This window comes from Mitsuokella apri (genome assembly GCF_051886055.1).
GTDB lineage: Bacteria > Bacillota > Negativicutes > Selenomonadales > Selenomonadaceae > Mitsuokella.
Genome location: NZ_JBJEXT010000009.1, coordinates 1 through 55926, shown reverse-complemented (window position 1 = coordinate 55926; position 55926 = coordinate 1). Strand labels below are relative to the sequence as shown.

At 50.4% G+C, this 55926-nt stretch carries 49 protein-coding genes and 1 riboswitch; of the genes, 2 read left to right on the top strand and 47 right to left on the bottom strand.

What is annotated here, in order from left to right; all coding sequences use genetic code 11:
• Positions 1-191: 191 nt before the first annotated feature.
• Positions 192-446: an acyltransferase family protein gene (locus ACI4OH_RS01410; protein WP_439784000.1), complete on the bottom strand. Its 255-nt coding sequence runs from the start codon at positions 444-446 to the stop codon at positions 192-194.
• Positions 447-523: 77 nt separating this feature from the next.
• Entirely contained in the window at positions 524-4249 is a 3726-nt protein-coding gene (locus ACI4OH_RS01405) for a YobI family P-loop NTPase (RefSeq protein ID WP_439783999.1), read from the bottom strand.
• A 201-nt stretch (positions 4250-4450) separates the two neighbouring features.
• Between ACI4OH_RS01405 and ACI4OH_RS01400 the strand changes: the two genes are divergently transcribed.
• Entirely contained in the window at positions 4451-5887 is a 1437-nt protein-coding gene (locus ACI4OH_RS01400; protein ID WP_439783998.1) for a flippase, read from the top strand.
• On the opposite strand, the gene ACI4OH_RS01395 is transcribed toward ACI4OH_RS01400, so the two are convergent.
• The 32 genes from ACI4OH_RS01395 to ACI4OH_RS01240 form a co-directional block, all read right to left on the bottom strand.
• Positions 5884-7806, bottom strand: coding sequence for an O-antigen ligase family protein (locus ACI4OH_RS01395; RefSeq protein WP_439783997.1), 1923 nt, complete (start codon positions 7804-7806; stop codon positions 5884-5886). The genes ACI4OH_RS01400 and ACI4OH_RS01395 overlap by 4 nt on opposite strands.
• 19 nt (positions 7807-7825) lie before the next feature.
• A complete protein-coding gene (locus ACI4OH_RS01390) occupies positions 7826-8746 on the bottom strand; it encodes a glycosyltransferase (RefSeq protein WP_439783996.1) in 921 nt (306 codons plus the stop codon).
• Positions 8747-8751: 5 nt separating this feature from the next.
• Positions 8752-9801 (bottom strand): NAD-dependent epimerase/dehydratase family protein, encoded by a 1050-nt coding sequence (locus ACI4OH_RS01385; protein ID WP_439783995.1) that lies wholly within the window; start codon positions 9799-9801, stop codon positions 8752-8754.
• A 9-nt stretch (positions 9802-9810) separates the two neighbouring features.
• Positions 9811-10533, bottom strand: coding sequence for a 2-C-methyl-D-erythritol 4-phosphate cytidylyltransferase (gene ispD / locus ACI4OH_RS01380; protein WP_439784003.1), 723 nt, complete (start codon positions 10531-10533; stop codon positions 9811-9813).
• A gap of 6 nt (positions 10534-10539) precedes the next feature.
• A complete protein-coding gene (locus ACI4OH_RS01375; protein WP_439783994.1) occupies positions 10540-11343 on the bottom strand; it encodes a LicD family protein in 804 nt (267 codons plus the stop codon).
• Positions 11344-11394: 51 nt separating this feature from the next.
• Entirely contained in the window at positions 11395-12492 is a 1098-nt protein-coding gene (locus tag ACI4OH_RS01370) for a glycosyltransferase family 1 protein (RefSeq protein WP_439783993.1), read from the bottom strand.
• Between the two features lie 36 nt (positions 12493-12528).
• Complete coding sequence (gene wbaP / locus ACI4OH_RS01365; protein ID WP_439783992.1) at positions 12529-13932, bottom strand: undecaprenyl-phosphate galactose phosphotransferase WbaP; 1404 nt, start codon at positions 13930-13932, stop codon at positions 12529-12531.
• The gene (locus ACI4OH_RS01360; protein ID WP_439783991.1) at positions 13929-14729 is read right to left on the bottom strand and encodes a DUF4422 domain-containing protein; all 801 of its coding nucleotides are present in this window, start codon (positions 14727-14729) and stop codon (positions 13929-13931) included. The genes wbaP and ACI4OH_RS01360 overlap by 4 nt, the downstream gene beginning before the upstream one ends.
• A gap of 107 nt (positions 14730-14836) precedes the next feature.
• Positions 14837-18772, bottom strand: a complete 3936-nt coding sequence (locus tag ACI4OH_RS01355) for a PolC-type DNA polymerase III (protein ID WP_439783990.1) — start codon at positions 18770-18772, stop codon at positions 14837-14839.
• Positions 18773-19110: 338 nt separating this feature from the next.
• Positions 19111-20214 (bottom strand): ABC transporter substrate-binding protein, encoded by a 1104-nt coding sequence (locus ACI4OH_RS01350; protein ID WP_435721134.1) that lies wholly within the window; start codon positions 20212-20214, stop codon positions 19111-19113.
• Complete coding sequence (locus ACI4OH_RS01345; protein ID WP_439783989.1) at positions 20207-21001, bottom strand: ABC transporter permease; 795 nt, start codon at positions 20999-21001, stop codon at positions 20207-20209. Before ACI4OH_RS01345 ends, ACI4OH_RS01350 begins: the two co-directional genes overlap by 8 nt.
• Complete coding sequence (locus tag ACI4OH_RS01340; RefSeq protein ID WP_439783988.1) at positions 20998-21837, bottom strand: ABC transporter permease; 840 nt, start codon at positions 21835-21837, stop codon at positions 20998-21000. The genes ACI4OH_RS01345 and ACI4OH_RS01340 overlap by 4 nt, the downstream gene beginning before the upstream one ends.
• The gene (locus tag ACI4OH_RS01335; RefSeq protein ID WP_439783987.1) at positions 21824-22897 is read right to left on the bottom strand and encodes an ABC transporter ATP-binding protein; all 1074 of its coding nucleotides are present in this window, start codon (positions 22895-22897) and stop codon (positions 21824-21826) included. The genes ACI4OH_RS01340 and ACI4OH_RS01335 overlap by 14 nt, the downstream gene beginning before the upstream one ends.
• A 150-nt stretch (positions 22898-23047) precedes the next feature.
• Entirely contained in the window at positions 23048-23905 is an 858-nt protein-coding gene (locus tag ACI4OH_RS01330; protein WP_295715268.1) for a DUF4236 domain-containing protein, read from the bottom strand.
• Positions 23906-23969: 64 nt separating this feature from the next.
• Positions 23970-24710 (bottom strand): PP2C family protein-serine/threonine phosphatase, encoded by a 741-nt coding sequence (locus ACI4OH_RS01325; protein WP_295715266.1) that lies wholly within the window; start codon positions 24708-24710, stop codon positions 23970-23972.
• Positions 24710-26623, bottom strand: a complete 1914-nt coding sequence (locus ACI4OH_RS01320; protein ID WP_295715264.1) for an AAA family ATPase — start codon at positions 26621-26623, stop codon at positions 24710-24712. Before ACI4OH_RS01320 ends, ACI4OH_RS01325 begins: the two co-directional genes overlap by 1 nt.
• Complete coding sequence (locus ACI4OH_RS01315) at positions 26616-27233, bottom strand: 4Fe-4S single cluster domain-containing protein (protein ID WP_439783986.1); 618 nt, start codon at positions 27231-27233, stop codon at positions 26616-26618. The genes ACI4OH_RS01320 and ACI4OH_RS01315 overlap by 8 nt, the downstream gene beginning before the upstream one ends.
• Positions 27230-27895, bottom strand: coding sequence for an FHA domain-containing protein (locus ACI4OH_RS01310; RefSeq protein WP_295715260.1), 666 nt, complete (start codon positions 27893-27895; stop codon positions 27230-27232). Before ACI4OH_RS01310 ends, ACI4OH_RS01315 begins: the two co-directional genes overlap by 4 nt.
• Before the next feature lie 38 nt (positions 27896-27933).
• On the bottom strand, positions 27934-29271 hold the full coding sequence (locus tag ACI4OH_RS01305) for a hypothetical protein (protein ID WP_302610386.1): 1338 nt from the start codon (positions 29269-29271) through the stop codon (positions 27934-27936).
• Between the two features lie 34 nt (positions 29272-29305).
• A complete protein-coding gene (locus ACI4OH_RS01300; protein ID WP_302610388.1) occupies positions 29306-31201 on the bottom strand; it encodes a serine/threonine-protein kinase in 1896 nt (631 codons plus the stop codon).
• Positions 31201-32274 (bottom strand): DUF5050 domain-containing protein, encoded by a 1074-nt coding sequence (locus ACI4OH_RS01295; protein ID WP_439783985.1) that lies wholly within the window; start codon positions 32272-32274, stop codon positions 31201-31203. The genes ACI4OH_RS01300 and ACI4OH_RS01295 overlap by 1 nt, the downstream gene beginning before the upstream one ends.
• Positions 32275-32279: 5 nt before the next feature.
• Entirely contained in the window at positions 32280-33047 is a 768-nt protein-coding gene (locus ACI4OH_RS01290; protein WP_295715252.1) for a hypothetical protein, read from the bottom strand.
• Between the two features lie 33 nt (positions 33048-33080).
• Entirely contained in the window at positions 33081-33527 is a 447-nt protein-coding gene (hxsA3, locus tag ACI4OH_RS01285) for a His-Xaa-Ser repeat protein HxsA3 (RefSeq protein WP_439783984.1), read from the bottom strand.
• Between the two features lie 43 nt (positions 33528-33570).
• Entirely contained in the window at positions 33571-34278 is a 708-nt protein-coding gene (locus tag ACI4OH_RS01280) for an MORN repeat-containing protein (RefSeq protein WP_295715248.1), read from the bottom strand.
• Between the two features lie 160 nt (positions 34279-34438).
• Positions 34439-35854: a His-Xaa-Ser system radical SAM maturase HxsB gene (gene hxsB, locus ACI4OH_RS01275; protein WP_439783983.1), complete on the bottom strand. Its 1416-nt coding sequence runs from the start codon at positions 35852-35854 to the stop codon at positions 34439-34441.
• Positions 35851-36918: a His-Xaa-Ser system radical SAM maturase HxsC gene (gene hxsC / locus ACI4OH_RS01270; RefSeq protein ID WP_317430087.1), complete on the bottom strand. Its 1068-nt coding sequence runs from the start codon at positions 36916-36918 to the stop codon at positions 35851-35853. The genes hxsB and hxsC overlap by 4 nt, the downstream gene beginning before the upstream one ends.
• A 4-nt stretch (positions 36919-36922) precedes the next feature.
• Positions 36923-37972, bottom strand: coding sequence for a hypothetical protein (locus ACI4OH_RS01265; RefSeq protein WP_295715242.1), 1050 nt, complete (start codon positions 37970-37972; stop codon positions 36923-36925).
• A complete protein-coding gene (locus tag ACI4OH_RS01260; RefSeq protein WP_365284414.1) occupies positions 37960-38175 on the bottom strand; it encodes an HxsD-like protein in 216 nt (71 codons plus the stop codon). The genes ACI4OH_RS01265 and ACI4OH_RS01260 overlap by 13 nt, the downstream gene beginning before the upstream one ends.
• 25 nt (positions 38176-38200) lie before the next feature.
• Positions 38201-38575, bottom strand: a complete 375-nt coding sequence (hxsD, locus tag ACI4OH_RS01255; protein ID WP_439784002.1) for a His-Xaa-Ser system protein HxsD — start codon at positions 38573-38575, stop codon at positions 38201-38203.
• Between the two features lie 148 nt (positions 38576-38723).
• Complete coding sequence (locus ACI4OH_RS01250; RefSeq protein ID WP_439783982.1) at positions 38724-40178, bottom strand: alanine/glycine:cation symporter family protein; 1455 nt, start codon at positions 40176-40178, stop codon at positions 38724-38726.
• 211 nt (positions 40179-40389) lie between these two features.
• On the bottom strand, positions 40390-40800 hold the full coding sequence (locus ACI4OH_RS01245; protein WP_435721139.1) for a methylglyoxal synthase: 411 nt from the start codon (positions 40798-40800) through the stop codon (positions 40390-40392).
• Between the two features lie 188 nt (positions 40801-40988).
• Complete coding sequence (locus tag ACI4OH_RS01240; RefSeq protein ID WP_435721140.1) at positions 40989-42194, bottom strand: L-lactate MFS transporter; 1206 nt, start codon at positions 42192-42194, stop codon at positions 40989-40991.
• Positions 42195-42268: 74 nt separating this feature from the next.
• Positions 42269-42351: riboswitch (ZMP/ZTP riboswitch) on the bottom strand.
• Positions 42352-42587: 236 nt separating this feature from the next.
• On the opposite strand from ACI4OH_RS01240, the gene ACI4OH_RS01235 reads away from it, so the two are divergent.
• Entirely contained in the window at positions 42588-43040 is a 453-nt protein-coding gene (locus tag ACI4OH_RS01235) for a sporulation-specific protein 15 (protein ID WP_435721141.1), read from the top strand.
• Positions 43041-43688: 648 nt separating this feature from the next.
• On the opposite strand, the gene hisIE is transcribed toward ACI4OH_RS01235, so the two are convergent.
• From hisIE to alaS, 13 genes are all read right to left on the bottom strand, one after another.
• Positions 43689-44402 carry a bifunctional phosphoribosyl-AMP cyclohydrolase/phosphoribosyl-ATP diphosphatase HisIE gene (hisIE, locus tag ACI4OH_RS01230; RefSeq protein WP_435721142.1) on the bottom strand — a complete coding sequence of 238 codons (714 nt, stop codon included), beginning with the start codon at positions 44400-44402 and terminating at the stop codon, positions 43689-43691.
• Entirely contained in the window at positions 44402-45160 is a 759-nt protein-coding gene (gene hisF, locus ACI4OH_RS01225; protein ID WP_435721143.1) for an imidazole glycerol phosphate synthase subunit HisF, read from the bottom strand. Before hisF ends, hisIE begins: the two co-directional genes overlap by 1 nt.
• 5 nt (positions 45161-45165) lie before the next feature.
• A complete protein-coding gene (hisA, locus tag ACI4OH_RS01220) occupies positions 45166-45897 on the bottom strand; it encodes a 1-(5-phosphoribosyl)-5-[(5-phosphoribosylamino)methylideneamino]imidazole-4-carboxamide isomerase (protein WP_435721144.1) in 732 nt (243 codons plus the stop codon).
• 40 nt (positions 45898-45937) lie between these two features.
• Positions 45938-46549 carry an imidazole glycerol phosphate synthase subunit HisH gene (hisH, locus tag ACI4OH_RS01215; protein WP_435721145.1) on the bottom strand — a complete coding sequence of 204 codons (612 nt, stop codon included), beginning with the start codon at positions 46547-46549 and terminating at the stop codon, positions 45938-45940.
• A 12-nt stretch (positions 46550-46561) separates the two neighbouring features.
• Positions 46562-47152: an imidazoleglycerol-phosphate dehydratase HisB gene (hisB, locus tag ACI4OH_RS01210; RefSeq protein WP_439783981.1), complete on the bottom strand. Its 591-nt coding sequence runs from the start codon at positions 47150-47152 to the stop codon at positions 46562-46564.
• Complete coding sequence (hisC, locus tag ACI4OH_RS01205; RefSeq protein WP_439783980.1) at positions 47149-48222, bottom strand: histidinol-phosphate transaminase; 1074 nt, start codon at positions 48220-48222, stop codon at positions 47149-47151. The genes hisB and hisC overlap by 4 nt, the downstream gene beginning before the upstream one ends.
• Positions 48223-48271: 49 nt before the next feature.
• Positions 48272-49606, bottom strand: coding sequence for a histidinol dehydrogenase (hisD, locus tag ACI4OH_RS01200; protein WP_435721147.1), 1335 nt, complete (start codon positions 49604-49606; stop codon positions 48272-48274).
• Between the two features lie 78 nt (positions 49607-49684).
• A complete protein-coding gene (gene hisG, locus ACI4OH_RS01195; protein ID WP_439783979.1) occupies positions 49685-50359 on the bottom strand; it encodes an ATP phosphoribosyltransferase in 675 nt (224 codons plus the stop codon).
• Positions 50360-50533: 174 nt separating this feature from the next.
• On the bottom strand, positions 50534-51055 hold the full coding sequence (locus tag ACI4OH_RS01190; RefSeq protein ID WP_432647853.1) for an HD domain-containing protein: 522 nt from the start codon (positions 51053-51055) through the stop codon (positions 50534-50536).
• A complete protein-coding gene (hisZ, locus tag ACI4OH_RS01185) occupies positions 51052-52236 on the bottom strand; it encodes an ATP phosphoribosyltransferase regulatory subunit (RefSeq protein ID WP_439783978.1) in 1185 nt (394 codons plus the stop codon). Before hisZ ends, ACI4OH_RS01190 begins: the two co-directional genes overlap by 4 nt.
• A gap of 49 nt (positions 52237-52285) precedes the next feature.
• Positions 52286-52600 carry a YerC/YecD family TrpR-related protein gene (locus tag ACI4OH_RS01180; RefSeq protein WP_432647851.1) on the bottom strand — a complete coding sequence of 105 codons (315 nt, stop codon included), beginning with the start codon at positions 52598-52600 and terminating at the stop codon, positions 52286-52288.
• A 210-nt stretch (positions 52601-52810) separates the two neighbouring features.
• Positions 52811-54100, bottom strand: coding sequence for an HlyD family secretion protein (locus tag ACI4OH_RS01175; protein WP_432647850.1), 1290 nt, complete (start codon positions 54098-54100; stop codon positions 52811-52813).
• 105 nt (positions 54101-54205) lie between these two features.
• Positions 54206-55926 (bottom strand): alanine--tRNA ligase (alaS, locus tag ACI4OH_RS01170; protein WP_439783977.1); only part of this gene is annotated, 1721 nt, incomplete at its 5' end.

Below are 55926 nucleotides of genomic sequence, written 5' to 3'. Positions count from 1 at the left end.
GGTCGCAGAGCGGGAACAGCCTTGTGACAAGCGGACGTTCCAAGAGCACGATCCGTAAATAATCGATGGCCGCCCCGCAAAAGAAAACGATCAACACTGTCGAGACGGCATGCACGGGCAGCCATGCCGATGTGTAGAGGTCAGCATTATGGAACACGTGATGCCAGAGATATATGCGAAGCAGGTCGCTGTCATGCAGCAGATAGATGCCAAAGGTCGTGCTGGCAAGCAGATTGACTGACCAGCTTCCACAATTTCTTCAGCTTGAATGACGACGAAATCATGAAATAGCCCGTGATCATGACAAATATGTCAACGCCAATCTTGCCGCCGCAGGAAAAAAGCTGCAAGAACAGCTTGTTCCCGCTCATCTCCGGCGTAAAGGCCCAGCCGCCGTGCACAGCATAATGATGCATGACGATCATCAGCATCGCAACGATGCGCAAAAGCTCAATATTGCTCTTTCTTTTCTTTACTGTCTGTCTGTCTGTCTGAACAAGTATATTGTTTTTCTATCATTCCGTCAACGCCTTTTCTTTATAATCATCCGAATGCTTTTCTTCTTATCTTCCAGTTTCGAGCTTGAAATATAACCTACTTCTTCTAATCGCTTTGCTAATTTCCAATTCTTTTCTGTATAGCTGAGTCTGACATGACCGAAAGCTCCCTTTTCTACAAATCCACTATACTTACCACCAATTCGTTCAAATAAGTTATCAAAATCATCTATCGAGAGTTTATCCAGATTTTGAAGCATTAATTTCTCTATAGATTTTTCATCAAGATAGCTACAAATTTTCATAAAAATATTTTGCGGTATTTTAGACACATTCGAAGCAATATGTTTGGCAATATTTTCTGTAATATCATTGTCTGACATGCATTCAGTTATTGAATATTTATATTGATCTGTGAAAATATCTGAATCAAGTAAATGAAGTATAAATGACTCATGTGATTTAACATCAAAGTTGTTTTGTATATTTAAGAACATTTCACTATTCTTCTCAACGAAGATAAGTGCAGCATCAAAACCATTATCTGATTTTAGTAAAATTTTATCAAGATTATCAAAATTAAATACTATGGATTTATGTTTTACTAAAATCTTTAATTTGTCCATATCAACTGCATCAATAAAACCACCATCATCGTTGATATTTATTTTATCCAAAATAACATCCAGTTTTTCAGAAGATACGTACTCAGAATAAACTAGGTCTTTTATAAATTTCCATTGATCTCCGTCTTCTTGCGTAAACGATATCAATGGCAAATTAGAAACATATTTATATAAGAAGCTGATTAATGCTGGTGTAATTTTGAATTTCTCATAATACTGTTTGACATTATCCCAAAGAGGCTCTATTTTCCCACCTTCGAGTAGAGTATCCCATATTATCCGTAGAGTATCCAGATGTTCTTCCCAGGCATCTTCGTAGCAATCATAAAAATGTTCAAAATGTACTTCTATCTGCTGCTCTAAGAATATTTTGCACGTCTCTTTGCTGTCAATATTATAGTCAAGTAAAGCTACGACAGCTTGATTGGTCTCATATTTATTATCCCCAAGAAGTTCGACATTCTCCATGTAGTTACTTATATCACTGCGAATATATTTTAATAACGGTTCATATGGCATTTCTAAAATTGTTGTATAATATTTTTTACCTATATCATCGGGTATATTCCCTTTAACATGTTTAGCAATCAATTGTATCATCTCGGGTCTTAGCTCATACATATTATGAGAAAAAATATGATTTAATAACTGATTATTGACCCCGACATCATCCAGAGATTCAAATTTGATATTTAGAGCGTCTAACTTAGCAACAGTCGAATCAAAAGGTAGTTCTGAAAGTTTTTTTAAGATGTCACCTTGTGATGAAATATACTTAGAAACTTCTCCTTTATCATCCATTTTTTCTAAATCTGAGAGTGATGCATATTCAAATACGTCTATTAGATATTCCCTTTTACGGATATCTGGTATACTTTCTAAAAGAATAACGTGTACTAAATTTGGACACCGTTCGGATAATAACGAAAAAAGCCTTGGCTTATATTGTGAAACATCTATATATGAATCCAGAAAATTCCATTGGTCACTCTGGAGAAGAGACAGCTTATCAATAAACGCATTTATTTTATCAATAGTCTTATTACTTTGATCAGATAATGATAGCAAAGAATCTATTAACTTGAAATTATATACCGAGGTACTTTTGAAATCAGCTACATTAAGCCGCTCAATAATCTTTATTGGATTATCTAGGGCTTCTTCTTTTCTTACTTTTTCTCTATCCTTCACGGATAATATGAAATTCTTATCCCGAACAGAAATACTGTTAGCCTGAAAATAGTTAATATAATCTGCATATCTTTCATTCAAATAGCCATTTCTCAATAAAAATACCAAAAATTTATTTTCCCTTACTTGCAGTGGCAAACCTTCAATTCCATATTTCTCGATTATATCTTGCAATGAACTGTTTAGTAATTTTATTTTGTCTTTTTTCTTGCATTCTATTGATTTTTCCATTTCTTCGATATCTTTATTATTCTTTTTATGTAAAATTTCAATTCTTTTTATGTATTTATCTATACTCTTGTAGTCGAAAAATGTATGTTTCCAGTCTGGGGATCCATTATTGTGGATGTAATGGATCTGTATATTATTATTGGTTGAATGAAAGTTATCAAAATTAAAATCATCTTTCAGTATTTCACCCATGTTATGGCCATTTACTGAATATGCTATTCCTTCTCCATTTGATAAATGGTTTAACATGGCCAACTTAATTTCCTTTATGCTGATCAGTTCCTCATCATCAATATTTTGAAGTATATTATTACATTTTTCTATTTCATTATCTATTTGATTCATAGCTTCTTTTATACAATCTGATTTTGATAAAAAAGCCTGCTTTATGATACCAGTTTCTTTCTCTATATCCGAAAAATCCTTAGGATATAAATTTTTAAAAATTACGATAGACATCATTTTCTCAGGATCAAGATTTAAGCCATCTTTTTCCAGAGTTTTACGATAAAGATAAAATTCATTAAATATATTTTGCAACACACGCATATCATCAATATAAGGAGATATGTCATTAATATATTCTTCTGATAAATCGTTTTCCAAATTATTATCTTTTGTCCACTGAAGAAATATTTCATTTGAATTTGTTGAATTTATTACCGGAATCACAGGAATAATATAATCAAAAAACTTCGTACGGTCTTGGCTTGTAAATATGTCATCCCGAACGGCATATACAAAACAAATTTTCCGATTTATTCCATCATAATTATTCAAGAGTTCGTTTAATTGTCGCAGCTCTACAAATATTTTATTCTTATGTAATCGATCTAAGTCTTCAAAGAAAATAATATCATATTTTGTTTGCTCGAAAAAATATAATATTTCATCCAAATTATTATCAAATATAGAATTATCTTCAGAATTATTATTCTCTATCTCTATCGGATCAAACTTTAATTTTTTCATTTTAGCATGAGACATATAATATCTAGAAATATAAGACATTACCCATTCAAAATAAACTGTTATTAGTATCATTAATGCTAATGATACTTGCCAATTAAAATTAAATTTGTTGCCAGCTAATAAAATAGAATTCCAAGCATTATCAAATATTTTAGGAAAAAATACAAATACGAATAATACAACAAACAGGGATAACAACAAAAATATCATTAATCTAGATGATATTGATATATCTCGTATTTTCTGAAATCGACTTTGAGGAATTTTCTTCCAGCTTACCTTATAGAATAGTTGCTTTAATATCCATTCTTCGATTTTATTTTCTTGAAAATCGATACGTTGATTATTTCCTATCTGTATCTTTTCTTCATTTTTATCGTTTACTTGTTCTTCCTTTATTCCCAATTCATGTTCGATATTTTCTATAAAAGTAGCCATTGATATCTTCAATGTATGTAAATGTAGATTATGGCATATAAAGGTTTCAATAATACTGCTTTTACCAGAGCCATACGGTCCTGCTAAAGCAATATTCTTTATATTATCCTGTCTAATAGCCCAATATAACGATTTAAAATACTCACTATTATCATAATCCAAATCGTCCCTTGGTGCCAAATCCTGATATACTGAAGTACAATTTTCTCTATGATAATAATTTTCCCATTGATGATAAAAACATTGAATGATTGCATTGATTTTATCTTTTATGATCTGATAAGAAATGTACATATACGTATATCTCCATTTTATAATTTTCCTGCTAACATATAATTCGACTGTAACAATTTTATTATATGCAAAATATCATCATCACGCAACCATTAAATAATCCGTCTATATATGTCTGATGATAAGCTTTCTCTTCTTGCCCATTCTTCATAAATATGATATATATAGTATATATTTACAACCAGATTAGGAGAAAATCAGATGTCAAAAAGTGTCTCGAAGAACTATATCTACAACGTCAGCTATCAGCTCTTGCTACTCATCACGCCTTTTGTTACAACACCGTATCTGTCGCGCGTACTGGAGCCGGCTGGTATTGGTACATACAGCTATACCTACTCCATTGTATCGTATTTCATTCTGCTGGCCTCTCTCGGCGTTGCAGACTACGCGCAGCGCGAGATTGCCTATCATCAGGACAATCCGCATATGCAGAGTCGGACGTTTTATGAAGTCAATCTGATCCGCTGTTTGCTGGTCGGATTAAGCCTCTTTCTTTACTATATGGTTGTATCCAGCTTCTCTGGTGATCACATCATCTACTGGTATCAGGCACTGAATATCATTGCCGTACTCTTTGACATCTCCTGGTTCTTCCAGGGTCTTGAAGAGTTCGGCAAGATTGTGTTGCGCAATTTTGTCATCAAGATCATCAGCATCATCATGATCTTCGTCCTGATTCACACACCGGAAGACCTCAATAAATATGTCTGCTTAATCGGCATGATGAACATCCTCTCCGGACTCTCCATATGGCTCTATCTGCTGAAATACCTGCATCCGGTCAAATTGCAGGAAATCAAGCCTTTCCGCAACTTCTTCATCATCGTCCAGATGTTCCTGCCGCAGGTCGCCATTCAGGTTTATACCGTTCTCGACAAGACAATGATTGGCGTCATGACTGGCTCCCCTCTGGAAAACGGCTATTACGAGCAGGCTGAAAAGGTCGTAAAGCTCTCCCTGACCATCGTAACATCCCTTGGCACGGTCATGCTGCCCCGCATTGCTTATGCCTATGCTCATAACGAGATCGAGACGATCAAGACATATATGATGCGCTCCTACCGATTTGTCTGGTTCCTGACCATTCCCATGTTCTGCGGCTTTATCGCCATCAGCTACAACTTCGTGCCATGGTTCTTCGGACCGGGCTACGACAAAGTCATACCACTTATGCAGATTCTCAGCGGCCTTGTCATCGCCATCGGTCTCAGCAACGTCACCGGCATCCAATACATGGTGCCGACAAACCAGCAGAACAAACTGACGATCACCGTTGTCTGCGGCGCTGTCGTCAACTTCCTGCTCAATCTCTTCTTGATTCCTATGTACCAGTCTATTGGTGCTTCCATTGCCTCTCTAATCGCTGAAATCACCGTCACAGCCGTTCAATTCTATCTTGTCCGCAGCGTCTTCTCCATCGCAGAAATCAGCCGTCTTGCCCTCAAATACTTGCCCAGCGGCCTTATCATGCTTGCCATCACATGGCTACTAAGTATGTACCTGGCTCCCAGTATCCTGCATACGCTCATAATAATAGCAGCAGGCTGCCTTATTTATGGCGGCAACCTGCTGCTCCAAAAAGATCCTATGATTGATATGGCTATCACAAAAGTACGCGAGAAATTACATCGTTAATTTCTATCCTTACACCCTAGCGTTCCGTAATAGCCAAGTAAGACACCAAGTAACAGCCAATAAATATAAAGCTGTGTGGAATTACCACCAACGAAGGAAACCATCAGGCCAAAATAACTGATCCCAAAAATTGCAATATACATATATTCTTGAGATTTGGCCTTTAACCAATAGACTCTTTTTTTGAATAAAAGAAACAAGCCATAAAAAGACGGCAGTAAAAACAAGACGAAACCAACAATTCCATAGCTAGCAAACTGGTGTGTATAATCGCTGATGATTGGAAAACCGGATTTTAAGAATCCTTTCGTTTGCTGATATGTAATCCACAACTGAATCTCTCTGTTTTTTAACAGCCATTCCGGAAGATATGAAACAAAATATGCTTGCTTTAAATCCTGTCCACCTACCCCAAGGATGGGATGATCACGACCGATTAACGTTTCCACATACATAAGCCCGTATCGCTGCTGATTACTGCCCTCTGTCTTGGATGTCAAAGCAGTCATCTTATTGTCTTTTACAGTAGATTCACCTTTATCAAGCCAATGGTCCTGATCCCAGCGTAAAGAAAATTTCGATGCGCCTTGGCCTGCAAGCCTTACGTCACTTTGAAAATCATTATTTGCCGCCAGTTCCATTACGACATTCGGATAATCATCCCTGCTAATTGGTTCAGGGAGTTTGACCGTAACAATGCAGCTCTGTCGTGGAAAAAGTGTCGTATCTAATGGGATATCGATTCTGCCACATTCATCCTGCCAATCATCCGTGAACCAAGCACTTGTAAGATTAATACCCGTCCTTTTTTCCCAAACAGTATCACTCTTATTCGTTATCTTTAAGGTCACAGTATTATCTGACTCGATAGAGAGTAAATCGTAGTCAACGGCATAACGATGTTGGAAAATCCAATTCAAACCTATGCCGACACTACATAAAATCATGAGCCCCACTAATGGCCAACAGAGTTGCTTGAGTGACAAATGAGTTCTACGTAAGTAAATAAATACGATAGCTGCCAATCCTTCAGCCAGCAGAATTCCCATGGCAGTTTTACTGTTCGTGCCCCACATCATAAAAAGCTGGATGGCAAACAAAATTTTCCAAAACCATTTTTTTGTTTTAGCTTTGTATATCTGTGCATAAAGGACAGGAATTGAGACAGTCAAATAAAGTGCCATATAAGCTGGCTCAGCAAACATCGAGCGTACTCTATTGCCACCTAACAACGGCGGCCACCATCCATGAGCGATACCAACATCATAAATCAGAGGATTAATATGTGCTAAAACCACCATCGCATCATAACTACCCAGAAGGTACATGAATTCAACAATAGAATATAGAACGCAAATAATTGCGCTACCTAATATACCGTAACGAAATGCCCTAAGAGGTTTTTCTCTATTTTGATAGAATAATGCGATGATCCAAATCACTACACCATAAGTTGCGCAATATCCTAAGACATGCGTCAGAATAAGTTTTACTAACCACCAAACATGCCCAACAGACAGCATATCTATGGCAATGCCCTTATCGGCTAAACGAGAGACTACAAATCCCAGTTTGTTAAATCGATTTGCAGATATTTCCTGCCATGCTGGAAAAATATACAATCCATGTACCAAAGAAATAATTTGCCATAAAAGACAAATAAGAAGAAAGAGAACACATATCTTTGGAATAAAAACTTTTCTTTGCTTTACACATTGATATATGAAAAAAAGCATTCCAATTAAGACAGGATAAATTGATAATTTTCCCCCCATACTCCCCATAAGAGATAGTGAAAAAGTCTGGTGTATTTTATGAAATGGTAAGAAAAATACGGCTAATCCTAAAGTGATACATTGCCAATCATAAACTGAAATATGTCTAAAATATTGTGCAAATTTATACATTGTTTTATCCATCACCTGCTTTTAAGAAATTTTATGGTTTCCACCCAGGTTTATATAGGTTATGTTTTCCTACATATCCTAATAAACTATCTTTTATGGCAGAAAATCGGACTTTCATCTCTTTTAATGATTTCCCTTTTAATGGTATTAATAGGGTCTTGCAAGCCAAAGTAAAGATTATAAATGGATAATGAGTCGGGAAATGTCTTTTAAAAAAATTTAAGCTATTGCGATATCCGTAATACGATTTCCAGCTTAAGCCATTGTGCGTATCATCTACATCATGAACGATCTCATACTTAGGAATACAGATTACTTTTCCAGTTTTACTAAGTCTAAAAATATGCTCTATATCATCATGCCATATAAAATTATCCTTATTTACTAACCCTGCTTGTTTTAATTTTTCCTTATTAAGAAGAATGCCTACATACGATACAAAATCAGGATAAAATTCATCCTTTTGATAAGACTCAGGAGGTACAGCAGTATAAAAATCAACTGCCCATTTGGATTTCCATATTCCTCTATGAAAGTTTATGTAAGAATTACGCTGCTTTACTTTTCCACATATGACGGCAATTTTTTGATTATCATGAGTATCAATATATTGCTGCATTCCCTCTAAGTAATCATTTTGCGGATAAGCATCATCATCAGCTATCATAATCCAAGAAGCATCCATTTTAAGTGCTTCCTGTTCTCCTAAATAAAACCCTCCACTTCCACCAATATTAGTTGGCGAAGTCACTACTACCTTTTTAAAGCCCTCGTCAATATGTTTCCATTCTTCAAGATATTCATCAGTTCCATCTGTAGAAGCATTATTAACTACAATTATATAAAGGGGTAATACTTTTTGCGTAGCATAACTACTCAAAGTTTTTCTTAACTTTTCGAGTCTGTTAAAGGTAACTATAACACAGCCTATATTAGATTTTTTATTAATCATAAAATTTACATCCCCATTGCTGACATCATGCGCAGGTACATCTCTTTCAAATTTTTTGTCGGTTCCCATTCCAATTTTTTTAGCTTATTTACATCCAAATGTAAGTGATGAGGGGGGGGGAATTTAAAGTTATTATCCGTTACGTTTTGTGGCAGCTGAACCTTGATCCTATTTTCGGCGATTTCCGTTGCTACGAGCTTCGCCATTTCTGTTATGCTGCAGTATGTCGCAGGATTGCCGGCATTATAGGCTTCTCCCGACTCACCCGTGAGAAGGACCGTCAGGATTGCTGTGACTGCATCGGCAGTATACAGATACTCTCTCTTGCTGGTACCAGTCGTCTGCAAGACAATATCATGCCCTTCCATAGCATCTCGGGCGAATTCAGCGAAGACGCGTCGATCATCTCTTAAAACGCCGGGACCAAAGGTTTGAGCCAGACGAACAACTTTTGCCGGAACGTCATATTCCTGATGATGACTGGCACAGAGATTTTCGCAAAGGCGTTTTGCTATTGGATAACAGCTCCGAACGACCATAGAATCCAGCGTGCATCCCTGAGATTCCGGAATCAACGTATCTTCATGTGGTGCACCATAAACTTCCATGCTGGAAAGGTAGACAATGCTTTCGACCTTTTTCTCTCTGGCAAGCTCCAGCATGTTCTCTGTACCATGTACAGCAATCTGAATGGTCTCAACTGGATGCTCCACAAAGAACAGGCTGGCCGTAGGGCTGGCTCCATGAACGATATAGTCCACCGATTCCGTAATCTGCGGCAAAGACTCTACACTGCCAAGAATAAACTTAAGATGCTGTTTTTCCTGTCCCAGCATCTTTTCTGCTTTATCGTGATTGCGTACCAATGCCAGAATGCAGAGATTCAGATCTTTTTTCTGGTCAGCATACAGCAATGCTTTAATCAATGTAGAACCAATCAATCCCGTACCACCGGTCACGAGGATGGTCTTATTGCGAAGCTTTTCCCACTGAATGCTCTCTGTCCGGCAGATAGCATTCAAATCTTCTTCCAGCACTTTATGTTTCATATCCATATTCGTTCCTCACAAGCCCAAAATCTGCAAATTCTCTTTTGCATCCATAATCGCCCGGAAAATATAAAAATCCGACGGCGTGGTGATCTTGATATTTTCTGCAGGACCTTCCACTGTATATAAGGAATATCCATAATGCTGCATCAGGCTGGCTGAATCAATGAAATCGAATAATTCTTCCTGACGAGCTTTTTCATGAGCCTCATAGATATCCTGAAGTTTAAAGCACTGCGGAGCCTTAGCCATTTCGCATTTCGAACGTTCGAATATCTGCCCCACGCAATTTGTATCTTTATTCTTCAAGAAAATCGTTTCAATAGCAGGAGATACCGTTATGGCATTGCCATGTTCCTGTGCCGTTTTGATACAGTCCGTAATGATTTCATCGTTAATCAAAGGCCGGACACCATCATGAATCAATACGACATTATCCCCACCATATAGCTGCTCAGCTGCTCGAACACCATGATAAATTGACTCCTGGCCGTTTTTTCCACCTGGAACAATCTTGCTGACTTTCTTGATGCCGAATTTCTTTAACAAATCTTCCGCATATTCAATCCAGCCCGCTAAACAGACTAAGACGATATGATCAATCATCGGATGGTTTTCGAAGTTCTCTAATGTATAAATCAAAACCGGTTTTCCATGCATTTCTAGGAACTGCTTCGGCTTTGACTTTGTGTTCATCCTTTTGCCGGTTCCGCCGGCAAAGATAACTGCTATATTCATCAATCTTCAATCCTTCACATATACTTCCATATCGTGTGTCTGCCGCTTCTCTACAGGTGGCAGCTGCATATAGTCATGATATAGACCACGCAAGTATGAATCCCAACAGGAGAATGTAGGAAATTGATGTCCTTCGAATTCTACCATAACCTGTTTTTCAAACTCGCTTTTCAGCATGCGTTCACCAACACCATAAAGCCCCCAAGTGATGGCGCCAACATATTGATAGTTTTGATAAGGATATTGACGAGCAATATCTTCAATCTTTTTAACGCAGCGGCTTTTTCCATAGAGATTAGATAAAGGTTTTAATATATATTTACCATACTTATGGAATGTGGTTTTCCCTTCTCCTAGTTTTGCATCTGCTATTAAATAGATACGTCGATAAAAATCGCACTTTTTATAAATTTTTTCTACATCGGATATGGATTCAGGTAACCCATCGACAGGAAAAATATCAATCCAAAGTTGACTATTGATTTCATCAGTCGTATATTGAGCGCTAATCTGTGTATTCGTATCTACTAGTTTTGCAAAAGGAGCCGTAAAATTACCTAATCGCATTGCTCTCAGGCAATACTGTTGATGATCATTGGAATATATGTCGATCATTTTTTCATAATCCGGCCGAGGCATGCAAACATCTATATCGTCATCCCAAGGGATAAATCCATGGTGACGAATAGCCCCCAAAAGCGTTCCTCCACTTAGATAAAAACGCAAGTTATTTTTTTTACAAAACTCCTGAAGTGACAGCAATATTTTTAACTCATATTCTTTAATATCTTTACTACTTAATTTTTTCATAATTAGTCCCGTAAAACACAGTTGAATACTCAAGATCTTAACTCATCAAATTTAGGTATATAAACGTTCTATCCTCTTTATTTCAGCATATGAATCATATCCAGCTCTCCGCAGTGCTTCCGTCTGATCTTTGCGCACTACGCCTTTTTTCTCCAATACACACTCAGCCCAGCTTTCTGCTGAGTCCGATAATGGTTTATATGTAAAGTCACAAGAGACTTTTGTCTCTTGTGGCAGGGCTTCCGAGCATACGCACGGAAGCCCTGCCATCTGCGCTTCGATGGCAACAATGCACAAACCTTCGAAACGCGATGGCAGGACCATGACATCCATCGCTTGATAGAATGACGATATATCGGCCTGCTGCCCCAGGAATTTGACCTTATCCGATAAATTAAGAGTCTTTACCTTTTCCTCAATCTGGGGGCGGTCCGGCCCATCTCCTATCAACAACAAAAGACTTTTAGGATTTAACCTGCACACCTGATCAAACACATCAATTAGAAACTCATGATTCTTTTGGTAGGTAAAACGCCCAACATGGCCGACAACATAGCAGTCGTCCGGAATGCCCAATTTGCTTCTTGTCTGCTGACGAACTGTACTATCAAAGCGAAACCGTGCTAGATCTATCGCATTATACATGACGCGATGCTTTTTTTTCTTCAACAGCCCGTGGGGATACATCCATTGTGCTGCCAATTCTGAACATGCCAAATAATCCGTAGCAAGCAGCGGAAGAAGATGTTTGCCCAGCTTATGCAGGCATATTTTTACCTGTCTGACAAGATACGATGGCGTATCCAGGCCAGTGCTATGCGAATGAATGATAATCCTCGGGAAGCCGGCTAACTTAGCTGCCACAATCGGTACGATATTGGCATATGACATATGAAAATGAATGATTTTGTAACCATTTTCATCGCGAATGTCTTTTAGCTTCTTATAGTATTGATAAAATTTCGTCGGATGCGGAAATTTGTATATTTTACCGCCTAAACTGGTGACTTCATCCTGAAAGTCAAGATGATCGTCATACGTGATAAAATCGAACTGGAATTTACTCTTATCGATTCGACGATAGTTGTTAAGAATATATCCCGTTAAGCCGCCTTTGTCATTGGCAACAGTTGCCTGCAAAACTCGCATCTATTTTACCTTTCCTATCCTGAATTCGATAACGTATCAATACGCTCCCTTGCCGCAGAACACCGCCTTAACGGTCTTAAACAGATACATCAAATCCACCCAAAGAGACCAGTTATGCACGTACCAGGTATCCATAGCGACACGCTCTTCGTAGGTGGTGTCGCTGCGGCCGCTGGCCTGCCACATGCCGGTGATGCCGGGCAGGACCATGCTGTACTCGCGGAAGTTGTCGCCGTAGCGCTCGATTTCTTTGGTGACAATCGGGCGCGGACCGACGAGGCTCATGTCGCCCTTGATGACGTTCCATAGCTGCGGCAGCTCGTCGAGGCTGGTCTTTCTGAGGAACGCACCGAGCTTCGTGACGCGCGGGTCGTGCTCGAGCTTGAAGTTCTCTTCCCACTCTTTGCGGGCTGCGGGATTTTCCTTGAGGTATTTCTCGAGGGCTTCCTGCGCATTTGGAATCATCGTCTGGAACTTGTAGCACGGGAACAGCACGCCGTTTTTGCCGACACGCTGATGCGCAAAAATCACATGGCCTTTGTTGTTGATGGCCACGATGATAGTCAGGACGATGAGAATCGGCGAAATCAGAATGCTACCGCAAATGGTGCAGACAAGGTCGAAGACGCGTTTGACAAAGCGGTTCCAGCGGCTCGCGAGGTTGTTCTTCATCGTGAGCATGAGGATCTCTTCGCTGAACAGGACCTGGGCTTCGACACCGGCCATTGGGGTGCCGATGAGGTCCGGGACGCAGGAGATGTTGCGCACATACGGCTGAATCTGTTCAATGAGGTGCTGCAATTGCTCTTTCTTGAGTCCCGGTGCCGTGATAATGACGTCCTGAATGCCGGAGTCGCGGACAATGGCTTCGGCCTCGTCAAATCTGCCGTAGAGCAGGAATTTCTCGGAGACTTTTTTCGAAATCGGATGGTCGTCGATGATGCCCGTGATGTCATAGCGGTAGCCAAGGTCCATGCGGAAAAAGCGCAGGACGCGCTCCGCCGTCTTGCCCGCGCCGATGAGGATTACAGGCGTGTAGAGCAGATGGGCCTTTTTGAGGAAGAGCCTCAGGGCGTAACGCAGGCCAAAGACCGTGAAGATCACGAAGATGCTGAACAGGCCGACGTAGAGGCGCGAGACGACGACACTTTCCTTGAAAAAATACAAAAGCGCAATGCAGGCCACGATGCCGTAGAGCAGTGCGTAGAAGATTTTCTTCGAGGAATCCAGCAGCGACTGCATCTTGGTATAGACCTGCGACTGCGCTAAAAAGACGAGAAAGACAACCGGAACCCAGAAGTAGATGTAGCCAGAGCCGATGTGGTACGTGACGGTCAGGTTGCGCACCCAGAGGGCCAGTTTCTCCGCTAAGAGAATGGCCAGATAGTCGGTGGCAAGGAACAGGAGCGGCGCGACGTAACGTGGATACTGCTGCTTCAACTCTTTGCCTCCTTGTGCTTTTGGCTGCCCCACTCGGGGATGAATTTCCGTTTGAGGAAGATGCCGCCTTTCTTGAGCCAGTTCTGCGGCTCAAGGAAGGAGACATTCTGCTCAACGTAGTCGATGTGATTGTGTTCGAGCCAGACGTCAAGAAGCCTCTCGGAAACGAAGCCGAAGATGCGTGACTCATAGGTGTTCCAGCCCGTGATGTCGACGCGTTTTTCGAGCTCACCGAGGATGGCGAAAAGCCAGCTGCAGTAGGCGTCGAAGAGGTCGCGGCGCATGACGAACATGTTGAACATATGGGCCCAGGTACGGTTCATGACGGTCTTAAAGGCCTCGTCGTACTCGGGACACTGTTCGTGGATGATGGTCTCGGCGAGGTCGAGGCCGTCCGTGTGATGGGCATGGTTGTAGTGGGAGCGGTTTGTCTCGATGTAGTAGCGGCGTTTGCCCGGCACGATGACAGGAGCCTGCTGCAGAAGCTGCTCAAAGTCAGCCTGCGTCAGGACCTGTGCCTTGCGTTTCTCGACATGATGCACTTCATGGCGCGTAAAATAGCGGCGATAGTGCACAAGGCCGAGGTACTCGACGTCTTTGGGCATGTTTTTCCACGCCCAGTAAAGGCCCGTGAGCTCGCAGTAGTGCGGGTTCTTCGCGCTGATGTTGTCGCCGGTGTCGTCGCCCTGAAAGCCAAGGTCGGCCTTCCCCTTATGGCCGACATGAAGCGGAAGATAGCAGTCATCCGCCGGCATCCAGTAGGGCTTGTGCACCGCTACAAGAATCCTGATATTCAAAAGACAATTCCCCCTGTGTCCCCTAAATTGTTTCGTGTATGTCAAATATATATCATTATATAGCTATTTGCGAGAATTGACAAGGACATCCGACACACTTATCCCCCTCAGCTGAACAGGGCGATCTGGTCGCTTTCGCTCATGCCGTCAAGGCAGCCGTGGTTTCTTAGGATTTCGACGTTGGTTTTGGAGATGCCGGAGCGGCGGCGGAGGTCTTCAATGGAGGTGAAGGAGCCTTCTTTGCGGGCTTCGACGATGCCCTGCGCGGCTTTCTGGCCCATGCCGGCAAGGGAGGCAATCGGCGGCAGCAGGGCGTTGCCGTCGATGATGAATTTCGTAGAATCCGAGCGGTAGAGGTCGACGTATTCGCAGGTGAAGCCGCGCAGGAACATTTCCCATGCGAGCTGCAGGACGATGAGCGTCGCGTTCTGCTTGGCGTCAAGTTTTTTTTCTTTTGCCATGGCTTCGAGGTTCCTTATTTGCTCCCCTACGTAGTCCTTGCCGCGCGCGATGACGTTGGCGTCGAATTCGGCGGCGCGGATGGAGAAATACGCGGCGTAGTACGCGAGCGGATAATGGACCTTGCAGTAGGCAATGCGGTAGGCCATCATGACATAGGCCGTCGCGTGGGCGCGCGGGAAGAGGTATTTGATTTTCTGGCACGATTCGATGAACCACTCGGGGATGCCGCCCTTGCGGAGGATTTCGACGACCTCCGGCGCGATGCCCCTGCCCTTGCGGACTTTTTCCATCGTCTTGAAGGAAAGCAGCGGGTCGATGCCGTTGTGGATGAGGTACATCATGATGTCATCGCGCGCGGAGATGGCGTTTTTGATGGTGCACTGACCGCTTCGGATCAGGTCCTGCGCGTTGCCGAGCCAGACGTCCGTGCCGTGCGAGAATCCTGAAATGCGCACAAGGTCGGAGAAAACGTCCGGCTGCGTGTCGTCGATCATCTGGCGCGTAAACGGCGTGCGGAACTCCGGAATGCCGAAGGTGCCGCTCGTCGCGCCGAGCTCTTCGGGTGTGACGCCGAGGGCCCGCGTGGAATTGAAAATCGACATCGTCGCGACGTCGTCAAACGGAATCGTCTTCGGGTCGCGGTGCGTGAGGTCTTCGAGCATCTTGATGACGGTCGGGTCATCGTGGCCGAGGATGTCGAGCTTGACGAGTCGGCTGCTGATGGAGTGATAATCGAAGTGGGTCGTGATGGTGCCGCAGTTCATGTCGTTGGCCGGGTGCTGAATCGGCGTGAAGAAGTGGACGTCCATGTTGCGCGGCACGACCATGATGCCGGCCGGATGCTGGCCCGTCGTCGATTTGACGCCCATGCAGCCATGGGCCATTTTATCAATGTAGGAAATGTGCTTCTTGACGCCCTTTTCCTCGAAGAATTTCTTGACGTAGCCAAACGCCGTCTTGTCGGCGACGGTCTGGATGGAGCCTGCTCTATAGACGTTGTCCTTGCCAAAGAGGATTTCCGTGTATTTGTGGGCAACTGGCTGATAGGCACCCGAGAAGTTCAGGTCGATATCCGGGACTTTGTCGCCGTCGAAGCCGAGGAAGACGGCAAACGGGATGTCGTGGCCGTCTTTGATAAGAGGTTCGCCGCAGACTGGGCATACTTTGTCGGGAAGGTCGTAGCCGCAGCCGTAGGAGCCGTCCGTGATGAATTTGCTGTACTGGCATTTCGGGCAGCGCCAGTGCGGCGGCAGCGGGTTGACCTCGGTGATGCCCGTCATCGTCGCGATGAAGGACGAGCCGACGGAACCACGCGAGCCAACGAGGTAGCCGTCGTCGTTGGATTTCTTGACGAGGCGCTGCGCGATGAGGTACAGCACGGAGAAGCCATGTGCGATGATCGGCTTTAATTCCTGCTTGAGGCGGTCTTCGACGATTTTCGGCAGGTTTTCGCCGTACATCTCGCGGGCTTTTTTGTAGGACATCTCGCGGATCTCGTCGTCGGCGCCCGGAATCTGCGGCGAGTAAAGGTCGTCCGGAATCGGCTTGAAGCGCTCGATCTGGTCGGCGATTTTGCGCGGATTCGTCACGACGGCCTCGTAGGCCGCTTCTTCGCCGAGATACGAGAATTCTGCCAGCATCTCGTCCGTCGTGCGCAGATAAAGCGGCGGCTGTTTCTCGGCGTCGTCAAAACCCTTGCCTTTCATGAGAATTGCGCGGTAGATGCTGTCCTCCGGGTTCAGAAAGTGCACGTCGCAGGTCGCGACGAGGGGCTTGCCGAGTTTTTTCGCGATTTCGGCGACTTTGAGGTTGATGTTGATGAGGTCTTCGTCGGTCTGGATGTCCGGGTATTTGTCGCTGCGTTTTAAAAAGTCGTTGTTGTGAATCGGCTGGATTTCGAGGTAGTCGTAGAACGAGGCGATTTTTAAGAGGTCCTCGTCAGGGCGCTGTTCCTCGATGGCGCGGATGAGTTCGCCGGCTTCGCAGGCCGAGCCGATGAGCAAACCTTCACGGTATTCCTCGATGATGTGCTTCGGCAGTCTCGGCTGACGGTGGAAATACTTGAGGTGTGCGAGGGATACGAGCTGGTAGAGGTTCCTGAGGCCGTTCGGGGTTTTCGCGAGCATGATGATGTGGTTTGCGCGTTTCTGCAGCGGGTCGCTCTGGACAAGATAGCCTTCCATGCCGTAGATGACCTTGAGGTCCGTCTTGCAGTCCTTGAGGGCCTTGGCAGCGTCCGGGAAAGCCTGCACGACGCCGTGGTCCGTGACGGCCACGGCCGGCCAGCCCCAGCGGTCGGCGGTCTTAATGAGGTTTTTGACGGAGACGACGGCGTCCATGCTACTCATCGTCGTGTGGGCGTGGAGTTCAACGCGTTTGACTTCCGCGTGGTCTTCGCGCGGCTTGACTTCTTTCTTCGTCATGCTGTCGATGAAGAGGACGTATTCGTTCATATACGTATCGAAGCGGACGTCGCCGTGGGCGCACACGCGCATGCCCTCTTTGAGCTGCCCCATGATGGTGTCGTAGTCTTCCTGAACGGCGCCTCTGCCGCGTCTTTTCATGAAGAATTTCTTGCAGGCGATGCCGTTCGTGTCGTCGGAGATACAGAACGTCAGGAGCTTCGTGCCCGTCTTGAACTCGATGGTCCTGAGGCCCGAGCCCGGACCCTCGCCGATTGTGCCCTCGATGATGACATTCTTCGTCTCGCCCGAAAGCTCGTCGATCTTGTGGAATTTGCCGGACATGCCCTTGCCGAAGATGAGGTCGCCGTGATTCGGCACAATGATCGGGCCGTTTTCGGGCAGCTTCGACTTTTTGGCCGTTTTCTTGGGCTTGCCGACTTTTGTCTGCGGGGCTTTGGCGGCGTTTGCGGCCTTCGGAGCCGGCGCGTTTTGAGCAGTTTCCTTCCTATTATATACAGGCGCAGGCACGCCTTCCATTTCGTCCGGCGTGATGGCCGAGTAGTCTTCCTCGGCAGCCTCTTCTTTTTCGCGCTGCTTCTTGACGCGGCGCAGGGCTTCGCAGTAGTCGGGGTCGCTGAAGGATTCGTCGACTTCGAGATTCTGCAGGACTTCCTCGCTGGCCTCGCATTCGACGCGGCAGCGGTAGCCGAGTTTCTGTTCGATAAGGCCGCTCATGACCTGCGTGACCGAGTGCGCGCGCATGATTTCGCCGCCGAGCTCGCCCGGCACGTCGATGACAATGTGCGCGCCGTCGACCGTGTATTTTGAGCGCTTTAAAAGCTCATAGACGGTCGGATTGCCCTCTGAGGTCTCGTAGACAAGGCGGTTCCAGATTTTGCCGAGGGCGTCTTCGACGTTCACGACGTCCTGATAGAAGACACACGAAGAGAGCTGGCACTTCTCTGCAATCTGGTCCGCGGCGTTTTTGAGGAGTTCCTCGGGGATATACGTCTGCGTCATCAGCGCGATTTCCCAGCTGTTCGTGTGCGTGCAGACCTCCACATGGCGGATCGTCGCGGCCTTCAAGAGGGCTTTCTCCCCCTCTTCAAGGCGCATCCCCTGCACCAGCTGCCAGAACATATTCTTCTGACTCGGAATAATCCGGAACTTCTGCATCTGCGGCCATCCTTTCTAAGTGTCTTCGTGTCATAGTATAGAGAAAACCGGCACTGCGGTGCCGGCATAAAATTCATTGCTACTCTATTATATTGGAAAAGGCATTTGACTGCAATAGCCAAATGCCTTTTCTACAGGTGTTGTTTGTCACTTCATCTGCAAATGGCTGGACAGGGACTAACTGACAGCCAACCCGCGGAACGTGTCGCCCTGCTATAAAGGCAAAATGACATAGAAAGCCCCCAGAATGGCCGTTCTGGGGGCTTTCGTGCGTCGCATGGACGACTTATATCCTTTTGTCGACTTTATTATATCACATCTGCCGATTTTCGGCAATCTTATTCGACTTTGACCTGCAGCCAAAGCTTGGTATAGAGCTTGTCGACAGCCTCGCCAAGGTACTGATACGTCTCCTGTCCCGTATACGTTTCCTCATCCGGGAAGGCGATTTCGCGTTCTTCTTCGTCCATGTCGTCGGCTTCAATTTCTTCGACGGCAATGTTCGGCGTGGAGTAGCCGAGGGCTTCGAAGTTTTTGGCGGCGATGTCGGGGCGGCAGAGGAAGTCGATGAAGCGGTGGGCGTTTTCGACGTGTTTGGCGTTTTTCGGAATAACCCAGCCGTCCATCCAGAGGTTCGTGCCTTCCTTCGGCGCGGCGCAGAACGCGAGGTCCGGATTGGCCTTTATGAGGTTGATGGCCTCGCCCGAGTAGATGACGCCGAGCGCGGCTTCGCCCGAGGCGAGTTTGTCGCGGATATCATCGACGCCGTAGGCCTGCACGAGGGGCTTCTGGGCAATCAGCATGTCGCGGGCTTTTGCAAGCGTCGCGGAGTCTTTTGTGTTCATCGACTCGCCCATCAGGCGCAGCGGAATCATAAAGGCATCGCGCGCGGAATCCTGCATGAGGATTTCGTCTTTGTACTTCGGGTCAAACAGCACGGACCAGCTGTCGACGTCTCCATCGACCATTTTCGTGTTGTACATGATGCCGACCGTGCCCCAGCAATACGGGATGGAATAGCGGTTGCCCGGGTCGTACGACTCGGCCTGCGCGAGGAAGGCCTTGCCGATGTATTTTTTCGCGTTGGGCAGCTTCGCGTAGTCGAGCGGCTGCAGCAGGTCGTTTTCGGCCATTTTCTGAATCATATAGTCGGACGGGCAGATGAGATCGTAGCTCGTCGCGCCCTCTTTGACACGCGGGTACATGCTCTCGTTCGTGTCGTATTCGTCGAGCACAACGTGGATGCCCGTCTCCTCCTCGAACTGCGTGATGACCTCGGGGTCGAGGTAGTCGCCCCAGCTGTAGATGTAGAGCGTGTCCTCGCCCTCCGACTCTTCGCTGTCCTCGCTCAGGGCGTCGCAGCCGGCAAAAAGCAGGGTGCTGAGCATGGCCACGACGAGCACGAGGTATTTCCATTTATAAAACTTAGTCATGTTAGTCATCGAGCAGCCCCTTTCTCTGATGGCGGCGCAGGAGTTTCCAGTTGACCATCAGCAAAGCGACAAAGGCGATGACGCCGACGAAGAACAGGGTCGAGAGCGCGTACATCTCGGGATGGATGCCGAGCTTCAGCTGTGCGTAAATCGCCGTCGTCAAGGTGTCGATGCCCGCGCCCTTCGTGAAGTACGTGACGATGAAGTCATCGGCCGACATGGCAAAGGACAAGAGAAACGCCGCGGCAATGCCGGGCCGCAGCTCCGGCAGGATGACCTTGCGGAAGGCCTGAAACGGCGTCGCGCCGAGGTCGAGGGCCGCTTCGTAGCAGACATTGTTGAGTCCGAGCACCTGCGGCAGGATGCAGAGCATCGCGTACGGCAGATTGATGACGACATGGGCCATGAGAATCGTGTCGTAGCCAAGGCGCAGGCCAAAGCCGAGGAATAAGAGCATCAAGGCGATGCCCGTGACGATGTCGGCGTTTAAAAGCGGGATATTGGCAAGACCGCGGAATGCAAGCTGACTTTTCTTTGAAAAACGGCGCATGGCAAGGGCCGTGATGAGTCCGAGAAGCGTCGCGAAAAAGGCCGCGGTCAGGCCAATTGTCAGGGTATTCAGGAACGCGTCGATGATTTCCTCGCTTTCAAAGAGCTTCGTGTACCACTCAAGCGTGAAGCCCGTCCAATGGCCGCGGTAACGGCTCGCGTTGAACGACTGCGCGATGAGCACGAGAATCGGCGCGTAGAGGAACAGGATAATCAGGCCGAGATAAAGTTTCTTCAAATGTTTCATCTAGCTTCGGCCTCCTTTTTCTTCGCACCGCGGTCGGCAAAGGCCTCAAGCACGATGTTCAGGATAATGAAGACCATGAGAATCATCGAAAGGGCGCTGCCGAGCTGCCAGTCATAGGCCGCCGTGAACTCCTGCTCAATGATATTGCCGATTAGGAGAATCTTGTTGCCGCCAAGCAGCGCGCTGATAACGAAGGTCGTGAGGGCCGGGATAAAGACCATCGTGCAGCCGCTGACGACGCCGGGCACGGACAGCGGAAAAATGATGCGGCGGAACGTCTGCCATTTGCCCGCGCCGAGGTCATGTGCGGCCTCAATGATGCTTTTGTCAATATGCGAAAGCGAAACGTATAAGGGCAGTACCATATAAGGAAGGAAGTTGTAGACCATGCCGATGACGATGGCGAGCGGCGTATTAATAAGGGCCATCGTCGGGAGCCCGAGAGCCTGCAAAGCCATGTTGATAATGCCGTTTTTCTCGAGAATCGTCTGCCAGGCCATGGTCGTCAAGAGCGAATTCATCCAGAGCGGCAGCAGGAACAGCAGGAAAATCAGCAGCATCCTGCCTTTTTTGATTTCCTGCAGAATCAGGCAAAGAGGATACGCTAGCACGAGGCAGACGATTGTGCTGATGAGCGCGAGCTCGACGGAAAGGCCGAGGGCCTTTAAGTACTCAATCTGCACGGCTTCAGCGAGATTTGCCAGCGTGAAGGCGCCATCCGCGTCCGTCAGGCCGTGCCAGAGCACGAAAAACAGGGGCAGCACGATGAAAATCGCGGCCCAGATGGCAAACGGCGCGGCAAAAAGGCGCGCGGCCGTCTTGTTATTTTGCATCATGCGCGGCCTCCTCGTCCTCAGACGCCGGCTTTGCCATGATCTGGATATTCGACGCGGCAAGCTTCAGGCCGACTTCCCTGCCCTGCTCATGCCCCGTAATCGTCTGCACGAGCCACGAAAAGCCGCCGGCCTCAATCGTAATGTCATAAACCGTGCCCTTAAAGACGACGGAACGGATGACGCCTCTAAACTGGCCGTCCTCGGGCGCGCAGATCTGAATGTCCTCGGGGCGGATCTGCACGTCGACGGGCACGTTTTCACCAAAGCCCGTGTTGATGCACGGAATATCCTTGCCGAGAAGGTGCACGAGCTTATCGCGGACCATGATGCCGTCGATGATGTTGCTGTCGCCGATGAAATCCGCGACAAAGGCATTCTCGGGCTCGTTGTACACGCTCTCCGGCGTGCCAATCTGCTGAATCCAGCCCTGATTCATGACGACGACCGTGTCGGACATCGACAGGGCCTCTTCCTGGTCGTGCGTGACAAAGACAAACGTGATGCCGAGCTCGCGCTTGATTTTGACAAGCTCGCGCTGCATGCTCTGGCGGAGTTTGAGGTCGAGGGCCGACAAAGGCTCATCGAGCAAAAGGACCTTTGGCTCATTGACGACGGCGCGCGCAATCGCGATGCGCTGCTGCTGGCCGCCCGAAAGCGCCGTGACGTCGGCATGCTCATAGCCGTCGAGATTCACGAGCTTCAGGGCGTATTTGATTTTATCCTTGATGTAGCTGGCTGGCTTCCCCTTGATGCGCAGCCCGAACGCGATATTCTCCGCGACATCCATATTCGAGAACAGCGAATACTTCTGAAACACCGTATTGACCTGACGCTTCTCCGGCGGCAGCTTCGTGATGTCTCTGCCATCAAACAGAATCCGCCCGCGGTCCGGCGTCTCAAAGCCCCCAATCAGCCGCAGCGTCGTCGTCTTGCCGCAGCCCGACGGCCCCAAAAGCGTCAGGAATTCGTTCTCATGAATCACGAGGTTCAAATCCTCCAGAATCTGCCTCGTGCCGTAAAATTTATCCATATGCTCCAAACGTAAAAGTTCCTTTGCCAAATTTCACCCTCCAATACACAAAATTTTCCCCTGCTACCCCTACATAATAAATGCCCCTCTATTGTAACATAGAAGGGCACTGCCGTTCAATTAGTTGTTCGCGTTTTATCCGCAAATTTAACAATTTATAAACAGTCGATTTTAAGATGGTCATAAATTGTCTAAAGGAACGATTTTTTTGAAGCCATCTGCCAGCGTAAAGTCCATGCGATGCTCGAAAGATTCTACCGTATCCGAGGCATCGAGCGTGGCAAAATCCAACGCTTCAAATGGTTTGCGCTTGAAATCCACGGAAAGAATATCCGTGCCATTGTCATACGCATCAATGACAATATGCCTTACGGGCAGCAGCGCAAACATGTCTCTGGCAATGCGGATGGCGCAGCCGCATACGTAGTCCTGCAGTAAGTCGTTATACTGATTCTTGGGCAGACGCCGCGCTTCCCCCAGCACGGTTCCGCTGTTCACCGCAAAATGAATGGCAAGCATGCGCGGATCATCCGTACCGCATTCAAAGTTGCTTCCATACTGTATCAAATCATTGAGCGGATTGACATCATTGATGACCTCAAAATACGTATCAATGTCGCCTTCCAGTACTCTTTCTGCGCGTTCGTGAAAGTATTGATCCTGCGGGTCTTCTGAAAGCAGCATTTTCTTCCAATTAATCGGTGCATCCGCCGTCCGGTATATGCTCTCGATACTATCGCGTATGGCTGCGACATCAATAACAGGTGCTGCTGGTGCAGTCGGCGCAGCCGTATAAGCCGAAGCAGATGCCGTATTGGTATAAGCGGATGAAGTTCTGCGCGAACGGGAACCGCTGCTTGAAGTAGATGTATAGTACAGTCCTGTTCCCGGAATGCCGACCGAAGTCGTCGTGCGGCCTGTGGAACTGAATGTCTTGTGAATCCCTTTGCCGCCAATGCTCAGGCTGGTGCTTTTGCGATTGAAGTTAATCCGGATGCCCGGTGCAATCTTGACACTTCTGCGAAATCTCCATCCCATGATATATTCCTCCTATCGAACTAGCAAATCCTCGAATCCTCGAATTCTCGAGTTATCAAACAAATCATATGGTCTTATCGGCAAGTATGACCGTGCAGTCATCGTTGGAGCCATTGGCCAGGGCATATTCCGTCAGTGACAGCACGGCTTTTTGCCAGTCGCCCTTGGCCTGTGCTAAAATATCTTCCATTTCATCTGTGCTTAGATATTCATGGACCCCGTCACTGGTCAGCAGAAACTGCGCTGGTCCATTCTGGCGAAAATGAACTTCGTCGAGACTTAAAAGACTCTCTTTGCCTCCGCCGAGGCAGGCCGTGATTTCATTGCGCGCGGCATAGTTTTCGGCTTCCTCTTCCGTGAGTTTTCCCGTTTTTACGAGCCGTTGGACCACGGTGTCATCCTCGGTAATTTGACGCAGGTATTTGCCGGCCTGAATGGCATAGACCCGTGTATTGCCAACATGGAACAGGATGGTATCTTCCTTTTCCGGCAGCAGGAAAATTCCCGAAAACGTCGTTGCCATACTGCGGTAGACGGGATTCACCGCACCTTTTTCAATCAGCAGATGATTGACATGCTGAAAAAACTCGCGGTCGGGATTTTTCTCCTGCGCAAGTACCTGGCAGACAAAGTCAGATGCTTCGGCACCGCCTTGATTGCCGCCGACACCATCGGCCACAGCCACAAAGCCCCTTGTAAGCTCTGCCTGTCCGCTGCCATCTTTCTTTACAGACTGGCCAATGAGCACGCGGTCTTCATTCGCGCCTTTCCCTGTGCCTTTGATTGTATGCCAATATACCTTCATCAGCGGTCAGCCTCCTTTTTTATGCTCTTGATGCTCCCCTTCAGGGATACCGGCGCGGTCGCTGTATCAATGCCTTCGATGGATACAGATACATTCTCGTAGGCGTCGTTGTCAAACAGGAAACGGGCCAGCGGATTAATCAAATGGCTCTCGACAATATTGCCGATACCGCGGCCGCCATTATTCAGATTTCCCAGTGCGGCCTTTAACAGTTCTTCATGCGCGGCCTCCGCAATAGTCAATTCTATCTGTTTTTCGGTATGCATCGTCTTCACGATTTTCTGAATCTGGGCATCGAGGATTAATTTCGCCACATCTGGACGGATGAAGTCAAACACGACGATATTCTCGCCGATGCGATTCAGAATTTCCGGACGGCCGAGTTCCAGTTTGAAATAATCCTCGATGGCACCGCGCACACGTTTTGAGACTTCGGGGTATGGCATATCACTTGTAACATTCGGATGACGCTGCCCCATCGCGTCGCGCGTATAGATGCCCAGATTGCTGGTGAAGATGATGATGCATTCAGAAAAATAAACCGTCTGGCCCTGTCCATCGGTCATGCGGCCGTCTTCAAGGATCTGCAGGAACTTATCCATGATGGTCGGATGGGCCTTTTCAATCTCATCAAACAACAGGATAGAAAACGGCCGTTCCCTGACGGCATTGGTCAGCTGCCCGCCCGCTTCGTAGCCAACATAGCCCGGAGGAGCACCCAGCAGTTTCTGGTCACTGTGGCTTTGGCTGTATTCACTCATATCGAAGCGGATACAGGCGTCTTCGCTGCCAAACAGAATTTCTGCCAGCGTCTTGGCTGTTTCTGTCTTGCCCGTTCCCGTAGGGCCGGCAAAGAAAAGCACGCCTTTGGGCCGCCCGTGCGATGACCCCTGCAGTCCTGACAGGCCCGTTATGGCCCGTTTGATGATATCGAGCGTTTTTGTCTGGGCATACGGCTGTCCTTTCACACGCTCTTCAAACCGTTCTTTCGCATGCTTGATTTCTTCAAGGTCAAGTTCCTGCCAGGGATTTTCACGGATACCGTACTTGAAAAGGTCGATAACCCTGCACATTTCCCGGATATGCAGTTTTTCCTTCTTACAGAGCTTGCGCAGACCATTGAGCTCGGTAAAGCTCATGCCATCTGTTAGAGCCACAAACTTTTCCTGAATCTTCTTCAGTTCTTCCGGCGCTGTCTCATACTCCCTGATGTCTGCCTGATAGATATCACGGGCAAAGAAAGAAGAGAAATTCCCGCCCATGACCAGGCTTTCCCGTTCTTCCTTCGCCGGTGCGCCAATCGCTATATTCTTGACATTCGGATTCTGCAGATAGAACCAAGCAGGCAAATCGTTCAATTTATTCGCGATGATGATGAGCAGATTCTTGCGCATGACATGCGTTTCTTGATCCAGCACATCTTTGGCCGTAAGAGACGCCTTAACCAGACCGGTAAAGGCATCCACCTCATCCTGATTGAGCTGGTCCGGAGATGATATATACCGCGAGGCCATATTCATGACAATGACGACGGCTTCTTTATTCTGCGTCAATGCCTTTTGCACGAGCGAAGCAGCTCCGCCTTCTTTATCCCCGCGAAAAGCTGCCTGAATAGAGCTGCCATAGGCTCTTTGTCCTACGAGCTGGGCAAATTTCTGCACCATGTCTGCTTCACAGCTGTTATAAAAACCCTGCAGACTGTCATAAAATATAATGTCCTGATACCCTGCATCACGGAAAAAATAATGCAGATAGTCGGTCAAGCGGACAATCGAGCCTTTCGGTGTACTCCCTTCCACCGGATATTGATAGACATCAAGAACATTCCCGTCGAGAATTAATACGGGCTTTATTTTGGAAAACAAGTCAAGCTCCCGATGCCATTTAGGGATAAAATCCTTTGTCTCACTCACCTATGATCACGCCTCGCTTTCTCGCTGCTTCTGCCAGTTCTTTCTGAAAATTTCTTGTGTGAATGCCCACGGATACAATACCATCCGCAACAGCAAAATTCTGAATTCTATTGGGACCGGCTGCCATATATGCCTCATAGCGGGCCTGCAGTTTTGGCTTCAAATAATAGATTTTTTGATTTGCCGAGCCGCGCAGATGACAGCCATTATTCTCCTCTGCCACATAAGGACCGTCAATCAGGACGCCGATATACTTTAGACAGTCCCGCATCGCAGGCGTTCCCTTGCTTATCTCCTGCATCTGATAGCCTGTGTAGACAAAAATATCCTCGGTATACGACTGCAGGGCCTTCAATAACAAGAACAGCTCTTCTGCCTGAAAAAAGGGATCTCCGCCCGTGATGATAATGCCGTCCATGTCGGCCCTTTGCAGGATTGGCTGCAGAAGTTTCATCAAGCCATCCAGCGGAATCTCATATTGCTCCTGTTTCTCCCAGAGCTCCGAATTGCTGCAGCCGCGACAGCGCCTTGGACAGCCAGCCAGCCAGATGCCAAGTCTTTTCCCCGGGCCGAGCACCTGCACCGGATAAAGAACACGCGCGACATTCATGCCATCATCCCCACAACAAAATAAGCGGCCTGTTCCTGCCGGTCCCCGTTCATGGCCATGCCGCCCAAGCCGATTTCATCGCCCGGATGCAGTTCTACACGTCCTTCCGGAATGCGCTCGTTGTTGACATACGTATAATTCGTCGTACTGAGATTCTCAATGTAAAGCTTTCCTTCGGCAGCCGTGAGTTTCGCATGGATACGGCTGACATATGGTTTATTCATCAGCGCTTCTTTCATCTCATGTTCCCGTCCGATGATGATAGTGCCGCAGGGAATGGCATAGATATAATGCGTGCCAATCTGTTCAAGACTGTAATGCTTTTGCTTCGTTTTTTCCTGGGGCATGGGCGCAGGCAGGACATCCGCTATGTCTTCATGACATGTTTGACATTTGCGGGCCTGCGGTGGATTGACAGCGCCGCAGACAGGGCAGATGCGCACGAGACCTCTGCGTTCTGTCACTGAGGCTGCTTGATTGATGCTGCTTTGTTCACTTGTCAGCGTTTGAGGCACTTCTTCCTCTGTTGTCTCTTTTACCTCTTTTGTCACTTCTTCGGGGTCCACGGCGGGCACGCCCGTGAGGTCATACCCGCAGGAAACACATTCTACAGAGCTGGGACTGTTTTTTTCGCCGCATGCCGGACATAATTTCAGCCGCATGGATGATTCACCTGCATTTCTTTTGCTTTATCTCGTATTTATTCGGAAGCCATGGCCTTAGGCTTTGTGACTTTTATTTTTTGTCCGTTCTTCCGCGTTTTCTTGAGCTCGTAGTCTTCGACATTGATGACCTGCGCATAGTCAGCAGAAGCCGGCGTCAGGGCAATCCGATTGCCTACAATGACGCCTTTATCCGACAGACGGGCCTCTATTTCCTTGAACCGGTCACAGAATGTAAGCATCTGATTCTCAAGCTGACTGCACTCCGCCGGCGTCGGCAGTCGGTCCGTCTTGTCGAGCTTGCCGAGCTCTAAAGATATCTGGCCATTGTCCGCATAGGTAACATCGATAGCCGTATCCCCGCCATACTGATAAAGCTCATTGCGGAAATGCGTACCATTGCGTTTTTGTACCTCACGCTGCCCTAAAACATCGTAGCCCATATCTTCCATGACTTCGTTCAGGGCCTGCTGGATGTAGGTCTTTTGTGCCTGCGCCTCGGCCTTGCTCTTTTCCTGCTGAATCTGCTTTTTGAGCACGGCGATGGCCGCATGGTCAAAAGGAACGGCAGCACGTTTCTCTGTTCCGTTCAAGTCACACAGTGTTTCATATTGCAGCAGCAGGTCCTGATACTCCTGGCCAATCTCCTGCCATAAGTCCAAAAAATCCTGACACTCTGCCAGCATCTCCGGCAGTTCAATCTCACAGAACGCATCAAGGCGATGCTGCTCATTGGCCAGCTTCATGCGTGCAACCGCCTTAGCCACTTCCTGCTTGTAAAGGATTGGCAGATAGGGATTGTCCTTAAGGTCAAGAAGTTTCTCGATGCTGTCTTTGACAAAAGGACGAACAGTCTGCTGGGCCTGATGCTTAGCCGTATTACCGGCATCATTTGCTGCCTTTGGGGCACACTCTGCCGTGAAGAGGCCAAATATTTCGCTGTCCAGCATCTTGGCCAGTCTTGCCCGCAAATCGGCGGATTCGCCATAGCCCGCATGGATTTCCCGATTATTTTCCCGCAGCTTCGCGTCAATCTCTGCTAACTGCTGCTCTATTTCATCGTTTTGTTCATCACTATAGGCAAGCCCCTTCATCGCAGTCAAGTTTCGCTGCAAAGACGAAAGCGTCGCCCACATCTGCTTTATCCTGCTCTGCAGTGTATCTGCCTTGACCCATTGCCCACCATTTGCAGGCATAGAAGCTTCGAGTTCCTGCAGACTGTTTTCCTGTTCATGAATTTTTTGCTGATATTTCTCAGCCTGCTGCAGCAGCTGTGCACGCCGCAGGGCAATTTGCTGCTGATGCAAAAGTTCCTGCTGAATCGCAGCAATTTCTTCTGCTGTTAATGTATAGACACTGACCTTAGGTCCGCTCATGACTCAATTGCCCCCTTAGCAAAACTTTCAATTTTCAATGGGCATTCCCTGCAATGGCCGCTCCTTTTCCCTGCACGGTCAGCCAAGCGTAAAATTGAGCTGTCGGCTGTTCATTTTCATAGGAGTCTTCGTCAGCATTGCCAACATGCTCCATCAGGGCAGCTGCACACGAATCGATATCGCCGTCGGAATTGAGCTTTTCCTGCAGGAAATCCGTCAATGAGGCAATATCAGCAAAGCGGCCGTACGGTGTAATCAAATCGTGTGTTTTACTGTAGTAATATCCGATGATATAGAGCTGGGCCTTGGCGATTCGTGCATCATGCCGTTTTTTTGCATCGATATAGCGCGTTTCAATGGCATTGATTTGACGCACGCGCTGTAGATTTTTGCGGTTGACGACACTTTCGCGGCTTGAAAGCAGCTGCCTTGACGTGATATTCCCGAAAACATCCAAAAGATTTTTATCGTCATCCTGCAGACTCTTCAGTAATGCTTTGCCAAAGGCCTGCATATCTGCATAGCTTTGGTTCAGCCAGTAAAAGCCTTTCAAGGAAGGATACAGACGGTAAAGCGTGCGGAAGTATTCTTCATCCTCACGCTCCGGATGAAGACGAACCGTTTCCTCCGCATCGATGCAGATATTGGCTAAGTCGCCATTGAATTTTCTGAAGTATTCCGACAAGGTAGAGCGGTAAAGCCGCTTCCTGCCGTTCTGCCAATCGTTGGCCAGTGCTTCGACCAGACTTTTTAAGTCACGGTACTTATGGTACATAAAGGTAATGGGCGGAATTTGCATAAACGGTTCCAGCGAGTCAATTCTCGTTTCTGCAGAAGCTTTATTGGCCTCGCTTGGCGACGACGCTGCCATGCCCGGTACCGGTACGTTTTCTCCCCTGCACCAGCGCGCAACTTCCTCATAGGTCCAGCGCCTGTTAGGATTCGCCGGATCCTTGCGATTCGTGATATCCACATATGTTAATCCCAGAATCAGCTCTTTCAGCTGCTTCGGGAAATCATCGTCAAAAGGAATCCTCTGTATGGCAACATACTGCGCCAAAGTATTTGCATCAAGTCCCTGATACGGTGTATGGCCGCAGAACAATTCATAGATGGTGATACCGAGAGAGTAATAATCTGATTCGCTAAGAAATAAATTTCGGAATGTCTCCGGAGCCGAGTAATCCGGCGTCATCCCCGTTTTCGTTTGTACGACGGTACGTCCGTCGCTGCGAATCGAACTGATGCCAAAGTCGATGATAGCCACACTCTTCTGATCATCGCAGAGCATGATATTCGAGGGCTTGAGGTCTTTATGGATAATGCCGGCTTGATGCAGCACATGCAGTGCTTCATTGAGATTCGGGATAAGAGAATTGCGCAGCTCGTCAAAGGAGTAAGTTCTTCCCTGCAGGCTGCCGTTCTGGTAATACGGGATAATCTCGAATGGCATCCCCAGCCAGGTTCCGGAATCATAGAGTTTTGCCACATACGGGGAATCCAGTTTTTTCAAAGCGTCCATGACTCCCGGCTTAATTGCCGAAGCACGCTGGTAGACCTTGGCGACATACTTTCTCCCCTGATAGGAGCAAAGATATAAAATGGCCTCACCTGTACCAGTGGATAATATCTGTTCTACTTTATATTTATCCAATAGCACAGTCCCGAGTGGAATATCCGCACCATAATGGAACAGAGCCTGATTGATGGATGTCGCATTCCGTGTGTCACTTCGTAGTGAAGTATTAATAACTGTGGCTGAAGCAATATCATATGTCAATTTGCGTTGTGCAAATTGGTGGATAATTATCATCAACCGCTGAATCAATTGTGATCTTTGTCCCATATCCATTGCATTCACGCTCGTATTTATTTGCGTGACATTGCTTAACGGATTAATCTGCGTTTTATTTGACGTCTGCCCGGCCATTATTCTCCCTCCTCAAGTTTTACGAGTTTCAGGGATATATGGCTGCTGTTGTCTTGCTGATATTCAATGCCATAGTACGCCTGATTGTCCTTGTCCTCTACGATGGAGCCATATAGACCATTTGCAGCTGACCGCAGGGATGTTTTTGCGCCTTTAGTCCATGAGGCAAGTTCTCCATTGCTCTGCAGAAACAGCTTCTGCCCGGAAATTCCTACCAGGCTGGCTTCGGGGTCAGCATCCTGCAGCAGTTTTTTGCTGTCTCTGCCATCTGGCTTAAATTCGACAATGGTGTTTTTCGTCTCTGCCAGAATATGACCATTCAGGAAAAAACGTTCCACATGCTTCATAAGTACATCCGTGCTCTTGCCGCCGACAGCCTGCTTCTTCAAGACAGAACCTTCATCGAGGAAAATTACCGTATCGCCGCAGACAGCAAATGATTTTACGGGAGATTTCACGACAGCCGTTTTGTCTGTTGGCTTCTGCGGGTCGATTTTCATAAGAGCAGCGCCCTCATCATAATCCACGAAATAAATGCTATCCTTGGTGCAGAAGACTTCCCCGCTGTTGCCTGTGTAAATGATGCTTTTCTGCTTGGTATCGAGGTCATACGCATAAATATGACGGTCTTGGTCATCACGGTAGATGATTTGGCTGCCCATCTTATTTAAATAGGAAGCATTTGGTATGATCTGAAATTTTCCTGCCGTATCGTCTGCCGGCACACCCGTGACATAAACGCCATCGCGAATCAGCACCTTGCCTCCGGTCAGCAGGGCATTGACATCATTACCCGTGCCTGCAGCATTCCAATCGTCAAAAACATGACCGGCATAGAGAAATTCATAGGAGAGAATGCCCGTGCTTTGGAAAGCAGCCACGGCATTTCTTTCCTGCAGAACAGTGCCCGCCGCACCAATGCCAATGACGACTGCCGTGACCAGCAGAAGCTTTGCGCCATTCCGAAAAATCCGCTGGACGCCCTGCTCCCGAAGTCTCTGCATATCCTCTACATCCTGCTGAAGTGAGTGAAGATATTCTGCTTTTGTCTCTTCTTTTGTCGTTCTCGCCATGAAACTCACCCCTTCTTCCAGTAGACAATGGCTGCGATAATCATGAGCACAAAGGCTGCATTCGACATAGTGCTGTCAAAACAGCCGACGAAATCATTGATAAGGCCGGGCAGCAGGATAAAGAACAGCCCGATGATGCCTTTGACGAGACGATGCTTAAAACGCAGTACTTTGCCCGTACCAATAAGCCGTTCCTTTTGGTCAACCATGCCGGCAAATTCTGCATCGAGGTCTTTGATTTCTTTTTCGCTGATACAGTATTTCTGGTTGCCGAACAAATCATGCAGAACTGCCTCGTAGTCTTTGCAGTGCGCAGGCAGCTGGACGAAGATATCTCTGATGCTCTTGACCGTACTGTCGGCGAAAATCGTCATGAACTCTTCCGGCCGGATATTGGTATAATTTTTCCCCGTGCTGTCTTCCAAGCGTTCACTTAGGCCCTCTACAGATGCCCTGCTCATGAAATCCGGCCGGTCTGCCGCGGTCAGCTTTGGTCCGTCACCATTCTTCAGGGAATAAATGATATTATCGAGGCAGTCAGGGATGGCTGGCAGAGCCTCCTGCAGCTGCTTGAGCTGACTGCCGGTAAGCGACTGCAGTTTCTCTTCGGTCAGGAACTCCTTGAACTCATCACGGAAAGCCTTGCGCCGTGCCAGTTCCTGATACGCCTCCATGGATTTGATGGCATTGATGCTGCTGATTTTGGCTAAGGATTCATTTTCCGGCTGACAGGCTGACAAGATATTCAATAATTTGATGGATTGCAGATTCATACTGATTCCTCCCCATTTCTGCTATCTGCTGTATTATTTTTCCATTTCCTGTCCGCCCGTCGTCGCTGGCGCAGTCTCCGGTGCAGTCACGGTCTGCTCGGCTGTATCCAAATTCACATGGTCTGCACTGCTCAAAGATCTCATGTTCTGCATCGTCGAAGCATCCGGCGCCACATTGCTGTGCGAGGCATGTTTTGCCGCCGCAGCTTTTGAAGCACCGCCGCCCGTGCCGCTGCCACCGCCGCCAGCAGTATCATTCACATAATTATTCGGGCCATATCTTCCTGTCACACCAGATTCATGCGAACTGTGCGACGAGTGCGACCTATGGCCGGCATAGGTATCATCTCCCAGGAAAAGTCCCAGAATCATGACCACCGAACCGATAGTCAGTACCTTATTCATCGGGATATTTCCCTCTTCGTCGTATAAGAAATCCTCAATTGATTTTTGGACATGTGGAAATTCAAAGTGATCCATAGACATTTCCTCCAGCAAAAACGCAGTACATCAATGCAGCATATCAATGTACGTTGTTATTCTTGCAAACACCATTCTCCCATGACGTCTTAAAAGATTTTCCTGCTTCTTTATAATACTGGGCACTGCCATTCAGTTTGCCATTGACGAATGAGCCCGTAACATGAGGATAATCTCCTGCCGTGTAATAGTAAGTCCCACTGCCGCTCATGACGCCCTGCGACCAGTCGCCGACGTAAGACGCGGCCTGTGAACCTCCGGACATCCAGCGGAACGTTCCCTTGCCATCGCTGACGCCATTTTTTACATCACCGGCATACTTGTTGCCGTCCGCATAAGTGATTTCAGCATAACCATTGACCTCGCCATTATAATGAAGGCCGTCTTTCTGCTGGAACGAAAGCGAAGTGACCTGACCATTGTCAATATCTGCAGTAAAGTCGCTGTAGCCGCGGGCCTCTGCACTCCTGCCTAAGGTAAATGTGCCGGATGAGAACTTGCCGTCCGAGAATTTGCCCTGATACGTGCGGCCATCGGCAAACGTATACGTCCCCTCGACCATCTGGTCATCGGCCCATGTGCCGCTGTAGGTATCACCATTGGCAAAGTGGAACGTACCTGTCCCGCTTCGTTTTGATTTAGAGAATTCGCCTTCGTAAACGCCGCCGTCCAAATGGCGGAACTCCCCCGTACCTTCATAGCACATATTGAGCAGCGGTCCAAAGTACGTACCGCCTTCACTTTCCACCACAGCATAGCTCTGCTGGATCTCCTTCTGGGAAAAATGCATAGGCGATGCCATAGAATATAAAAAGGAAAATACAAGGCCAAAGACCAGCAAAGCTGCACCAGCAAGGCCAACCCGCTTCAGCCAATGATTATGAGGGTCTTCTTTAATTTCTTGAAATTGCTTATTCTTGATGATTTTCATGTTCTTCCTCCACCCACGACTTCAAGACCTGCTGCTCTGCATCTGTTCCATGTCTTAAAACAGCAAACAGACAGTCCAATATTCCCTTATAAATCCTGCAGCGATAGCCATTGGGCTCCTGCGCGAAGATATTTCCATGCAGGGCATACTGGACAACGGGACAGACACCGCAGTAAGGCTGATATACGCAGTCGCAGCAGCCAGGCAGCGTCTCAAGCACGGAAGCCTCTGCCGTGGCTTTGCAGACACGCGATGACAGCAGGCTGCGGTAACTGCTCGTAAAGACATCGCCGAGACGAAAGGCCGGATTGCCAGCTTCTGCGACCATGCGCGCTTCATCACAGGTGTAGATGCTGCCATCGTAATAATAGGCCAGCTGGCCAAAAGCAGCACCGCAGGGAGAACGCAGCTCCATGTAGTTATCGGCCGTTCCCGTCAGCATCTTTTTCAGAAAAAAGCGGGCATGCTGTTCCACAAAAGGAATCCCCTTCAGATTCAGCTGGATGATTTCTCTCAAGGCCTCTCGATAAAACTGCAGGAATTCTTCTGCAGTATAGCCAATCTTCTGCCAGTCTGATTTTGCAAACCCTAAAGGCGTCAGCGGCCTTAAAAAAATACTGTGCTGCCCTTCTTTTAAATATTCCTGCACGATTTCTTTGGCCCTGCCCAAAGAATACCTTGTCGTTGTCTGGATGGCACTGGGGCTGCAGCCGCGCTTTTTTAGGATATTTCGTCCACGCAGCATGGCCTGATAGCTGCTCTTGCCATTCAATGAAATCCTGTTTTTCGTATGCACTTCTTCCGGACCATCCAAAGAAGTACAGATCGCAACGTGATGAGCCAGCAGATAGTCCGCCATCTCTTCGGTAAGCAAAGAGAAATTTGAGACAATCGTATAGTCAATTTGCTTTTTTCCCTTTTTCTGTTCAGCGTACGCAATCATTTGCTGGATGACTGGGAAATTCAGCAGTGGTTCGCCGCCTTGGAATTCAAAGGTCAAATGATGATTGGGAGACTGCAGCGCGATGTCAATAGCTTTTCTGCCGGTCTCGATCTCCATCATGCCTCGTGCCTTTGCCCTATGGTCCTGTGCCTGACAATAGATGCATTGAAGATTGCATTGATTTGTCACGACAAAAATATGCAGGTCAGTTCCCTGAAACAGGTAATTTTTCATGCCGCGCAGCCTGCTGGCTGTTTCAGAAGCATATACGTCCATGGTGTCAACGAGAAATAATTTTTGGTGAAGTCTTTTATGCAGCGGTGTATCCCGTGCTACGTTATCCTGCACAAAAGAACAGAACTCTTCTTTTGTCAGAAAGTCATAACATCCATAGTCATTCGTGATTAGGAACGTCCCATCCTTTTCGTGCCGGAAATTGAAATGATTGATCATGATAGGCTGCCCTTCTCTTTCTGCAGCGGATGTACCTTTGTTTTTGCCATGGAAAGCGTTGTATTGAAGAAGCCGCCGCAAAGCTTTTTGACCTGACATGCCGTACAGGCCTTTGGATAACGGATTTTTTCAGGGCTGATGCTCCTGCGGCAGATTTCCCAATAACCAGAATCCACGCTGCAAAGCGGAAAATTATAGATTGAAACGTTTATCCCCGCCGCTATCAGTTTATTCACCGCTGGTTTCATGGCCATAAATGCTTCACGATGGCCGATGTACACCTGCGCAAAGTTCTTCGCACAATTGCCGCGCGTCTCCAGCCCGATAAAATTCACCGTACGGACAGTTGGATATTCCTCAATGATTCTGTCAGCGATCTGCCCTAAATGCAGATAATTCAGCTTAGTGATGACCACGCGGATTTCCACAGAAATTCCCGCCTGCAATAGATTTTTCAAGGCCCGGTCTGTCTGCAGGAAGCTCCCCGGTGCACGTGTTATGGAGTCGTGCAGTGCGGCCGTATCCCCATGCAGCGGTATTGCCACACATAAATGGGACGGGCATTGCTGGCAAAACTTAGTAAAAAATGATGTTACCGATAAAGAACGGCCATTGGTGAGCAGCAGGACTTCGGTATTTGGAAAGCGCACTGCAATTTTTGCCATCACCTGCAGGAATAGGGCAGGCCGCAGTGTTGGCTCGCCCCCTGTCACCACGATATGCGTGATATCGGCAGGCAGTATATCCACATATGCCAGCAGTTCCTCATCGGGCAGTCCATAGCTCGTCTGACGCTCCCCATCCGAGGTGGGGCACATGATGCAGTTGGAATTACAATGTCCCGTCATGAAGATGGTGGCATCATGCTCCTGATTGGCATAAAGCCGAAACGCCACACCGTCTCCTGCAATCGTCAGAATATCGCCGTCACTTAAATACTTTGCACCGCTGATTTGAGTTAACGGCACAGAGTAACCGTCTTCACCGAGCTGCAGGGACTGGCCCACAAGTTTTACACGCACTAAACGCGGTCCCCCATGATAATCTCTTAAGAACAGATTCATTCCTTCACCACCCCATTGCCTCGTAAATCAGGAATAACACCGTACCTGTCATAATAAAAACAGCAAAAGGAATTTTTCTGACAATCACAACTGTCGGCTCGCCATATTTTGACTTCTCCCAGCGATGCACGCTTGCTGCTTCATCCGCCGTGAGCCGTGCCTCCAAATCTTCTGTGGCGCAAACTGGCAGGCCCTTGACCCGCGAACGCGTAAACTTCAGCACGGTTGCTGCGGTAAGAATCTGACCGGCTTTGACCTCAGCCGTGGGGATAAGCTGATAACTGTATTTTTCTACCACCATGCGCAGACCAATCAAGCAGGCCGCCCAAGCCAGGATTGACAAACTGACGGTATACTGCAGATGATACACCCCTACGGTCACCAGTACCAGCACGGCCAGCCAGGAAAGTCCCGCTGTCAGGATAATCTTCTGCATATTCATTTTCCGCCTGACGTACAGCATGAAGAGCACCAGCAGACAATAGCACGCCTGCATCACCATACTCCCCTGAAAAATGGCGATGGACATGATACGGCGCAATAAGCAGTCAAATATCTGAATAACACCGACCATCATGATATACGAAGCAAAGATTCTGGCCGGATGAATATTCATCCTAGATGACCTGGAACGTTCAAATAGATTTTTTTGCCGGATGCCAATATAAAGTCCATGAGCTGCCACCCAGCAAAATGCTGTGATAAACGCTAAAAAAATAATGAGTATCCCTGCTCCTTCTTGATTTTGCAGGACATATATTCTCCCCGGTATGGCCAGTGCCACCAAGAACAGAAGCTTGCTGTCACCGGCCGCCCATATCCGGAATCTATAAAGCGCCAGGCCAATCAAAATCAACAGGCCGCTGTTCAACAAAAAATCAACAAGATACTGCTGCCCAAAAATCATATAATAAAATACGTCAAGCACGGCAGCCACAGTCCCCGCCCGCCAAAGCAGGGCATTATGAATCAGGCTTTCCCGACAATCTGTATAGCTGCTGACCATAAGTGTCATCAGCAGCAGTGTTATGAGCAGTGATTCTACGACAAGCATGAAGTTCCTCGTTTATTGATGAGTTCAATGAGATAATTCGAAAATTCCTGTACTGTCAGCTGCAGCGGTGCCCTGCTGTCATAAAACCGGCAAATGGTCACCTGTGGCCCTGTCTGCAGGTCAATGCGGCATATATGAGCATAATCACTCACGGCCTGTTCTATGACAGACCGCGGATAAAGCAGCTGCGGATATTCCCGCATTATGCTTTTCTTAACATCCCTGCTGTCATTCATGTTTCTCAAACCAGTCCTCTAAAATATCCGCTAATTCCTCATCGTCCGTCTGCTGATCGGCCTTAATCTGTTTTAAAGGATTCCCTGTATCAACAATAGAAGAGGTCATCGCACGCGCCAGCAGCATCTCGCGCAGATGATGCGTCTTTTGATACACCATGCCGCGCACAGCCTGAGCAATCAGGACATTCTCAAACTCTTCCCCGATATTTACAGGCAGCTCCGCTCCTTTCGCCGCAAAATGTACGGTCCACGTATTTTCATCTTCCGTAATATGCACATAGACGCGGTCTAAAAACATGTAAGCTGATTTCATCATGACCTGCGGTGGATATATCGATTTCAGAACTTGAATTTCCTTTGTCATTGCCATTTTATTGATGAAGTCACCTCTTCTAATTTTTTAAGTATTTACCCATATTAATCAAAATTCTCCATAATATTAAAAATTCCTGCTTTTATCTATATGAAAAAGCCCGCCACAGCTGTGACGGACTAAAATACATATAGGTATCTTACGACTTCGTGCTGGCGAGATCTTCTTCGGCGGCCTCCATGTCGCCCTGATAGTCGATGGCTTCGCCTTTTTTCTCGAAGGCGACGACGTGTTCCTGGTAGTCGAAGCATTCTTTGGCGATGTCTTTATTGAGCCAGAGCAGGCAGATGAGGTTTGGGATGATCATGAGGCCGTTCATCGTGTCGGAGAAGTTCCAGACGACTTCGAGGGTCGTCGTGGCGCCGACGAAGGTGATCAGCGAGAAGAGCACGCGGTAGCCCATGATGACGGGGCGTTTCTTGATGAGGTATTCGAGGGCTTTTTCGCCGTAGTACTCCCAGCCGAGGATGGTCGAGAAGGCGAAAAGCGCGATGGAAACGGAGACGATGAGTTTGGCATAGGAGCCAAAGACCGTCGAGAACGCGAGAATCGTGAGCTGAACGCCCGAGACGAGCTTGCCGGTGCTTGGGTCGACCGTGCCGAGCACGCCCGAGGAGGCGATGACGAGGCCCGTGAGCATGCAGATGATCATCGTGTCGAAGAACGTGCCCGTCATGTTGACGTAGCCCTGACGCGAAGCGTGGTCCGTGCGGGCCGCAGCGGCGGCAATTGGCGCGGAGCCGAGGCCAGCCTCATTCGAGAAGACGCCGCGGGCAACGCCCCAGCGCATGGACGTCAGCATCGAAGCGACAATCGAGCCGCCGATGCCGCCGGCGACGGAATCAACGGAAAAAGCCATGCGGAACATCTCGGCGATGCCAGCCGGCACAGCGTCAAAGTTCACACAGATGACGACGATGGAAACAAGGAAGTAGAAAGCGGCCATGGTCGGCACGATGATGCTCGAGACAAAGCCGATGCTGCGGATGCCGCGCACGAGTACACTCAAGGAAAGTGCGGCGATGATGGCGCCGATGACCCAGGTCGGTACAGCGTAGCTGCTCGAAATCGCCGCAGCGATGGAATTGGCCTGCGTCATGTTGCCGATGCCGAACGACGCGAGTACGACAAAGACGGAAAACAGGAACGCGAGCGTGCGGCCGACGTATTTATTCTTGATGCCGTTTTTCATCGCGTACATCGGGCCGCCGGCCATCTCGCCGACGCTGTTCGTCTCGCGGTATTTGACTGCAAGGACCGATTCGCCGTATTTCGTCGAAAGGCCGAAAGCCGCGCTGATCCACATCCAGACGAGCGCGCCCGGGCCGCCAAGGACCATGGCCGTCGCGACGCCGACGATATTGCCCGTGCCGATGGTCGCCGAAAGGGCTGTCATGAGCGACTGGAACGGCGAGATATCGCCCGCGTGTTTATCGCGCTTTGAAAAAACCATGTGAATCGCGTAGCCGAGGTTGCGCCACGGCAGGAATTTCAGCCTTACCGTCAGGAAAATGCCGGTGCCGACAAGCAGCACGAGCATCACAGGCCCCCAGACAAAATTGTTGACGTCTGCTAATAGCTTCGATACGTCCATACGATCAAACCCTTTCGCTTATAAAATATAATACCCTGTAAAAAACAAAAGCAATGCTGCTGATGACTCGCACCGTCCAAGCAACATTGCTTTGAGCTATATTATATAATTTTAATATATCGTTGTCAATAAAAATCCATCATGTATACACATATGTACATAACAGATGGCTTACTGCAGGCGTCTTTGCGCGTATCCGCTCATTTCTCCCTTATTTTTTGGCGGACTTTGGCGCTTCTGCACCCTCGGCTTCTTTGGCAGCCGCGTACTTCAGGACGATATGCGCGCTCTTGCGGTTTGTCGCGAGCGGCACGTCGTGAACATCGCAGAGGCGCAGCAGGGCGTTGATGTCCGGCTCATGCGGCTGCGAGGTCAGCGGGTCGCGCAGGAAGATGACGTAATCGACATCGCCCGTCGCAACGCGCGCGCCGATCTGCTGGTCGCCGCCCATCGGGCCGGAAAGCATTGTCTCGACATGCAGGCCGAAGGTCTCGTTGATGAGCGTCCCCGTCGTACGCGTGGCAATGAGGTGAAACTTCGTTAAGAGTTCTTTGTGATGGCCGACGAACTCGAGCATCTCGCTCTTTTTCTTATCATGGGCAATCAGGGCAATCGTTTTCATGTAAAACATCCTTTCTCTACTCAGGTATCTCCTTATTATTTCGCCCCAAAACGCCAAAAATCCTGCCGACATCCAAAGATGCCAGCAGGATTTGATTTGAACGCCGACTGACGCCAACCTAACGTGACGCTATGCCCAGCGCCACGCGCCAACCATAGGGAGTCAGGAGTTCAAAGGTGAGGTCGAAATCAGAGTGCCGTGCGCGTCTCTTTTCTGCGCTGGCCGTACTGCTTGAGCACGGCAGCAATGATGAAATTGAGCACGAAGCAGGCGGCGAAGAAATAAAGCGAAGCCGTGTAGCCGCCGGTCTGTGCATGAAAGTACGAGACAATCGACGGGCCGGCGACGCCGGCGAGCCCCCAGGCCGTCAGGATGCGGCCGTGGATGGCGCTAAGCTGACGCGTGCCGAAGATATCGGAAAGATACGCCGGCATACACGAGAAGCCGCCGCCATAGCAGCTGATGATTAAGAGGACGAGAGCTTCAAACAGGAACGCTTCTTTCGTCTGGCCGAGCTGCCAGAACGCGAGGACTTCCAGCAGGAAGAACAGCATGTAGACACGGCCGCGGCCAAGATAATCCGAAATCGTCGACCAGACGATGCGGCCGCCGCCATTGAAGACGCCGATGATGCCGACCATCGAGGCCGCTGCGGCAGCGTCCATGCCGATGACTTCCTGTGCCATCGGCGAAGCGACGGCGAGCAGGCCGATGCCGCACGTAATGTTGACGAAGAAAATCCACCAGAGCGAAGCGAACTGCCACGTCTTGAGGGCCTCATTGGCCGTGGCGCCGTGCAGGACCTTCGTGACCTTGCCCGAGGCGTCCTTGAGGACCGGCGGTTTGAGGTACAGCGACGATGCGCCCATGATGAGCATGTAGACGCAGCCGAGAATCAGGAAGTTATTGACGAGGCCGACCGTCGCCGTCAGATACTGCATGACAGGACCCGCGATGAGTGCGGCAAAGCCAAAGCCCATGATGGCGAGCCCCGTCGCAAAGCCGCGGTGGTCCGGGAAATACTTGACGAGCGTCGAGACCGGCGTGATGTAGCCGACGCCAAGGCCAATGCCGCCGATGCAGCCGTAAAAGAGATACAGGAGCATCAGGCTGTGCACGGAAAGTGCGTAGGCCGTGCCGAGCATGCCCGTGCCGAAGAACAGCATGGCCAGCAGGCCGCTGCGCTTCGGTCCGATTTTTTCGACAAAGCTGCCGAGAAAACCGGCCGAAAAACCGAGGAACAGGATGGCCAGCGAGAACGTCCAGGTCGTCTGCGTGAGCGAAAAGCCCATTTCCGCCATGATGGGACGCGTCAAAACGCTCCATGCATAGACACTGCCAATCGAGATGTGGATGCCCACGGCGCTCAGCGCGATAAGCCAGCGATTTCTCATGTGATCTACCTCCAGAAATGCATTGGGTATCCATTTAGGAAGGCTGCTTGTAGCAAAAAGACCCTCCGGAACAGATACCCTGCCCAGACGGTCGGCTGATCATAACCGTGCAGGACACGTGGTCAGTTCCACTCATCCGTCAGCCCTGCAAGGCTTTGTTTACTTTTTACACTTTTATTATATGAACTGCGCGCGCCTGCGTCAAGAGAGAAATCTCACACGCGGCAGAAAAATTTTTGACGCCTGCCGCCCTTCTCCTTTGGACATTTGCGGGACTTTCCTGTAAAATAGAAGGAACTGACAAAAGCGCCGCCAAAAAGTACAGGCAGCGAAGAGATGAAAAAAAGAAGAAGAGCACGGACAGATAAACGAAGAATATCGGGAGGAACTACCATGACAGAACAGATGACCCCAGAACAGCGCCAGACAGGCCTCGCCCTTTCGAGACTGCAAAAGCGCATTGCGAAAATGCACGCCCTGCGCGACAAGATGAACGCCGGTCTCGCCCGCGTAACAGAAAACAATCTCGACCTCGCGCTGACGCAGAAAAAGAACCTCAAAGAACTCAGCCGCGAATACGACGCGCTCACAAACGAAGTCAACTGCCTGCCCCCGCTCGATGCCGCGTCCGTGCTTGAGGATGAGTACAACTACATCCTGACCATCGGCAACATCATCGAGACGACGCGCGAGCTCAAGAAAAAGAGCAAAATCGACAAGGACGTGCGCGAAAGCATCACGAGCGGGCTCGTGCAGTTCTATGAAGGGCTGCGGAATGAACTTGCGGCGGATCAGGCACAGAAGGAAATGCAGGCGAAAAAGATGGCTGCAGAGATAAAAAAATAATGTGTTGAAAATGCGCGCAAAAAAGGAAGTTCCTACAGTGAAGTAAGAACTTCCTTTTTTGATTTCCGTTGTTCTGGTGCTGACAGGTGAGAAACAGATTGTCGTGGGAAGGGGCCGCCTATTTCGGCTTCGTCGCTCCGTTAAATGGGCCTCATGGTTTTTGGCGGGGCAATGTTTTTTCGCCGCCTGCCGCGGCGTTCTTACATTTAGCAGCCCTGCCAATTTTTCCTTGAGGCCCACCCTGCGGGGATCACTGCGCTCCTGCAGGCGAAATAGGCGGCCCCTTCCCCAGTCAGATCTCAAAAGCCTGACTTCTTAGTGCCTGCTTTCAAAGAGCAGCTTGGAGCGTGTGCAGCCTGTTGGCTGTACACGCTAAGTACGCATGGAACTCGCACAACTGGTTGGTACGAACTCTGGGCGGGGGCATATGTTTCGCCTGCAGGGGGCGCAGCGCTTGGCCCGCAGGGCTGAGGGACAAACGTCAGATACTTCGCTGCGCGATGTCGGAACGCCGCGGCAGGCGGCGAACCGGCAAAAGAAGGACAACATGGCATGTCCCTCATTCAGCGGAGTCCCCGAAGCCGAAACATATGCCCCCGCCCCTTGCCGTCATCCCCTCAACTTCACGAACTCAGACTCCACGTATTATTAAAGGTCCGGACGAATCCCGGTCTTGCCGGTAAATTTATGGTAGCTTGCCCCTTTGCGGCGGCCCATGAGTTCGGCGAAGAGTTCCTCCGGCGAGATGTTGTGGTAGGCGAGCAGGACGAGGCAGTGGTACCAGAGGTCGCCCATTTCGTAGAGGATTTCTTTGCGGACATTGTTTTTCGAGGCGATGATGGTCTCGACGGCTTCCTCGCCGACTTTCTTGAGAATTTTATCCTGTCCTTTGTCGAACAGGTAATTCGTGTAGGAGCCTTCGACCGGATTGACACGGCGGTCCTGAATGACGTTGTAGAGCTCATAGAGGACCGTGGCGAGGTTGGCCTTTTTCTCCTCGGGGATGACGGCGACGCCCTTCTCCTCGCCGCCCATGAGTTTGCGGCCGCTGAAGCAGGTGTACGTGCCCGTATGGCAGGCGACGCCGGTCTGGTGTACGATGACGAGCAGGGTATCGCCGTCGCAGTCATAGGAGATTTCCTTGACTTTCTGGACGTTGCCGCTCGTTTCGCCCTTCTGCCAGAGTTTCTGGCGGCTGCGGCTGAAGAACCACGTGTAGCCCGTCTCGAGCGTCTTTTTCAGGGATTCTTCGTTCATATAGGCCAGCATGAGCACCTGACCGTTTTCTTCCTGCACGACGGCCGGCACGAGGCCTTTTTCGTCAAATTTTACCATTGAAATATCAACATTTTGATTTTCCATCAGAATCTTACCTCCACTCCGCGGGATTTCAAGTATTCCTTGACCTGACGTACGGTGAACTGGCCGTAGTGGAAGACGGACGCCGCGAGTACGGCATCGGCGTGGCCGAGGGTCAGGACATCGTAAAAGTGTTCGAGCTTGCCGGCGCCGCCCGAGGCGATGACCGGCACATTGACGGCATCGGAGACCGCGCGCGTGAGCTCGATGTCGTAGCCGTCCTTCGTGCCGTCGGCATCCATGCTCGTTAAGAGAATCTCGCCCGCGCCTAGACCTACGGCCTTCTTAACCCATTCGAGGCAGTCAAGGCCAGTCGGCGTGCGGCCGCCGTTGACATAGACTTCCCAGCGTCCTTCGCCGCAGCGGCGCGCATCGACGGCGAGCACCATGCACTGGCGGCCGAATTTTTCCGCGCCTTCTTTCAAAAGCTCCGGATTCTTGACGGCAGCCGTGTTCAGCGAGGTCTTGTCGGCACCGGCCTTGAGCATGCGGCGCATGTCTTCGACCGTGCGGATGCCGCCGCCGACGGTGAACGGGATGAACACCTTCGAGGCGCAGTCCTGCGCGACTTTGACCATCGTCTGGCGGTTGTCGCTCGACGCGGTGATATCGAGGAACACGAGTTCGTCAGCGCGTTCTTCGTCGTAGCGGGCCGCGAGCTCAACAGGGTCGCCGGCATCGCGCAGGCCGACGAAGTTCGTGCCCTTGACGACGCGCCCGTCTTTGACATCAAGACAAGGGATAATACGTTTCGTATACATATATTTTAGTCCTCCTTCGAGGCGATTGCAATGGCCTCGGCAAGGTCGAGCGTGCCCATGTAGATGGATTTGCCGACGATGACGCCCTCGATGCCGTCTTTTTCATAGGGCTTGAGGGCCTTGATGTCGTCGATGGACTTGACGCCGCCCGAGGCAACAATATTGACGCCGCTCTCGCGCGCGAGCTTGGCTGTGGCCTCGACGTTGACGCCGGCGAGCGTGCCGTCGCGCGAGATGTCCGTGTAGATAATCGTCTTGACACCGGCTTTTTTCATCTCTTTGGCGAGCACCGTGGCCTCGACATCGCCCGAGACGCCCCAGCCATCGACGGCGACGATGCCGTCCTTCGCGTCAATGCCGACGACGATGCGGTCGCCGTATTTTGCGCAGGCTTCTTTGACAAGCTCGGGGTTCCTTACAGCAACAGAGCCAAGGATTACGCGGCGTACACCGAGTTTCAGCACATCGTCGATGTTTTCCATCGTGCGGATGCCGCCGCCGAGTTCGACGGGGATATCGACGGCCGCGAGGATTTTCTCGACGGTCGCGAGGTTCTGCGACTTGCCTTTGAGCGCGCCGTCAAGGTCGACGAGGTGCAGGAATTCTGCGCCCTGTGCCTGCCATTTTTTCGCCATTTCCTCGGGCTGATCGGAAAAGACCGTTTCTTTATCGAAATCGCCCTTCAACAGGCGCACGCATTTGCCGCCGCGGATGTCAATGGCTGGGAATATAAGCATAGGATTTCCTCCTGTATCTTTTCTTGCAGAAACGAGGACCTCAGCCCTCGATGAAGTTTTTGAGAATAGCGAGGCCTACGTCGCCGGATTTTTCCGGATGGAACTGTGTGGCCTGAATGTTGCCGAGGGCCACGGACGCCGTCAGCGTCTCGCCGTATTCCGTTGTCGAAGTGATGACGCTCTTGTCGTCCGGCACGGCGTGGTAGCTGTGCACGAAATAGACGTACGGCTTTTCGGAAAGTCCCTTGAAGAGGTCGATGGGCTCTCTCTTTTCGCGGACCTTGATGGAATTCCAGCCCATGTGCGGCACCTTGAGGCCCGGCGCGTTGATTTTCTTCACCATGCCGTGGATGAGGCCGAGGCCTTTGGCCCCGGGGCTCTCCTCGCTGCCGTCAAAGAGAATCTGCAGACCGACGCAGATGCCTAAGAGCGGTTTGCCGGCGGCAATCGACTCCTTGAGCACGGGAATCAGGCCGCTCTCCTCGAGATTCTTCATGCAGTCGCCAAAGGCACCGACACCCGGCAGCACGATTTTTTCCGCCTGACGGATGATGTTTTCGTCATTCGTGACGCGGGCATCGGCACCGAGGGCTGCAAAGGCCTTCTCGACACTGAAGAGGTTGCCGACGCCGTAATCAATGATTGCAATCATGAATATGCCCCCTTATAAAGAGCCCTTCGTCGACGGGATGCCGTCGACACGCGGGTCTTTTTCACAGGCAATGCGCAGCGCGTGGCCAAGGGCCTTGAAGATGGCCTCGACCTTGTGGTGCGAGTTCTTGCCGTAAAGTACCTTGACGTGCAGCGTGATGCCGGCGTTGACGGCGAAGGCGCGCAGGAATTCCTCCGTGAGCTCCGTGTCAAAGCCGCCGATCATCGGGGCCATCTCGCCGCCGTCGTAGACGAGGAACGGACGGCCGCTGATATCGAGCGAGACAAAGGCCAATGCTTCGTCCATCGGCAGGTAGAATGTGCCGTAGCGGCGGATGCCCTTTTTGTCGCCAATGGCCTGCTTGAAGGCCTGACCGAGCGTAATGCCGATGTCTTCGACGCTGTGGTGGCCGTCGACGTCGATGTCGCCGTCGCAGGCCAAAGTCAAATCGAGAAGGCCGTGTGCTGTCATGAGGTTCAGCATGTGGTCAAAAAAGCCGATACCCGAATCGATGACGCCGTGGCCGTTGCCGTCGAGGTTCAATATGAGCTTGACGCTCGTCTCCGCCGTCTTGCGTTCGACAGTCGCTGTGCGCATGCTCATGCCCTCCCCTCAGTAAATGCCTTGAAGTAGCTGTACCACGTATCATTTTCCTCGCGGCGGCCCATGGAAATGCGCAGGCAGTTCTTGAGGCCCGGCGCACTGCCGAAGTGGCGGATACCGATGCCCTTCGACTCAAAGAGCTCGTTGAGTTCTTTCGCCTTGTCGTACTTGACGAGGATAAAGTTCGTCTCGGACGGATAGACTTTAACGCCCGGCAGTTTCTTGAGCTCTTCCTGCATGCGTTTGCGCTCCGAAATCATGATCTGGATGTGCGGCACGAATTCCTGACGCATCTGGTAGCAGATGTCGGCCGTCGCGAGCGACAGGACGTTCATGTGGTACGGCATGTAGGATTTGTCAATCATCGTGGCAATTTTCTCATCGGCGAGCATGTAGCCGACACGGCACGAAGCGAGGCCGTAAGCCTTCGAGAACGTGCGCGCGATAATCATATTCGGGTATTTCTTTAAAAGTCCCATGGCTGACTTGCCGTAGAATTCCATGTAGGCTTCGTCGACGAGGAACGCGCAGTCAGCGGGGAGATTCTTCGCGATGTATTCAATCTGCTCCACCGTGAAGGCATTGCCCGTCGGGTTGTTCGGATTGCAGATAACGGCGAGTCTTGCCTTCTCGTCGACAGCGGTCTTGATGAATTTATCGAGGTCGAGGGAATAATCTTCTTCCGACAGTGCGACCGGCACGCCCGTGGCCTCGGCGGCCTTCGAATAAATCGGGTACATCGAAAAAGACGGCCACGGATAGACGATTTTGGCTTCCGGCGAACCGCCAAAGCAGTAAAAGAGCTTTTCGATGATTTCCGAGGAGCCGCTGCCGATGAGGATGTTCTCGCGCTGCACGGAGAAATTGCGGGCAATCTGGTCGCGCAGGTCGTCGTACTGTTCATTTGGATAGCGGTTGAACGCGACGCGCGAAAGGCGCGTCATCACGCGCTCCTCGACGAGCGGCGGCAGGCTCAGGTTGCATTCGTTTGCATTGACTTTGATATCCCACGGACGTTCGACGACGTCATAGGACGGCATATCGGCAAGGCCATTTCTATATCTCAGCATAAGGCAGTTTCCTTCCTATTATATATTAAACGAGATTGATTCAAATCGCTTAGCGGCGGATGCGAATGGCGTTGGCATGGGCCTGCAGGCCTTCGGTCTCGGCGAGGCGGATGATGTCGTCGCTGACATCGGCGAGGGCCGGCTGCGTGTAGGAGATGATGCTCGTGCGCTTCATGAAGGTCTCGACGTTCAGGACCGAGTAGTAGCGGGCCGTGCCGCCCGTCGGCAGCACGTGGTTCGGGCCGGCGAAGTAATCGCCGAGCGGTTCCGGCGAATAAGCGCCGAGGAAGACGGCGCCGGCATGGCGCACGTACGGCAGCAGCTGGAACGGCTGAGCCGTCAGGAGCTCCATGTGCTCCGGGGCCGAAACATTGGCAAAGCGCATGGCCTGCATCATGTCGTCGGCGACGACAATCAGGCCGTTGCGGTCAAGCGAGGCCTGCGCGATTTCCTTGCGCGGGAGTTTCGCCAGCTGTTTTTCGGCTTCGGCCGCGACTTTTTCGGCGAGCTCGGCGTCGTCCGTGATGACGATGCTCGAAGCCAGCGGGTCATGCTCGGCCTGGCTCAGCATATCGGCAGCCGTGTAAACCGGGTCTGCCGTCTTGTCGGCGACGATGAGGATTTCACTCGGGCCGGCGAGCATATCGATATCGACATGGCCGTAGACCTCTTTTTTTGCGAGCGTGACGAAGATGTTGCCCGGGCCCGTGATTTTATCGACGCGCGGAATGGTCTCCGTGCCAAACGCCATGGCAGCAATGGCCTGAGCACCGCCGATTTTATAGATTTTCTTGACGCCGGCAGCGCGCGCAGCGATGAGGACGTACGGATTGATTTTGCCGTTTTTCGGCGGAACCATCATGATGATTTCGCCAACGCCCGCGACGGAAGCCGGTACGGCGTTCATGATGACCGAGGAAGGATAGGCAGCCGTGCCGCCCGGCACGTAAATGCCGACGCGGTCCAAGGGGATGATGGCCTGTCCGAGGATGGAGCCCTTCTCACGGTACGTCATCCACGAATTCGGCTTCTGCTCCTGATGGTAGCGGCGGACATTTGCGGCGGCCTTGCGCAGCGATTCGACGACGGCGGGGTCGGCGGCCTCTTCGGCGGCCTTGTACTCCTCCTCCGTCACGAGGAAATCCTCGGGCTTGTAGTCGACCTTGTCGATGAGCTTCGTGTAGCGGATGACGGCGGCATCGCCCTCGCGGCGCACATCGCCGACAATCTGGCGCACGAGCTCGGCAGCCGTCATATCGCGGCCAAACGTCTTTTTGTTGGCCTCGCGGATTTTCGGATTCAGCTCGACTTCGTCAAATGCCGCCTTCGTCAGCATCTTCTCTATGGCATATTCCCCAACTTCACTGGCTTTGACAATCTTCATGATGTACTTCCTCGCTTTCTCATGCCTTTTGGCTCTTGCTATGGTTACGATTTTACCGGTTATTTCTTTTATGCTTCTTCAGGCTTCTTTTTTCGCCTGCTCCTCAAGCTCGAGGATTTTGCGCAGCTCCTCGGTGAGCTGGTGGATGCGGTCGAACTTCAATTTAAAGCTCACGCGGTTGACGATCAGGCGAGCTGTCGCGTCGAGGATGTAGGCGATTTCCTCGAGGTCGTTTTCACGGAGCGTTGTGCCCGTCTCGACGATATCGACGATGCTCTCGGAGAGACCGACAATCGGGCCGAGCTCGATGGAGCCGTTGAGTTTGATGTATTCCATCTGCATACCGTGCTTGTTGAAGAACTGTTCGGCAATGTGCGGGAACTTCGTCGCGACGCGCGTATGGTCGTAGTCGACGAGCTTTGCGCGCTTCTCGGCCTTCGGCACGGCCATCATAAGGTGGCAGCGGCCAAAGCCGAGGTCGAGGAGCTCGTAAACGTCTTTGCCGGACTCAAGCAGCACGTCCTTGCCGATGACGCCGATATCGGCGGCGCCGTATTCGACGTAGGTCGGCACATCGGCCGTCTTGGAGACGATAAAGCGGATTTTCTTTTCTTCGTTCGTGATGACCAGCTTGCGCGACTTGTCCGAAAGTCCCTCTGCCGTATAGCCTGCCTTGGCAAGAAGCTCTGCTGAAAGCCAGAAGAGCTTGCCTTTCGGCAGTGCGATGGTCAAATAATCCATGTTGTTCTTCATATTCCCTCTCCTATTCGGATCTCTGGATTTTTATTCTTTATCTAGCTAAAGGATTTCGATGAACCTTATGTTAACACCGAAATCGCGATTCGTCAAGAAATTTGCTAAAAATGTTTGGCTGTGCATGTGAAGAAGACAAACATTGCTCTAAAAAAGAGGTTTCTGCCGCAAAACTTAGTTCTGTTCGTCGGCAGCGCGCAGGATTTTGAGAACCTCACTGTCGCCTGCCTGCTCTTTTTCGTGATGATGCGCGATGACGGCCGCTTCTTCTTCAAGGCCGATGGCCTTGAGCTTCTCTGCGCCGATGGCCGGATGATGGCGGTAGACGTAAAGGGCATGGCCGATGGGGTCCTGCTTTTTTTGCCACGCTGCGGAGAGCCTTGGCAGATAATGCGTCATAAGCACGGCCATGACCTTGCCCATGATGTTGAGGTCGCCCTTGACGCGGCCGACATCGTGCAGCAGGGCGCAGCGCAGCAAAAACTCTTTCTGCTCCGCCGCAAGCCCCCGCTCCTCTGCCATCTTCAGCGCTGTAAACGCGACATTTCGCACATGGACCTGATCGGCCGGATGCATGGCAAAGAAAAGCGGCAGGGCCTTTTCCGGCAGATGATGACGGACAAAATCATAATCCTCACTCGTCATCCTCTGCGTGACGGCGCGCACAAACTGCCGGACGCGCTTATAGGCACTCATGCGAGGTAGATGAGGCTTTCATAGCCCTTGGCACTCTGCTGGGCCCCGGCCTCCTCTTTCTCCTGTGCGGAAAGTGCGAGCTCGACGACCTTGCCCTCGGCGCGCAGTTCCTGTGCCTTGGCGATGGCATCGTGTTCGCGGCCCGGCGCGTACGAAAGGAAAATGTCCTTCGGCTTGTCCGGCTTTTCGAGGCCCTGACGCGTCAGGGCGAGCAGGATGCGCTCAATGCCGATGGCAAAGCCCGTCGCAGGGCAGGCACTGCCGAAATCCGAGAGCAGATGGTCGTAGCGGCCGCCGCCCGCAAGCGGGAAGCCGAGTTCCGGCGTGTAGGCCTCGAAGACCATGCCCGTGTAGTAGCTGAAATCGCGGATGATGCCGAGGTCGAAACGCACGTATTTTTCGACGCCGTAGTCCTTCAGCAGACGGTAAATCTCGCCGAGGTTGTCGAGGGCGCGGCGGCTCTGTTCGTTGAGGGCCAGTGCATAGCTCTTTTTGAGCAGCTCCGCGCCGCCGCTCAATACCGGCAGCTGGTTCAGGGCTTCTTTTGACTTGTCCGGCAGGTCGAGGGCTGCGACGACATTGCGGTACGTCACGAGGTCGTGTTTTTCAAGCGCCGTCTGCAGCTTGCCCTTGACCTCATCACTCAGGTGGAACTGGTTCATGATGCCCGAAGCGAACTCGACCTGGCCGAGGCAGATCGTGAAGTCGCTGAGACCCGCGCGCAGAAGGCCCTGAATGGCAAGGGCGATGACCTCGGCATCGGCAAAGGCCGTCGCACTGCCCATGAGCTCGACGCCGGCCTGATGGAACTCGCACTGACGGCCGGCCTGCGTCTGCTCATAGCGGAAGACGCTGCTGACATAGGAGAGCTTCAGAGGCTGCGGATAATCGCGCAGGCGGCTCGCGGCGAGGCGCGCAATCGGCGTCGTCATCTCGTGGCGCAGCGCGAGCGTGCGGTTGTCCTTGTCAAAGAGCTTGAAAAGATGCGGCTCTAAGGCGTGGCTCGAGCCGAGCGTCAGATTGTCGAGGTATTCGATGGTCGGCGTCACGACTTCATCGTAGCCCCACTCGGCAAACAGCGTCGCGAGCTCCGTCTCAATCGCGCGCTTCTCGGCAGCCTCCACCGGCAGAAAATCGCGCATGCCATACGGGATCTCAAGGGTCAGTCTTTCTTTGTCCATTTCTTTGTCTCCTATCTCAGCTTACTCAGCTTATCTTTTTTATCATCTTTTATTTGCTGTCAGGCCTGCCTTCGTCGGGTGCCAGCCGGTCGAGCACGATGTGGTAGCCGTCGGCGCCGTAATTAAGGCAGCGCTTGACGCGGCTTATGGTAGCCGTGCTCGCCCCCGTGCGCGCGACAATATCGTCATACGTATGCCCCGCCCGGAGCATGCGCGCGACCTCAAGCCGCTGGCTCATGGCCTTGAGCTCGCTGACCGTGCAGAGGTCTTCAAAGAACTGATAGCACTCATCGACCGTCTGCAGGGACAGCATCGCCTCGCATAGCTGGTCATTGAGCTCATCCTTGAGTTTTGGGTTTACCATACCCATATTCCCTCCCTGTACTATAAAATCATAAAAATCGCAAACTTGCTTTCAATCTTTAATCCTTTAGTTCGTGAAAATTTATTGTCATTATAACACAGGCGTAGCAAAAAGAAAAGCGCAAAATAAAAAAATGTTACATCTTTAACGAAGATGTAACATTTTAGGTATTCAGCTGTAACGTGAATATTCGCTGCTATTTCGGCAAAATCACCCATTCATCGCAAATTTCACGACAGCCCGCATGCCCGGCTTCAAGTCAAAGCCCAGCCCTGATGGGATAGAAATGCGGATGATGAGAATGTCCGGGTCTTCTTTTTCATCTTCGACCGCCGTCGTGGTCTTCGGGTCCTGATTGCCCGAGCCTGCCGGCACGAGCTGGCCGTTTTGGCCGTCCTGACTGCCCGCAGCATTCTGGTCCGTAGGATTGCCGCTCGCGTCGTTTGTATTGACGGCCGGCTGGCCGTTGGCGCCGCCTGCATCATTTGCATTCGCGCCATTCGTGCCAGCCTGTGCATTCACGCCGCTGCCATTTGCATTGCTGCTGTCGCTGCTGTCATCCTTTTTGGACGGCTGCTGGATATCCTGCACGGAGCCCTGCAGCTTGTGGCCGTCGATTTCATAGGAAACGAACTGGCCGAGGCGGATTTTCGGAGCTTTTTCGCTGCTGACGCGCGCTTCGACCCAGATATCATCGGCGTTGCCGACACTGGCAATCGTCTGACCGGCCTTGACGTCCGTGCCTTCGTCGATGCCATCGGCGTAGTAGACCGTGCCGGCTACCGGCGCGACGATATCGGTCTCGGCAGCATCCTGCTTGGCATTATCGAGGGCTGCCTGTGCCTGCTTGAGCTGAAGCTCGGCAGTCTGTACGGCCTTCGGGTCAGCCGGCTGGGTCGTCGTCTTATACGTGACGGCCGGTGCCGAAGATGCAGAGGACGCAGCCGGAGCCGAAGGTGCGGACGAAGCGGAGCTGGCCGAGTTGTAGGCCGCTACGGCAGCGTCGCGTTCGCGCGCGCTGACCGCGCCCATCTCATAGAGCTCCTGCATGCGATGCATGCGCGACTCGGCGGCAGCTGCACTCTGCGAAGAACCGCTGCTGCGTGCCGGCGCACTGGCGGCCGGCGCCGGCGCAGGGCCCGGCACAGCGACCGTCACGGTCTGGCCTTTCTTGATTTCATCGAGATTGCGCTGCGAAAGAGCCACGGTCTGCTCGAGGTTGGCGAGGTCATCATCCGTGATCTTGCTCTGCACGTGCGCGATGATGTCGCCGGCCTCGACGTGCTCGCCATCAGCCACGACTTTTTCCGTGACCGTCGCGTTGCCGTGGACCTTCGTCGCGACGAGTGAGCTGGCAACCTGTGCATCGTAGACATTGAAGTACTTGTGCTGATGCTGGTAGTAGTAAATGCCGCTCGCGGCGGCGACGGCGATGAGAATCAGGCCGACAAGGCCGTACTTCATGAAATATTGTACTTTTTTTGTGATATCGACTTCCAAGGTTGAACCTCCATCATCTTATATCATCTTAATCTTGTCGTATCAGCCATAAAACCTCCCTCAAAAGTGAGGGAGGTTCTTGTTGATACTATAAGGCTTAAAGGCTCAGCCGAGCTGTGCTTCGATGACAGCCATGGCCTTGTCAAAAGCCTGCGGCACGGCTTCGGCGTTCTTGCCGCCGGCCTGTGCCATGTCCGGACGTCCGCCGCCGCCGCCACCGACGACTGCTGCGGCTTCCTTGATAATCTTGCCCGCATGGATGCCGCGCTTGACGGCATCCTTCGAAGCCTTGACGACGAGGTTGACCTTGCCGTCATTGACGCAGGCGAGTACGACGACGCCGTTTTCGAGCTTGCTGAGCGTGATGTCTGCAACATCGCGCAGAGCGTCCATGTTCTCGACATTGGCCTTGCCCGTAACGACCGAGACGCCCTTGACGTCTTTGACACCGGCGATGAGCTGCTGAGCATCGGCTTTTTCCTGCATCGCAGCGACTTCGGCGAGCTTGGCAGCCTGCTCCTTATTCTCAGCCTGCAGTTTTTCAACCGCTGCCGGCACGTCCTCTTCCTTCGTCTTTAAGAGGGCTGCTGCCTTCTTGAGCACAGTAAACTTGCCGTTTGCATAGTCGAGAGCGGCTTTGCCCGTGATGGCTTCGATGCGGCGCACGCCCGAAGCGACGCCCGTCTCGCCGACAATCTTGAACATGCCGATCTGGCCGACGTTCTTGACGTGCGAGCCGGCGCAGAGCTCCATCGAGAAGCCCGGCACGCGGACGACGCGGACGACATCGCCGTATTTCTCGGAGAACAGGGCCATGGCGCCTGCCTTCTTGGCTTCGTCAAGGCTCATATGCGAAATCTCGACATCCTGACCTTTGAGGATGACCTTGTTGACGAGTTCTTCGACGTCTGCGAGCTGCTGGGCCGTGACCGGCTCGAAGTTCGTGAAGTCAAAGCGCAGACGGTCCGGCGTGACGGACGAACCGGCCTGGTTGACCTGGTCGCCGACAACGCGCTTCAGGGCAGCCTGCAGCAGATGCGTAGCCGTGTGGTTGCGGGCCGAAGCGAGCTTCTTCTCCTGGTCGACTTCGATCTTGACCGTCTCGCCGACCTTGAGTTGGCCTTCTTCGACGTAGGAGACATGGTAAACCGTGCCGTCCGGCAGTTTCTTGGCGTTCGTCGCCTTGATGCGGCCGAATTCGCCAAGGAGCATGCCCTCGTCGCCGACCTGTCCGCCGCCTTCGGCGTAGAACGGGGTCTTGTCGAGGATGATGCCGGCCTCTTCGCCGTCCGTGATTTCGTCGACGAGCTTGCCGTCCTTCCAGATGGCAACGACTTTGGCCTCTTTGGCCTCCGGGTCAACCTTGAGTTTCGAGACATCGATGCCCGAAAGGTCCGGTACAGCGACGCGCTGGTTTTCGGCGCGGGCATTTCTTGCGCGCTCACGCTGCTCGTTCATGGCCTTGTCGAAGCCCTCTTTGTCGAGGTCGAGGCCATTCTCGTGCAGGATTTCCTCCGTGAGCTCCCACGGGAAACCGAACGTATCGTAAAGGCGGAAACCAATCTCGCCCGGCAGTTCTTTCTTGCCGTCCTTCGTGAGTTCCTTGATTTCCTCGTCGAGGAGCTCCATGCCCTGATTCAGCGTGGCAGCAAAGCGGTCTTCCTCGATGCTGATGACTTTCTTGATGTAGTCCTGCTTGGCAATGAGCTCGCCGAAGTCGCTGGCATCGCGGTAGATGTCGACGACGGCATCGACGGCGCCCTCAAGGAATTTGCCCTTGATGCCGAGCATGCGGCCGTGGCGGATGGCACGGCGCAGGATGCGGC

Bases quoted from the DNA above. Each gene is read 5' to 3' on its own strand.
- hxsD (WP_439784002.1), bottom strand. From the start codon at position 38,575: ATGACAAAGGAAATTCAAGTTCTGAAATCGATATATCCACCGCAGGTC.
- hisB (WP_439783981.1), bottom strand. From the start codon at position 47,152: ATGAGCATGCGCACAGCGACTGTCGAACGCAAGACGGCGGAGACGAGC.
- hisG (WP_439783979.1), bottom strand. From the start codon at position 50,359: ATGAAGAACAACATGGATTATTTGACCATCGCACTGCCGAAAGGCAAG.
- hisA (WP_435721144.1), bottom strand. From the start codon at position 45,897: ATGCTTATATTCCCAGCCATTGACATCCGCGGCGGCAAATGCGTGCGC.
- hisD (WP_435721147.1), bottom strand. From the start codon at position 49,606: ATGAAGATTGTCAAAGCCAGTGAAGTTGGGGAATATGCCATAGAGAAG.
- ACI4OH_RS01340 (WP_439783988.1), bottom strand. From the start codon at position 21,837: ATGATGCAAAATAACAAGACGGCCGCGCGCCTTTTTGCCGCGCCGTTT.
- ACI4OH_RS01290 (WP_295715252.1), bottom strand. From the start codon at position 33,047: ATGAATCTGCAATCCATCAAATTATTGAATATCTTGTCAGCCTGTCAG.
- ACI4OH_RS01325 (WP_295715266.1), bottom strand. From the start codon at position 24,710: ATGAAGGTATATTGGCATACAATCAAAGGCACAGGGAAAGGCGCGAAT.
- ACI4OH_RS01370 (WP_439783993.1), bottom strand. From the start codon at position 12,492: ATGCGAGTTTTGCAGGCAACTGTTGCCAATGACAAAGGCGGCTTAACG.
- ACI4OH_RS01245 (WP_435721139.1), bottom strand. From the start codon at position 40,800: ATGAAAACGATTGCCCTGATTGCCCATGATAAGAAAAAGAGCGAGATG.
- ACI4OH_RS01180 (WP_432647851.1), bottom strand. From the start codon at position 52,600: ATGGTAAACCCAAAACTCAAGGATGAGCTCAATGACCAGCTATGCGAG.
- ispD (WP_439784003.1), bottom strand. From the start codon at position 10,533: ATGAATATAGCAGTTATCTTTGCCGGCGGAACCGGCAAAAGGATGAAC.
- hisZ (WP_439783978.1), bottom strand. From the start codon at position 52,236: ATGGACAAAGAAAGACTGACCCTTGAGATCCCGTATGGCATGCGCGAT.
- hisH (WP_435721145.1), bottom strand. From the start codon at position 46,549: ATGATTGCAATCATTGATTACGGCGTCGGCAACCTCTTCAGTGTCGAG.
- ACI4OH_RS01355 (WP_439783990.1), bottom strand. From the start codon at position 18,772: ATGCAGAAGTTCCGGATTATTCCGAGTCAGAAGAATATGTTCTGGCAG.
- ACI4OH_RS01310 (WP_295715260.1), bottom strand. From the start codon at position 27,895: ATGCGGCTGAAATTATGTCCGGCATGCGGCGAAAAAAACAGTCCCAGC.
- ACI4OH_RS01385 (WP_439783995.1), bottom strand. From the start codon at position 9,801: ATGGATATGAAACATAAAGTGCTGGAAGAAGATTTGAATGCTATCTGC.
- hisC (WP_439783980.1), bottom strand. From the start codon at position 48,222: ATGCTGAGATATAGAAATGGCCTTGCCGATATGCCGTCCTATGACGTC.
- ACI4OH_RS01350 (WP_435721134.1), bottom strand. From the start codon at position 20,214: ATGACTAACATGACTAAGTTTTATAAATGGAAATACCTCGTGCTCGTC.
- ACI4OH_RS01260 (WP_365284414.1), bottom strand. From the start codon at position 38,175: ATGCGGGAATATCCGCAGCTGCTTTATCCGCGGTCTGTCATAGAACAG.
- ACI4OH_RS01405 (WP_439783999.1), bottom strand. From the start codon at position 4,249: ATGTACATTTCTTATCAGATCATAAAAGATAAAATCAATGCAATCATT.
- hisF (WP_435721143.1), bottom strand. From the start codon at position 45,160: ATGTATACGAAACGTATTATCCCTTGTCTTGATGTCAAAGACGGGCGC.
- ACI4OH_RS01400 (WP_439783998.1), top strand. From the start codon at position 4,451: ATGTCAAAAAGTGTCTCGAAGAACTATATCTACAACGTCAGCTATCAG.
- ACI4OH_RS01250 (WP_439783982.1), bottom strand. From the start codon at position 40,178: ATGGACGTATCGAAGCTATTAGCAGACGTCAACAATTTTGTCTGGGGG.
- ACI4OH_RS01265 (WP_295715242.1), bottom strand. From the start codon at position 37,972: ATGCTTGTCGTAGAATCACTGCTCATAACACTGCTGCTGATGACACTT.
- ACI4OH_RS01190 (WP_432647853.1), bottom strand. From the start codon at position 51,055: ATGAGTGCCTATAAGCGCGTCCGGCAGTTTGTGCGCGCCGTCACGCAG.
- ACI4OH_RS01345 (WP_439783989.1), bottom strand. From the start codon at position 21,001: ATGAAACATTTGAAGAAACTTTATCTCGGCCTGATTATCCTGTTCCTC.
- hxsC (WP_317430087.1), bottom strand. From the start codon at position 36,918: ATGAATCTGTTCTTAAGAGATTATCATGGGGGACCGCGTTTAGTGCGT.
- ACI4OH_RS01375 (WP_439783994.1), bottom strand. From the start codon at position 11,343: ATGAAAAAATTAAGTAGTAAAGATATTAAAGAATATGAGTTAAAAATA.
- ACI4OH_RS01300 (WP_302610388.1), bottom strand. From the start codon at position 31,201: ATGGCCGGGCAGACGTCAAATAAAACGCAGATTAATCCGTTAAGCAAT.
- hxsA3 (WP_439783984.1), bottom strand. From the start codon at position 33,527: ATGGATCACTTTGAATTTCCACATGTCCAAAAATCAATTGAGGATTTC.
- ACI4OH_RS01295 (WP_439783985.1), bottom strand. From the start codon at position 32,274: ATGGCGAGAACGACAAAAGAAGAGACAAAAGCAGAATATCTTCACTCA.
- ACI4OH_RS01395 (WP_439783997.1), bottom strand. From the start codon at position 7,806: ATGGATAAAACAATGTATAAATTTGCACAATATTTTAGACATATTTCA.
- hxsB (WP_439783983.1), bottom strand. From the start codon at position 35,854: ATGATCAATCATTTCAATTTCCGGCACGAAAAGGATGGGACGTTCCTA.
- ACI4OH_RS01235 (WP_435721141.1), top strand. From the start codon at position 42,588: ATGACAGAACAGATGACCCCAGAACAGCGCCAGACAGGCCTCGCCCTT.
- ACI4OH_RS01390 (WP_439783996.1), bottom strand. From the start codon at position 8,746: ATGATTAATAAAAAATCTAATATAGGCTGTGTTATAGTTACCTTTAAC.
- ACI4OH_RS01305 (WP_302610386.1), bottom strand. From the start codon at position 29,271: ATGAGCGGACCTAAGGTCAGTGTCTATACATTAACAGCAGAAGAAATT.
- hisIE (WP_435721142.1), bottom strand. From the start codon at position 44,402: ATGGAAAATCAAAATGTTGATATTTCAATGGTAAAATTTGACGAAAAA.
- ACI4OH_RS01315 (WP_439783986.1), bottom strand. From the start codon at position 27,233: ATGAATGTCGCGCGTGTTCTTTATCCGGTGCAGGTGCTCGGCCCGGGG.
- ACI4OH_RS01330 (WP_295715268.1), bottom strand. From the start codon at position 23,905: ATGGGATGGAGATTTCGCAGAAGTGTCAAGATTGCACCGGGCATCCGG.
- ACI4OH_RS01240 (WP_435721140.1), bottom strand. From the start codon at position 42,194: ATGAGAAATCGCTGGCTTATCGCGCTGAGCGCCGTGGGCATCCACATC.